Genomic DNA, 55,802 nt, shown 5'->3' on the forward strand with positions numbered 1-55,802 from the left:
GCCGGCACGTGGCCTGTTCGAGGCGCAGTTCCGCCGGATGAAGCTCAGGCCGCCGATGCCGACGGTCGAGACGGCCGACCTCGCGGTGATCCGCGGCCTGCTGCTGCACACCGACATGCTCGCGGTGCTGTCCGCGCAGCAGCTGCGTTACGAGTGCGATTCGGGTTTGCTGGCCGTGCTCGACGTCCCGCCGATGCGCGAGACGACGCGCGATATCGGGCTGATGACGCGCACCGGCAGCCCGCCGTCGCCGGCCGCGCGCGCATTGATCGACGCGATCCGCATCGTGGCGACCGAGGTGGCGCGTGCCCCGCATACCGGCGTCGGGCGATAAGGAAACCGCATGGCGTTCGCGGCGGGTTCGCATGGCCTGCGCGTCGGCCATGAACCGACAATATCCCGCAGCGGCCGGTCGAAGCGGCATCGATTCACGGTGTCGTCATGAACGCATCGGATACCGTCCGTCGTGACGGACGCCGCCCCCTATCGTGAAGGAGCGACACGCATGAACGATTCGACGATCGCATTCATCGGATTCGGCGAGGCCGGCGGCCTGCTCGGCGGCGCGCTGGCCGCGCGAAACGTGCGCGTGACGATGTACGACCGGCTGCTCGACGACACGCACGCCGCACCGGCGATGCGCGACAAGGCCGCACGCCTGAACGTGCGGGCCGCGCCCACCGTCGCCGATGCAGCGCGCGAGGCGCGGTGGATCATCTCCGCCGTCACGGCGTCGTCCGATGCCGAAGTCGCCGGCGCCGTGGCCGCGTGCATCCGGCCGGGCCAGGCCTTCATCGACATCAACTCGGTGTCGCCGGCGATGAAGCAGCACGGGCAGCAACGAATCGAAGCCGCCGGCGGCCACTACGTCGAAGCGGCCGTGATGGCGCCCGTGCCACCGTACGGGCTCGCCGTGCCGATGCTGCTGGCCGGCCCGCAGGCCGACGCAGTCGCGCACGAACTGACGGCGCTCGGCTTCGATGCCCGAGCCGTGTCGCCGCGGGTCGGTGTCGCGTCGGCGGCCAAGATGTGCCGCAGCGTGATGATCAAGGGCATCGAGGCGCTGACCGTCGAATGCCTGGGCGCCGCCCGGGCGTACGGCGCCGACGCGCTCGTGCTCGCGTCGTTGCGGCGGACGTTCGACCAGTTCGCGACGTCGCCCGACCTGCCCGGCTACCTGATCAGCCGCGTCGCCGAACACGGCCGCCGGCGCGCGGCGGAAATGCGCGAAGTCTGCGAGACGTTGCGCGAAGGCGGCATCGCGCCGGAGATGAGCGCGGCGTGCGCGCGCGTGCAGGATCGCTTCGTCGACAGGATGGCCGAGCACGGGTTCGACCATGACGCGCTGCTGCCGTTCGACTGGGCGCAGACGCTCGACCTGCTTGACGGCCGGCAACGCTAGGGACCGGCCATGCCGCCGCGCCGACATCGCGACGAACGCGGTCGACGCCGTTCGATGTGCTATCGAAGCGCCGGCTCCGCCGAAAACGCGTGTTCCACGAAGCGGATCACGTCGTCGAACGACGACGTGCACGTGGCCCCCGCCGCAAGCTCGCGAAACGCACCGTCCGGCCCGAAGCAGATGAGCGGCTTGCGCCAGCGCCGCGCGAGCGCGATCTCCTCGGCCGTGCCGGGCCCGCCCGGCAGCGCGACGATGAGGTCGCTGCTCAGCACGTTCACGTAGTTGCGGTTGATCGTGTCCGGGGCGGCGTCCGGCTCGCGGCGCGGCAGCGGCGTGAGGATCGGGATGTCGACGAACGGATGCGGATAGCCGTCGAGCGGCACGAAGCCCGCGAGCGGATCGGCCTGCGTCGGCAGGATGCCGATCGACCGGCCGGCCCGCCCCGGCACGCCGGCGAACGCACGTGCGACCGCCAGCATCACGCCCTGCCCGCCGCCCGTCAGCAGGTTGAAACCGGCCTGCGCGAGCCAGGCGCCGAGCGGCTCCGAAAACGCGAGCCACGGCTCCTTGCCCGAGCCCATCACGCCGATCGTCTTGTTCTTCTGTTGCATCGAAATTTTCAGTGAAGTCGTTGTGTTGCGCGCGATGGCCGCGCTCATTCGAGCTCGACGCCCTTGAGCTCGGGAATCAGGAACAGCGTCGCGACCATGTCGAGCACGTAGAGGCCGGCGAGCAGCGCGATGGCCGTCTGGAACGAGTAGTGCGCGGCCAGCGCGCCGACCGCGACCGGGCCGAAGCCGCCGACCGCGCGGCCGATATTCCACAGCACGTTCTGCGCGGTGGCGCGTGCGGCCGTCGGATAGCCTTCCGACATCAGCGTCCCGTAGCCGCCGACCATCCCGTTGACGAACATGCCCATCAGCGCGCCGGCCCACAGCATCGCGGTCGGGTCCGACAGCCGCGCATACGCGAGGACCGTCACGACCGCGCCGAGCTGGTACAGCAGGAACGTCGGCTTGCGCCCGATGCGGTCGGCCAGCTGCCCGAACACCCAGACGCCGATCATCATCCCGACGACCGTCGCCGCCGTCCACAGCCCCGACTTCGTCAGCGAGAAGCCCATCTGTTTCGACAGGAAGGTCGGCAGCCAGATCATGATCCCGTAGTAGCCGAAGTTCTGGACCGAACACAGGATCACGATGCCGACGCTCGTGCGCGCGGTGCGGCCGTCCGCGACGAGCAGGCGGAATGCGTTGGCCTTCGGCTGCGCCGCGCGCTGCACGAACGCTTCAGGCTCGTGCAGCCGGTTGCGCATCGCCCAGGCGAGCAGCGCGGGCAGCACGCCGACCACGAACATCCCGCGCCAGCCGATGTGCTGCAGCAGGAACGGCGTCAGCAAGGCGGCCAGCAGCACGCCGGCCTGCCAGCCGAGCGCGACGTAGCACGACACGCGGGCGCGCTTGCTGGCCGGCCACGCTTCCGCCGCGAGCGCCATGCCGATCCCGAACTCGCCGCCGAGCCCGATGCCCGCGATGGTGCGATACACGAGCAGATCCTCGAAGCCCTGTGCGAACGCACACAGCCCAGTGAAGACCGCGAACAGCAGGATCGTCCAGGTCAGCACACGCACCCGCCCGTACCGATCGCTCAACGCACCGAACAGGATGCCGCCCGCGACGGCGCCGATCAGCGTCCACGTGACCAGCGCGCCGCCCTGCCCGGGCGTCAGATGCAGCGCCGCCGTGATCGCCGGCAGCATGAAGCCGAGGATCAGCAGGTCGAAGCCGTCCATCGCATAGCCGATCGCCGATCCGGCCAGCGCTTTCCACGCGTACGCGCCGACCTGCTCCACGCGCGGGGCCGGCGGGCCGCCGAGCGTCGAAGATTCTATGTTTGCTGCCATGGTGTCCTGCCACGATTGTCCGGCGACATTTTAAAGCCTGTGCCCGTGAGCGACGGGCCGGCAGCCCCCCCGGTGACGATGGTTCACGCGTGCGTCGGCGCCCGCTTGCGGGACGGCGTGGCGGAAATCTGCAGACAATGAACGGGAGGGGAAAAACGGCGATCCGGTGTCGTCGGCGAGGCCGGCGATGCCGCGGTCAGGCCGGACACCGAATGAAAAGCAGCATGCTTGCGGAGTGTTGCCGTCCGGCCCGCTGGCGCGAACCGGACGGCGCCGGGTGGCCTGGCGGCCGGGCCGGCTTCAGCCCTGATCGTCTCCGGGCCACCAGGTCTTGGCCTCGCGGTCGACGGCGAGCGCATCGAGATCCTTGCCTTCGAGCCATTTCGGGCGCGGGCCGCGGCCCGACCACGAGCGGCCGGTCGTCGGATCGTAGTACTTGGCAGGCGCCTTGCGTTTTCGCTGGACGATGTAACCGAGCGCGCTCAGCACTTCCTGCTGCGAAATTCCCAAAAGCTCGACCTGTTCCTTGAATGCCGCGAGCGCGGCCTGCTTCTCCTTCTGCTTCGCATCCGACAGCTTGATGTTCAGGTCCCGAAGTTGTGCTTCGAGTTCCTGCAGGGCCTGGGTCATGTATTCATCCTCTTTGGGCATGTTTTCGCAAAAAGCTCCGATGGCGGAACCTACCACGAAGTTCCGCCGATGGGGGCTGTCAAATGTCTGAATCGGTTGCCGGAGCCGGCATGGCTTGCGCGATACGCACTAAACGACGTCGTGCGTCAATCAATGGCAGACAGGACCGGGCCGGCAACGCGCAGCCCGCCATGGTCGAAGGCACGGCGAACGGCTGCGGCAAGTAAGCGTCGCACCATGGCACTGGCGCGGCATGGCGCGAATGATAGCAGTGCTCGGCGTCGTGTTGCAGATGTCGTCGGCCGGCGTCGATGCGGATACGTCGGATTACTGGCCGACGTCGCGGGCGTCCCACTGGATCCGGTCGAACAGCGCGCGCAGCTTCGCGCCGCGCGCCGCGTTCAGCGCGGCCGCATGCGCGACACGCCCGGCGAGATGCGCGCGGAAGTCCGGGTGCGCATCGCGATTCTGCGACGCCGGGCCGCTGCGGATGCAGTTGGTCAGGATGGCCTTCAGGAGATCGAACGCATCGCGCGCCAGGTTCGGATGACGATTGACGACCACGCCGGCCAGTTGCTGCCGCGTGCCGCGCCGCATCACGCGCGTCTTGCGCAGTTGCAGCGCAAAGCCTTCCTCGAGCGCGATCGCGGCGACCCGGATCTGCAGCCGTTCGACGTCGCGCGCCAGCGTGCCGCCGCCGGAGAAGGCGAGATCGTCGGCATAGCGCGTGTAGGTTGCACCGAGCGAACGCGCGAGCGCGGCGAGCCGCATGTCGAACCGGAACGCGCTCAGGTTCGCCAGCGCCGGCGACGTCGGCGCGCCCTGCGGCAGATGCCGCTCTCGATAACGCTGGCGGCCGATCCAGTCGAACCGGTCGCGCAGGTCCGGTGCGAGCAGCCGTGCGGACGGCACGCGGTTGGTGCACAGCCCGGTGAGCATGCGCGCGACTTCGACCGGGTACCCGAGCGTGACGAACAGCGCGTGCACGCGGGCGGCGCGTATCGATACGAAGAAATCCGCGAGATCGAACCGGACGACGACGTCGCGATCCGCATGGGGCGCCGCGAACGACACGATCCCGTGCCCCTTGCGAAAGCCGTGTACCGCACCGTGCGGCGCGACGCGATCGAGCAGCCCGTGCAGGATGCGGCGCTGCGCTTCGCGCAGCCGGCCTTTCGGGATTTCGACGAGGCGGCTGCCGCCGCTGCGCTTGTCGTGCGCCGCGTACGTGTAGTGATGCAACGGCGTGGCGCTGCCGCGCGCGTCGACGCGCCAGTGGTCGGACAGCCAGTCGAGCGCCGGCGCGCTCACGCCGAGCCAGCCGGCCAGATCGCCGGGCGTCGCCCATTGCGGCACGTCGCAGCCGGCGAGCGGCGCCGGCAATGGCCGCTGGACCAGCGGGCGCCGTACGGCGCGAATCGCGACGGGCCGATCGCTGCCGTACCACGCGCGCACGAAAGCCGGCGCATCGGCGAGGTCAGCCGCAAGCGTATCGATGTCGATGTCGGCCCAGCGCGCACCGAAGCGTGCGAGCGCGGCATCCGCGACTTCGTGAGTCCACGGTGGCGCGCCGCCGAGCACGGCTGCCATCCGGGACAGGACGCCGGGGCGTTCAGGTTCGCCGGCCAGCATCGCTTCCGCAATCGTGCGGGTGGTGTCGAACAGGGAGCCGGACATGGGAATCGATAGGCGGGACGATGAGCCAACGTGACTGGTGCTGCGAGGAGTCGCGTTGCGCAACGCGCAACCGTGCTCCTTGCGACGCATCGGGGTGTCAATCTCATCCACGGGGTAGCCCCGTAGTCCTGGAACATCGGCTGCCTGTTCCGGGCGTGTGCTTGACCCACCGGCCCGCGATGCGACTTTAATGGCCGCGAACGCGGCGTGTCAAACCGGGTGGCGATCCGGCGCCACGGCGACGCGCCGGATCGCGACGCGCAACCTACGCGTGCCGGGAAAACAGTTCGCGGTACGCGATCGGCGGGACGCCGACGCCGGCCATGTTGTTCAGCATCGTGGCCCAGGTCGCGTTGTCGACGCTGACCGGAAACGACCGCACGCGGTTGGCGAGCAGCCAGAAGGTGCGCGTCATGCCGTTGCTCATCGCGACTTCGTACCCGCTTCCCTCGAGCCAGTACCCGACCGGCGGCAGCGCCACCGGTTCGAGGCGGCCGGCCCGGAACGCGGCGGCGGCCGACGCGTATTTGCTGTCGAGCGGCATGATGCGACGCGGCACGCAATCCTGCGAATTCAGTTGCGGAAACGCCGGGCTCGTGCCGAGCCACAGGCCATAGAACCTTTGAGCGTCGAGATGCACGACGAAGCGCTCCGTTTCGGCGGGCGTTGCCGCCATGTAGCAGTCGGCCTGGCCGGGGACGACCACGCGCCACGTCGCGCGCTGCGCGCTCAGGTCGACCAGCTCGCTCGGCAGCGGCCGCGGCTGGATGGGAGACGGTCGTCCCGCTTCGCGCAGGTCGCGCGCGCGATCGAGTCCGATACGAAGACGTGTCAGCATGGGCCCTCTCTTTCTCTCTGGATTTGTTTGAATGCGTCAGGGGGCGGGCGATTACATCGTCGCGTGTATGCAATCCGTGGGCCCGGTGTCCTGGCGCTCCCGGTGTGTTCGGGAACTGGCGCAGTGTAGCGTCTTTCCGGGTCGGCAAGAATCAACCCGGCAGGCGTCGACTGCAGCATCGACGGATGTGCGCTGCGCCGTTCGCACACTGGAAGACCCACACGCTCGAATGCTAGAACCCTCATGAATGCTCATGCGCTTCGCCCGCCACACCATCAACCATCGGATCAATATTCGTCGCAGATAATTTAAATATCGAAATAATCAAAAAACAAAAACAACAGCCCGCAGAATTCAAGAAAATCATATTCAAACAAAAAATTATCGAATTTGATTAACGATAAATTAATACGATTGGCGCCCTCAAAATCAAATAAATAGTCTGTGTTGTGCGCCGCAACACCGTGATTCAAAGATCAACGAGATACGGAGGCGCAGCATGAATTACTTCATTCATGCTTGGTCGCAGAGTTTCCCCCTTATCAGGCCACCGTTGATTTCCAGACATTTGTGAATCAGCAATCCGGAAAGACAGTCACGTCTTCCCGGACGTGACCGACGTCGTCAGATCGCATCAATTCATTCAATACCAAAGGAAAGTCATGAAGAAGATTGCAACCGTGCTGTTTTCAGCACTGATGCTCGCCTCCACGTGCGCGTCCGCGCAGGCGCTTTGCAAAGCCGGCAAGATCGACAAGATCGAAACCGACACCACCGGCAACCTGCTGGTGACCATTAACGACGGCGTCTATTCGTTCAGCGCGAAGGAAGTTTATTCAATTATTTACCAGGCCTATTCAGAAAACAGGAATCTGTTTATCTATGGAAACAATTGTGCGAATGGCTCGCCGGCAACCCGCTTTGCGATTCGCTAATCGACCTTAAACGCTCGACGATCATCAATACGTGGAGCCCGGGGCTGGATTGACATTCCGAATCCAGCGCCATCGCGGGCTGGGGTGTCGGCGCTGCGCGTCATGACGCCCGGCCCGCCCCCTGCCGTCCCGGTCCCCATGGAGCAGCCGTGCTTGCCGCTATAAGCCAAACGTTGTCGGGTATTTTTCATCCCGACCACCTCGGGCGCCCGCCGGCCCGTAGTTCACCATGCAACTCGATGCCGGACATCCCCGGCATGCGGACATCCGCAATCAAAAACGCGATGACGCGAACGTGGGCAGAATCGAGAAGCGACCGCGCCGAATCGAATGTATTCACGCGCCACCCCGACGAACGCCGAAAGCCCGCGATCGCGGGAAACTACCGCAGAAACGGCGCCAGCGTGTCGGAAGCTTCGGAGAACCGCTGCTCGAGGAAGTCGAGCAAGGTGCGCACGCGTGGCGCCATATAAAGCGTTCGTTGAAACAGCGCGTTCACCGGCACGTCCGGGCAGCGCCACTCCTGCAGGAGCAGCTTGAGCCGCCCGGCCTGAAGATCGGCGCCGATGTCCCAGATCGATTTCATGGCCACCCCGCGCCCCTCGATCGCCCATTCGCGGGCAAGCGCACCATCATTGGTCTGACGGGAACGGTCGAGCGGCGCGGTGAACGACGCGGTCTCCCCGTCGCGCGCGAAACGCCAGTTGTTCGCCGCGCCGGCCGCGGAAGAAAGGACGATGCATCGATGCTCACGCAAATCGTCGGGATGGCTCGGCATGCCGTGCTCGGCGATGTAGTCGGGCGACGCGCAAAGCGCGCGGCGATTGTCGGCCATGCGCTTGGCGACCATCGCGCTGTCCGCCGGCACGCCGAACCGGATCGCGAGATCGATGTCGTCCTGCAGCAAGTGTGACAGTGAATCCGAGAGCACGAGCGTCAGTGTGACGTTCGGATGGCGTTCGTTGAATTCGTCGAGCCATCGACGCAGCACGGTGCGCCCGAAATCGGAGGTGGCCGATACGCGCAACGCCCCGCTCACCGATGCACGTCCGGCCTGCAACGCCGCGCGCGCATCTTCCAGCGTTTGCAGTGCATGCTGGCAATGGACGAGATACAGACGACCTTCATCCGTGAGGCGCAGCTTGCGGGTCGAACGCTCGAACAGCTGCGTGTGGAGTTCTCCCTCGAGCTTGACGAGCCGGGCGCTCGCCGCCGCGGGGGACAGTCCGAGCTTTCTGCCGGCCGCCGAAAGACTGCCCTGGCCTGCTGCTTCGACGAAAAGACGAATGTCACCGAGATTGTCCATGGTCGCGTCACGCGAAAAGAGTGTTGGGTCGTGCCGCGCGATGCGCCGCGAAGGCCCGGGCATGGTAACGCGATGCGGACGGACGAAGAAAAGGCCGATTGGCAGGATCGGCCCCCGGGCCCGCTTACTTGGCGACCACGCCGAGCTGTTGCAGGAACGTCAGGTTGTCTTCGAGATGCCAGTTGTCGGTGATCTTGCCGTCGCGAATGCGATAGATGTCCGTGGCGATGAAGTCGACCACCTGCCCCTTCCCCTGCACGCCGTTGAAGGTGCCGGTGAAGTGACCGGTGAAATGCAGATGGGTGACGACGCGGTCGCCGGCGACGATCATCTGTTCGACTTCGGCGTGGACGTCCGGCACGGCGCGATGGAAGCCTTTCGATGCAGCCAGCGGCCCGGCGATGCCCTGCGGCCGACCGGCGGGCAAGGTGCGGTCCGTGAAATCGGCCGCCAGCGCCTCGCGGGCCTGGGCCTCGTCGCCCGTGCTCCAGAAGGTGTCGTAAAGACGCGCCGCGCGAATCTGTTGCTCGGCCTGCTGCTTCGAGAGGGTCTTGTCGACGATCAGCGTTTTCGGCTGCACGAGATCGTCGCCGGTCGCGGCGACGGCAGGCAACGCGGCAGCAGCGGTGGCTGCGGCCAGCGCGATGCGGGAAACGGCGGAAAGGACGGTGCGGGTTTTCATGACGGGCTCCTTGAGTGTGTACGCGATGCTCGATGAACGGATTGAATCCGGCAGTGGTGCGACTTGGGTCATTCAGGCTGGAAAGCGGGCGGTGCGATTCGCTTGTGCGGTCTCGCGTCGATCAAGCCGGGACGCGAAAGCGGTCACCGCAATCGCCATCAGCGTCATCGCGGCGGCCACGAGCGGCAGCGTGTCGAGTGCCTGCCCGTGCGAAAGCGCCATGCCGCCGAGCCATGCCCCCATCGCATTCCCCACGTTGAACGCGCCGATGTTGAGCGTCGATGCGAGGTTCGGTGCGCTCGCGGCCTTGCTCAGCACGCGCATCTGCAGGCCCGGGACCGTCGCGAATGCCGCGACGCCCCAGACGAAAATCGTCAGGACCGATGCCACGGGGTGATGCATGGTGCGACTGAACACCACCATGATCGCGACCAGCACGACGAACACGCCCGTCAGCGCCCGCATCACGCCGCGATCAGCAAGCTTGCCGCCGAGCGCATTGCCGATGGCCAGACCGATGCCGAACAGCACGAGAATCTTCGTCACGCCGCTCGGCGCGAATCCGCTCGCCTGCTCGAGCACGGGGGTGATGTAGGTGAACACCACGAACATGCCGCCAAAGCCGAGCACGGTCATCAACAGTGCGAGCCAAACCTGCGGGTGCTTGAGCACGCCTACTTCGTGCGCAAGGCTCGCGGGTTGCGCTTCGCGCGTGTTCGGCACGAGCGCCACGAGGGCCAGCGCGGCGAGCACGCCTGCGCCGGCGACGGACCAGAATGCGGCACGCCAGCCGAGCATCTGGCCGATGAAGGTGCCGAGCGGCACGCCGAGCACGTTGGCGAGCGCAAGACCGGTAAACATCAATGCGACGGCACTCGCGCGCTTGTCCTGCGACACGAGCGACGCGGCAACGACCGACCCGATGCCGAAGAACGAGCCATGCGCGAACGACGTGACGACGCGGGCGATCATGAGGCTCGTGTAGCCCGGCGCGACCGCGCACAGAACATTGCCGACGATGAAGATGCCCATCAGCAGCAGAAGCGCCCACTTGCGCGGCATACGGCTGGTGAGGATGGCGAGCAGCGGCGCGCCCACGGCGACGCCCAATGCATAGCCGCTCACGAGCAGCCCCGCCGACGGGATGGAAACGGAAAGCGACTGCGCGACATCGGGCAGGATGCCCATGATGACGAATTCCGTGGTGCCGATCGCAAAAGCGCTCAGGGCCAGCGCGAGAATGGGAAGTGGCATGGCTGTCTCCGGGAAAGCGGCAGAGCCGCAGGGGATGTGCAGCGATTCTGCTTGCCACCGTGCGGATTGATAATTGGCCTCCGTCTTGAATCATTTTCAAGCCAGACAAGAAAATCAATGCAAGGGGCGGCGCGTGCCTGATCAGCACTCCATCATTCGTCGCCGGTCAACGCGCCGATCAGCGCGCGCACGCGAGCCCGGCATCACGAGATTGACGGACAGCGGCGCGGGGCGACCGGTCGGCAACACTTCAACGAGCGTGCCGCTGCGCAGGTGGGGTTTGGCGAGAAACGCGGGGAACTTGTGCGAGGCCCGCGCCAAGCGCGGCAGCTTCGGCGAGCGCTTCACCGTGGTTGATGCGGAAGCGGGCCTCGATGGTCAGCATGACCGTTCGCCCGTGTTCGACGAACTCGATTGGCCGATCACGGCCCGTGATTGGTATGCGAAACGCAACGAGGCGATGCTTTCGCAAATCGCCAACCGAACGAATCGTCGGATTGGCCGCCAGGGAATCCGGATGCGCGCACAGGATCAGCGTCGCTTCGCCGATGCGACGGGCGACAAGCGAAGCGTCGTCGAGCGCCTTCGCACGATCGCACCGGTGCGAAGACGCTCGGGCAATCCGCTAGATCGTCTCGCTTTCGCGCACCGTAATCGGGCTTTGCAGCACGAACCGCGCAATGTCGTCCTTGCGCATGAACGCAACGCCGGGATGGCTCTTTGCATGACGCAGGAACGCGTCCCATGCACGCGTCATCTGCGGCGTGCCGCTGATACGGTCATGCGCGCTGATCGACATCATGCGCCGACGCGTACCCGCTTCCTCGTACAACTGATCAAAATCGAACTTGATCTGTTCGAGGAACTTGTCCGGCGAGTAATTCCGGCCCTCCACCAGCAGGATGTCGTTATTGCGCAGCGTATACGGAACCACGACGAAATCCTTGCCGTTGACCTTTTCGATGAACGGCTCGTCGCGGCTCGTATCATCGATGTGATACACGTAGCCCAGCTCCTGCAGCAGCGACAGTGTGTTCGGCCCGCGTCGCAGCCAGTTCGCGTTGTAGCCGATCGGACGTTGGCCCGTCACCTCCTCCACCATCGATCGCGCCTGGATCAGAAACTCGCGTTCCTGCGGTCGCGACATCGCATACTGCGAGTTCCAGGTCGGCCCATGGCCCGACGCTTCGTGGCCGCGCGCCACGATTTCGCGCGCCACCTGCGGATGCCGCTTCGCCGCCTCGCCGATCATGTGAGTCGTCACCTTCACGTCATGCCGATCCCACAGATCCAGCATTCGGGGAATGCCCTCGCGATACCCGTACGCAAACCATGCTTGCGCGGCAAGATCGGCGGGCACGCTCGCCGGGAAATCGACTTTCGGAAACGGATTGTCGGCGCCCTTCGGCGGCTGTCCGCCCGCCTCGAACTGCATCGAGATCGAAATGACCAGCCGTGCACCGTTCGGCCAGAATTCACCCTGCACGGGCGCGGCTACCGGGGTCGATCGGGGGCTGCCCGTTTGCGCACCGGCCAGGGTGGATTGAAGCATCGCACCGACGGCGAACGCGCCCGCGCCGATTCCGGCCTGGGTCAGGAAGGAACGGCGCGTCGGTTGATCGGGTGCCTGCTCGGCCGGATCGCGATCCACATGATCGATTTGAATTGCCATGGACAATCTCCTCATGACGCGCAAGCGCGTCGCTCGCACCGCAACGCGATGCATGATGACGAATGAACGGGTATGGAATGTCACGCAGATTGGTGCGTGTACAACCCATTTTCAGAAAACGGTCCCGCTTTGAAAATGGGCCTTGAAATAAATAGACTTTCAATCCAGGCCAAAAAATCGGTGTTCCATCCGGATACGGCAAGCCCGCTCGGCCTACCGCGCTTCAATGCGTCGACACCCTTCGATAAACGACGGTGAGCGCCATCGCATCGTGATGACGATCCTTCAACCATCCGAACACGATCGGCCCCGCAAAACCCATCAGGTTTCCGAAACAATTGATCGTCGCGATCCCCGCCGCCGCGGCCGCGCCGGTCATTCGCATGGTCGGCAGGTGCCGGAACAGCGGCAATCGGTGCGATCGACACGTACGCACGATCGCTCGTCGTGCAGACGATATCGGCCCGGCTCTCACGACACACGCAGTTGTACGTGTCCGTTCAAGCCCTTCCGGCTGCGGCGATCGACCAGGGGCTGGTGGAAAATAAACTGGACGTCGGCGTGTCGCTCTCCCATCTGTCGCATGCGGACGTCGAGCAGAGAACGTTGTGCATCGAACGGCTGGCGCGGGTGCGTCGATCCGCCAGTCGCAAGGTCCGGAAGACCGCCAGCCTGCGGGAAGTGGCGACGACGATCGCGGACGATGGCCTGTCGCGCATCGCCGCGTCGCGCTGGCGTCGCGGCAAGACCTTCAAGCCTGCCAAGGAGCGCTTTGAAGAAGCGTTGTCGCGAACGATCCGCTCGTCCGGCCTCGACATGCCGGACAACGATTCGGTACGCACATCGGAGCCATCGCGGCTTGCGGGCACCAGAAAGCGCTAACGGCATCCTGAATACGCGTGCGCCCCGAAACAAAGGCGGCGCAGACGCTCATGCTCGCCCGTGCACCCGGGATCATCCGACGCCGCACACGGCACGCGGAATTCGGGCACGGGCGCTCGGACAACGGCGACGCATCGCGGTTCGACCTTCAACCAACCCGGCCGCTACGCGATCGCACCGCCACCGTCGACCAGCACCGTCGAGCCGGTCGCGTACGGGGTCGATGCAAGGTAGAGCACCGCGTTCGCAACGTCCTCGGGTTGACCGACACGGCCCGCCGGCAAGCGCGCCGCGGCGCCTTCGTACATCCTGTCCCGCGCCTGCGCATCGAGCTTCGACCAGAGCGGCGTCGCGATCAGGCCCGGGGAAACCGTATTCACCCGCACGGGCGACAGCTCGAGCGCCAGACCCCGCGCCAGCGATTCGAGCGCCGCGTTGATCGCGCCTTGCAAGACCGAGGTCTTGCTCGGCCGCACGCTCAGGAAGCCCGACACGAACGTCAGCGATCCGCCCTGCCGAATGCGTACGGCCCGCGCGACGCGATAGGCGCCCCAGAACTTGCTGTCCATCGCCGCGTAGGCATCGGCGAGCGCGAGACCACGCACCGGCCCCGTGGGTGTCTGCGCGGCCGACACGACAACGTGGTCGAATTCGCCCGCCGATTCGAAAAATGCACGTACGCTCGTGTCGTCGGTCGTGTCCATCACACCGGTTCGCACGCCGTGACCGATCCTCGCTGCGCTCGCCGCCAGTTTGGCCGCGTCGCGCGACGCGATCGTCACGCTCGCCCCGGCCGCCGCAAAGGCCCGCGCGGCCGCTTCGCCGATTCCCGAGCTTCCGCCGACCACCAGCACGTCTTGTCCATCGAATTTCATCGTTCGCTTCCTCCGATCAAAAGCGTGCTCGCGAGCGTGAAGCCGTGCCCGTCGCACGCACCAAATGTTCTGAATACCGCTTGCGGCCAAGGATGGTCGGCCGCCACGCCGAATCGCCGCTGTCGCCGGCGAAGCCGGCAAGCGTCATGGGTTTCGCGAGACGATTCGGCAGATCCGGTCATCCGTTCGGAATCCCAGGCTGCTCATCCGCTCCGAGCGTCGTCACAAATTCGACGGAAACCCCCGGGGCAATGGACACGAACAACTGAAGCTCATTGGACAACGGCACTTCACTCAGCGAGTAGTCGATCCGACTGCCGGAGAGTCGATCGATCAACGTCGCCCATTCGCGGTGTGTGTCGACGCGAAGCGCAATGTGATCGATGCGCGGCGTGCTACGGCCGGCGTGCGCCGGTAGCGTTGCACGCGTGACATGAATCATCGGGCGGCTATCGAGGTACAACCAGTAGCCATCCACCGTGAACGGCGGTCGAGGCCCGGTATCGAGACCGACGACCTCATCGAAAAAGCGGCGTGTACCGTCAATGTCATCGGTAACGATGGTGGCGTGGTCGAAATGCATGCTTCGTGTCCATGCTGGAAAGCCTGGTACGCATTCTGTCGCACGTCGGTCGGTCTTGATAATTGGCTTCGCCATTGAATGATCTTCAATGACGACAAGAAGATGGGGGCCGCTGGTTGCCTGGGGGTCCCGGTTTCGTCGCACGCCAGCGGATTCAAGAGACACGATGTCACCGCGACGCCATGCGTGCACGTCTTCGGCAATGTCGCGAACGGCATTCATGGCGCGGCCGGCGCAATGAGCGCATGTGCACGGGCCGCGCGGGGCGCCCGATCCTACAGCCCCTGCGGCGCATCGCGCAGCACGGCGCGCAGCGCGGTATCGAACGGCGTCGCGTGATCGATCCCCGCGGCGCGCACGCTCGATGCGTCCAGGTGGCAGTCGTACGGACGCGGTGTCGCGTCGGTCGGCTGGTCGATTCGCTTGAGCGCGGCGTCGATGCCGAGCGCGGCCGCGATCCGCTGCGCGATGTCGTACTTCGTCATCGGCTCCTCGCCCGACCAGTGACGAAGGCCCGTGATCGACGCACCCGCGAGATGGCGCAGCGTCAGGTCGCGGATGACGTCCGCGACATCCGGCGTATACGTCGGGTACCGGATCGCCCATGCGTCCATGCCGACCGCGTCGGCGCCCGGCCGAGCGGAAGCAACGATCGCCGGCACGAGGCTCGTGACGGCCGATTCGCTCCAGTCGACGATCGGGCCGAAGAGCAGCGGCAGGCGCAACACACACGACAGCGGCGACGCGGCGAGCAGGGCCGCCTCACCTTCCAGCTTCGTGCGGCCGTAGATGTTCAGCGGGTTCGGTGCGGCGTCCTCGCGGTACGGCGCCGCCTTGCCGTCGAAGACGTAGTCGGTGGAGATGCCGAGCGTCCATGCGCCGTGGCGCGCGGCGAGCGCGCCGATGCGGGCCGGGGCCGTGACGTTGATCGCCCGCGCGCCGGCAGGGTCGCGTTCGCAGACATCCGGGCGGCGTTCGGCCGCGCAGATGATCACGGCGGCCGGTTGGCGGACGGCGAAGAGGTGTTCGAGGGCCGGCTCGTCGAGGACGTCGAGTTCGGCGAGGTTTTCCGGTGGCAGCGCCAGGCGTTTGGCGCCGGCGCCTTGCGGGTTCCGGATCGTTGCGACGAGGTTCAGCGACGATTCACGGGCCAGGGATGCGGCAACCGCGCGGCCGAGGAGGCCGGCGGCACCGATGAGGAGGACGGTCGGGAGGTCAGTCGACGAGGTCGGATTTGGCATGGGCGGTGATTCGGGTGACTGGGAAGTGCCCGAGGTCGCGTTCGACGTTCGGGCCACGGTCGCGGGGAGCATAGCCGAGTATGACAGCCAGTACATCGTGATGGCAGATCGGCAACCCCGCGACGGGCGCGCGTCACGTGCATCACGTGCATCACGTGCGCCGCGACCGGCGGCCGGCGCTCGGCACGGCGCCCCCCGTCCACCGGGATGACGCCCGTCCTGCCGACGACATCGGCACGCCGCGCGGCCGCCCGCGCGCGCGGGCAATCCGCGGCGGCGCCACCTCACGCACCTCGCCCAAAAGCAAAGCCCGGTGCGCTTGCACGCACCGGGCCGTCACCTCTGCGGAAAACCGCGTCCCGCGTTACTTCCGGTCGAGCGAATACCGCCCCGGCCCGGTCAGTGCGAGCAACAGCAGCCCGCCGATGATGCTCACGTTCTTGTAGAAGTTGATCATCGCCATGTATTGCTCCATCCCCTGCAGCGCCCAGTAGCGATGGCCGATCAATGCGGTCGCGAGCGTATAGGCGGCGAACACCAGTGCGAGCGGACGCGTATAGAAGCCGATCGCGATCAGCAAGCCACCGGCCAGCTCGACCGCCACCGCGATCGCGGCCGCCAGCTCGGGCGCCGGGTTCCCCGTCGACGCCATGTACGCGACCGTGCCCGAGAAGCCGCTCAGCTTCTGCCAGCCGAACAGCACGAACAGGATCATCAACAGCACGCGAGCCGCCAGCAACAGCTCGTCCTTCTTCGACTCCAGTGAAACGTAACGCATGACAATCACCCTTGAATTGACGGTTTGATGCGTCCGGTGCCGATACGCGCCAGATCGGCGCGCCAGGTCGGCAACGAACCACTCCTCGCACACTCGGACAGCAAGCCGGCTGGCCCGCCGCCGAAGAATCCGCCTGGTCGCGCCGTTCCCGGCGCGCCCCGGATCGGTTCTGGCGAAGCACGGGTGCAGTCTACTGTCTCCCCGAGAATCATCAATCCGTCAAAACAAGATTCGCCGTCACACTTTAGTGGACAATCGCGCGAAACAAGGCCGCACGCAGCAGCCATCAATCCGATCAAATGAATCTGCCGTTGTGTTTCAAGGACATGAAAACCGCCCACTCATATCCCGCCTCCGTATCCAGTCGATATTGAAGCGCCAATTCGCGCTCACAGGCCACATCGAAATATCGCAATCACGGTTAGACGATACGTTATGTGTACAAACCTGCCATCAGTGAATTAATTTACAAACTCGACTTTCTTTCCCATCGGCGAAGGCCCTCCGTTTGGGGCAAAGACGTCCGGCCTGGAAATGCGTTTTGGCAAACGAAAACGTTTCACGGGCAAGCGGGTTGATGTCGTCCGCGGCGGATGCCGTCCCGTGGGCAAGGGTTTCAGCCCGATAGCTGCCGGGAAGAACACCTTCCGTGCACTGTCGATCGATCCGGTGTTTAGCCGAGCGAGCGAAAAAACCGATCGAACATTCACGCTCCCGGCAAGTTCTCAATTCCAGTAAAAACCAATTACTAAATACAATAAAAAATGTTGCGTCGTTTACGGCAAAAAATCGCAAACCTTTAATCCCGCTCCACTACCGCATTTCCGCTCACACTTTTCCCAACAATCATTACAAAAAATTACTAACAAATACGGATTTAAATATACGATAGCGCACGTCCTTACATTTCCCCGACATTCCCGTGACTCCCGGAACGCGCCGCTCCGGACACGGCCCGCAGGCCGTCGCCAGCCGCTCGTCACGGGATCGCTTTTCAACCGGAGACCACCCATGGCAACGAACATGTCTGTGAACAGCAGCGCGAACGCGAACAGCCTGTTGCAACAGGCGGCGCAATCGATCATCAACGGCTCGACCGGCAATGGGTCGATGGATGTCGGCTTGCTCGTCACGACGCTGGTGAACGCGAAGACGGCGGGCCGGGCCGCGGCGCTCGCCGCGTCGCAGCAGACCGGCACCACGCAGATTTCCGCATTCGGCGCGCTGTCGTCCGCGCTGGGCGCGCTCGAGACGGGCCTCACCACGCTGGCGAATGGCGCGCTGCAGTCGACGTTCACCGCGGTCGCGAGCGGCAAGGGCCTGACCGCGACGCCGGGTGCAGGCGCGGTTGCCGGCACCTACACGGTCGGCGTCACGCAGATCGCGACCGCGCAGGCGCTGGCTTCGTCGGGCTTCGACGGGAAGAAGGCGCTCGGCACCGGCACCCTGACGCTGTCGCTCGGCAACCAGTCGTTCAAAGTCGACGTCAACGGCACGAACAACACGCTGTCAGGCATCGCGGCCGCAATCAACTCCGCATCGAACAACCCGGGGGTCAGCGCGACGGTCATCAACGGCACCGACGGCGCGCACCTCGTGCTCGCGTCGTCGAAGACGGGCTCGGCGAGCACGATCAGCGTCGCGGTCGGCAACGTGGCCAACGACAACGGGCTGTCGAACCTCGGCGTCACGTCGACGGCCGACACGAAGGGCGGCCCGTCGAAGATCGACTCGGCGAACAGCGCGGCCGCGTGGCGGCAAAGCGCCGTCGCGCAGGACGCGAAGTTCACGGTCAGCGGCATCGCGTCGACCAGCGCGAGCAACTCGGTGTCGGGCGTGCTGAACGGCGTCACGCTGAACTTGTCGGCGGCTGCGGTCAGCGCAACCGATACGCAGACGCTGACGATCAGCCCCGACACGAAGTCGCAGGCGGCCACGATCACGAATTTCGTGAACCAGTACAACGCCGTCGTCAAGACGATGGGCGCGCTGTCGAGCTACACGCCGGGGGCGAGCGCGCAGGGCGCGCTGATCGGCGACTCGACGCTGCACACGATCCGCAACGCCCTCGCGTCGACCATCGCGCGCGGCGTTCCCAACAAGAACGGCGACGGGCACACGAACCTGGCAGCGATCGGCGTCTCGCTCGAGAAGGATGGCACGCTGAGGGCCGACAGCGCGAAGCTCGACAGTGCGCTGACCAACAACCCGTCGGGGGTCGCGCACCTGTTCAACCCGACGAACGGGGTAGGCAAGCAACTGACCGACCAGATCGCGACCTTCACGAAGCGGGGCGGGATGATCGACCTGCGCACGAACGCGCTGGGCGCCGACCTGAAGCGCGTCACGCAGCAACAGACGAATCTGGCCGACTACGCCGCGCAACTGACCAAGCAGTACCAGGCGCAGTTCACGGCACTCAACGCGCTGATGGCCAAGATGAACTCGAACACGCAGTACCTGACGCGGCTGTTCGGCGGGGCCAACAGCAACGGCACGCTGGCGAACAAGTGAAGAGCGTCCGGGCCGATTGACGATCATCGCGGCGCGAGCCGGTCAATGGATCGACCGGCTCGCGCCGCCGCGCACGGTGTCCCGCGTGGAAGCCTCACTCACGCCCGCCCGGCAGTGCGCGAGCATGCGCCGGGTTCGGTTCCCCGTCCCGCACCGTCAACCCCGGACGGCCGCACGCGCCCGATTACGCGGCGATCCTTCGCCGGAAATGCTCGGTTCCGGCCACGATCTTGTCGAGCACCGCATCGAGCGCCCAGAACCGCTCACGCACGTCGTAGTCGATCACGCGGCAACGGATCGACGCGAAGGTGCCGATTCGCTGGTGATAGAGCTTCGCGAGCGCCGGGTACCCCAGCGCTTCCGACACCGCCGACACGACGAGGAACGTCGATAGCTCGTCGGCCAGCGCCGGATTCGACGCCCCTTGCGTGCGCAACCACCGGTACAGGTCCGGATGGAAGTTGGTGAACACACCGTTGAAGCCGGCGGACCCCGCCTTCATCGCGTCCCACGCAATCGCGGCGTTCGCGTTGAGGATCTTCAGCGGCGAGCCCTCGGCGAGCGCGACGCGCCGCTTCACCGTCTCCAGGTCGCAGCTCACGTCCTTGAGCATCACGAACCGGCCCGTGTCGATGCACGCACGCAGTTCGTCATCCGACAGCAGCCGACGGTAAGGCGCCGGGCACTCGTACAGCCCGAGCGGCAGATCCGACGGCAAGCGCGCGAGCAGCCGGTGCAGATGGTCGAGCAGCGCGGCGCTGCCCTTGCGCTGCGGATCGAGTCGATTGGTCACGAGCACGACGCCCTGCGCGCCCGATTCGGCCGCCGCGCACAGCTCATCGGCCTGCGCGTCGAGATCGTCGCTGATGTGCCCGGACGCGACGACCGGCACGCGCCCGGCCACCCGCTCGACCACGAAGCGCGCGAGTTCCGCGCGTTCGGCCAGGCTCAGGAACTGCATCTCGCTCGACTGCGCGACCGCGAACAACGCATCGGCGCCGTGCGCCAGATACCATTCGATGAGCCGCTCGAGCCCGGCGTAGTCGATCGCGCCGGCGTCGTCGAACGGCGTCAGCATCACCGGGACGATGCCCTCGATGGTCACGTTCGATTGCTGCGGGTGTTGCATCTGTTTCTCCTTGCTTCAGTGAATGCGTGGCGCATGCCGCGTGCTCAGGCCGGCAACGGCCCGGGCGCGGCGTTCGCGGCCTGCTCGGGAATCGGCTTGCGCACCAGCAGCAGGTACGCCATCGCGCCCGCGAACGCGATCGCCGCGGCCGTCAGCAGCGCCGGCACGAATGACCACTTCTGCGCAATGATGCCCGTCAGGATCGGCGCGAGCGCGCCGCCGATGAAACCGCCGAAATTCTGGATCGCGCCGAGCGACGCAATGCGGCTCGGCGGCGCGGCTGCCGTCGCGAGCGCCCACGAGCAGGCCGACGCCGCGTTGGCGAGAAAGATCACGACCGAAATGCAGGCGAGCGCCACCGTGTTGCTCTGCGCGAGCGCGGCGGGAATCGTGAACGCGACCATCCCGAGCATCGCGACCACCACCGCATTGCGCCGGCTCACGACCGGCGAACGGCTGCGGCGCGTGACCAGGTCCGACAGCCAGCCGGCCAGCAGCGAGCCGACGAATCCGCACAGGAACGGCACCGACGCGGCAAAGCCGGTGCGGATCAGGCTCATGTGCCGCTCCATCGTCAGGTAGCCCGGCAGCCAGGTGAGGTACACCCAGTTCAGGTACACGGAACCGAAATAGCCGATCAGCATCCCCCAGGTCGTGCCGTGCGAGAACAGGCCGCGCCATTCGGCGAACGTCAGTTTCGGTGCCGCGACCGTGCTTTGCGCGTCGGCGTCGAGGTAGTTGCGCTCGGTGGCAGTCAGTTGCGCGCGCACCGGATCGCGATACAGCGCGAACCAGACGACGGCGACGACGAGACCGGCTGCGCCCGTCGCGATGAACGCCCAGCGCCAGTCCAATGACGCGACGAGGATCGACAGCAGCAACGGCGCGAGCGCGGTGCCGAGCGGCGACGCGGCGTTGAAAATGCCGGTCGGCGTGCCGCGTGCGCGCAGCGGAAACCAGTTGCTCACCACCCGCGCGGCCGACGGGAACTGCGGCGCCTCGCCGATGCCGAGCACGATGCGCGCGACGATGAACCAGCCAAAGGTCGACACGATGCCGCCCGCCGCTTGCGCGATCGACCACACGATCAGGCCGATTCCGAGCAGCCGGCGCGGCCCGATGCGGTCGACCAGCCCGCCGACCGGGAACTGGCACAGCGCATAGCTCCACGAGAAGGCCGACAGCAGCAGCCCCATCTGCGCGAGCGACAGGCCGAGATCGGCGCGGATCGCCGAGCTTGCAACGGCCAGCGTGCCGCGATCGAGGTAGTTGACGATGCCGCTCACCATCAACAGCGCGAGCGCGATGCGTTGCCCGCGCCGGATACGCGGCGGTGCGGGCGGAACGGTCGGGGTTTCGTTCATTGCGGTTGTCTCCATGTCAGTGATATCGGCCGGTTCCGGCCTGTCCGTCTGATGCGGAATTCAAGGTTCCAGGCATGCCACTTCGTCGCGCGTCGGAATCGAGGTCTGCGCGCCGTGGCGCGTCACGCTGATCGCGGCGGCGCGCTGGCCGAAGCCGATCGCGTCGTCCATCGACGCGCCGCCCGCGCGAGCGGCCGCGAAGCCGCCGACGAAGGTGTCGCCGGCCGCGGTCGTATCGACGGCGACCACCGACAGCGCCCGCAGGCGGCCGTTGCCCGCACCGCCGCGCCAGCACACGCCGCGCGCGCCGAGCGTGACCAGCACGTTGCCCACGCCCTTCGCGCACAGCGCATCGGCGGCGCGCACGGCGGACGCATCGTCGCCGACGGCGATGCCGGTCAGCGACTCGGCCTCGGTTTCGTTGACGACGAGGTAGTCGACCCGTGCGAGCAGCGCGTCGAACAGCGGCTGCGCGGGCGCGGGATTGAGCAGCACCGGCGTGTGGTGCGCGCAGGCACAGGCGATGGCACGCGCGACGGTAGCGACCGGCACTTCGAGCTGGCTCACGAGCATCGCCGCCCCGGCGATCGCGTCGCGCGCCGCGTCGATCCGGTCGGCATCGAGGCGCGCATTCGCGCCGGGCACGACGACGATGCTGTTCGCGCCGCCCTCGTCGACCGTGATCGTGGCCACCCCGGTCGCGGTGCCGCCGATCCGCGCCAGATGCGTCACGTCGATGCCCTCTGCCGACAGCGCGTCGTGCAGGCGCGCGCCGAACGCGTCGTCGCCGACGCAGCCGATCATCGCGACCGACGCGCCCAGGCGCGCAGCCGCGACCGCCTGGTTCGCGCCCTTGCCGCCATGGACGGTATGGAAATCGGTGCCGAGCAGCGTCTCGCCCGGCACCGGCAGGCGCGGCGCGCGTGTGACGAGGTCGATGTTGACGCTGCCGACGACGGCGATGCGCGGGGAAGTGGTGTCTCTCATTTCCGAATGTAACCGCTTACATTTACGACGGACAAAAAGGCCGGAATGGCCGTCGTCGATGAAAATTTCACGATCTGGATAGAATATGGGTCTGACATAATACGTAAGCACGTCAAGATAGCGCTTACATTCTCACAGGGTCGAGCGAGAATGCAAGCGTCGCCACCACGAATCGAGGGTAAACATTGACGCATTTGACAACTTGTAGCGCTGCCATCGCCGCTACGCCTGGAGACAGCCGATGAGCTCGCCCCCTTCCCGCGCCGGCGCGCCCCGCGCGCGCCGCGGCAGCGGCCGCTCGGTGCTCGGCGATGTCGCGAAGCTGGCTGGCGTGTCGACCGCGACCGTTTCGCGCGTGTACAACGATCCCGGCAAGGTGTCGGCCGACGTGCAGCAGCGCGTGCGAGACGCGGCGCGCGCGCTGAACTGGATCCCGAATGCGGCGGGCCGCGCGCTCGCGTCCACGCGCACCCACATCACGGGCGCGATCATTCCGACGCTCGACGACCAGGTGTTCGCATCGCAGGTCGCGGGCATGCAGACGGTCATGGCCGAGCACGGCATCACGCTGTTCCTCGGCTGCTCGAACTACGATCCCGCGCAGGCGCTGGACCAGGTGCGCGCGATGCTGTCGCGCGGCGTGGAAGCCGTGTCGCTCGTCGGCGAAGCGTATCCGCCGGAACTGTTCGAACTGCTTGCGATGCACCGTGTGCCGTACGTCGTCACCTATGCGTATCGCGACGACAGCCCGCACTGCTGCATCGGCTTCGACAACCGCGCGGCGTTCGCGCAGCTCACCACTCACCTGCTCGACCTCGGCCACCGCGATTTCGCGATCATCATGCAGCCGTCCGCCGACAACGACCGTGTGCAGGCGCGCCTGCGCGGCATTCACGACACGCTGGCCGCGCGCGGGCTCGCGGTGCGCCCCGTCCATCAGCACGAAGGCGCGGCCACGATCGCGTTCGGGCGGGCGAGCCTGCGCGCGATCGCCGACAGCGACGCGGCCACGCGGCCGACGGCCGTGATCTGCGGCAACGACGCGCTCGCGCTGGGCGCGTTGCTCGAGGCGCAGGCGCTCGGCATCGACGTGCCCGCGCAATTGTCGATCACCGGCTTCGACGACATCGCGCTCGCGCGCGAGATCCAGCCGCCGCTGACGACGATGTGGGTCGACACCCACGCGATCGGGCGCCAGGCCGCGCAGGCGTTGCTCGACGCACTCGAGAACGGCGCAACGGGGCCGGGTCATGCGGTGCTGCCGGAGTTGCGCACGCGGGAATCGGCTGCGGCGCCGGCGCAGGTTCGGGCAGGACGTAAAAAATGACGATGCGCCGGGCGGCTTCGACTGCCCGGCCCACCTGTCACTGCATCACGTCGACCGGCAGCGTCTTGTCGAGCTTGTCGTGCCACGCCTGGATGGTCTTCGGCACGTTTTTCTTCCACGCCGGCACGTTCGTGTAATAGCGCATCCGGACGTTGTTCTTCGCGTCGAACACGAGCAGCCCGATCCACAGGTCGTTACCGCGGCGCATCACGATCGCTGCATTCGTCGTCGCGATGCCGCGCACCCAGTACGCATTCACGTGCGCGTTCAGCCCGTCGAGATCCTTCTCGTCGGCGCTGTAGTTGACGTTGTCGACGAGCGTCTGATAATCGGCGCCGAGCAGCTTGTGCGCGGTTGCGTTCTGCGTCGCGTCGTCGACGACCTTGAGGCTCAGCAGGTCGGCCGCCGGTTTGGCCTGGAACTGCGACGCGGTCACATATTGGCCGTCGTAGGAGACGCCCGAGCCCGCACCGCAGTCAAAATCCGCGCCGTGTTGCGTGACGCCGATGCGCCCGCCCTTGCGTTCGAAATCGAGCCGGCATTTGTCCTTGCGGTAGGTGCCGCTGTCGCCGTGCAGCATGATGTCGCCGTCGAGGCCGCCCGTATTCGCGCCGTTGTTGCCGCTCAGCTCGAAATGCAGGCGCGGCGCCGTGCCGGTGAACGTCAGCTCGCCGCCGAACGACGGGTTGTCGCTCGTCATGTACCACGTCTGCTGCCAGCGGTCGGCGGCCAGCGGCTTGCCGTTCAGGCTCGCGAGCCGTTCGCGGTAGCGATCGCCGAGGCACTGCGCGTCGCCGCCGCACCGGTCGCGCTGCTTGAGCCACTTCAGCTGCGCGGCTTTCAGCGCGGCCGTATCGCCGCCTTTTGCGAGCGCCTGCTTCCACGCCGTCGCCAGGTCGCCATCGAGCTTCGACAGCGCGGCATCCGCGCAGATTGCCTTCTCGGTGGACGAAGCGGCTTTCGCACAGTCGAAGCCGGCGGCATGCGCGGTGAGCGGCAGCATTGTCAGCAACGCGGCGGCCGCGACGGATCGCAGGTGCGTGTGCCGCACGGCACTGGCGGAAATCGCGGTTTGCCCGCGCGCATTCTTTTGGTTCTGGAGGGTCATCGGCTTGATCGTCGCTGGATCGCGCGCCTGTAGAAGCTACCTGCACGCGGCATTCGAGGTAAAAACGCCCGGCCCGGCATGCGGCGCATGCCGTTGCTCGCCGAAGCCTAACCCGAATGCGCGGCGCCGATCAATCGACGTTAGATGTCAGCGCAACCGTCGACGTCGCCACGCTGCATTGCACGATGCCGTCACGCAACGCGGCTTCCACGGCGGCATCGATGAAGCCGATGAACACCATCACGCCGTCTCCTTCGTGCACGGCCAGCCCTTCGTCTTCCATCGACGAAAACCGGATGCGCCGCGCGGCGACCTGGCACACGCGCGTGGCGACCGCGCCCTGCGCATCGGCGACGCGCACGATGCCCTTCGCGCGCAGGATCGTGCGCGGCAACGCCTTCAGCCATGCACGCAGCCGCGCCTTGTCGAGCACGTCCGGCGCGGCGACGGTAACGCTCGCGAACGCCGGCATCGCGTCATGTCCAATCGCCCGGTGCAAGCGCGCGAAACCCGCCGGCATCGCGCCACGCTCGGGCACCGCCGCATCGAACAGCAGCGCGAGCGGAATCTCGCCATGGCGCGCGGCGACGACGATGTCGGTCGGCGCCCACGCGCGCACGTCGTCGAGCACCGCGTCGCGCCGTTCCGGCGCAACGCGGTCGAGCTTGGTCACGACGATCGCGCCCGCGCCGTCGAGCTGGCGCTGCGCCATCGCGCCGACGAGCGGATCGGCGAGCGTGTCGCGCCACGCGAGCGCGTCGGCGACGACGAGCACCGACGTCAGCCGGAACGCACCGTTCAGCAGCCCGATCTGCGCGATCTTCGCGGGATCGGCCACGCCGCTCGCTTCGACGAGCAGCAGGTCGGGCCGCACGTCGCGCGTCGCGACGCGCGTCAGCGCATCGACGAGCGCGCCGCCGATCGTGCAGCAGATGCAGCCGTTGTCGAGTTCGATCACGTCATCGCCGCGCGCCCGCACGAGACGCGCATCGATGTTCACCGCGCCGAAATCGTTGACGAGCACCGCGATGCGCCGGCCATGCGGCGCCTGCAGGATCGCGTTGACGACCGTCGTCTTGCCCGCGCCGAGATAGCCGCCGATCACCGCGAGGTCGATCGGTGCGGGCGCAGCCCCGGCGGGCACGACGGCGTCGCCTTGCGCACTCATCGCGGCGACCGGAACACGCGCCCGCCGAGCACGGTGCCCCACACGGCGAGCTCCTTCAAACGTGCGGGTGCGCAGACCGACGGATCATCATCGAGCACCGCGAAATCCGCGAACTTGCCGATCTCGATGCTGCCGACGAGATGATCCATCCGCAACGTATAGGCCGCGCCGAGCGTGATCGCATGCAGCGCGTCGTCAACCGCAAGCCGCTCGCCTTCGCCGAGCACGCGCCCGGACGCCGTCTCGCGCTGCACCGCGCACCATGCGGTGAACAGCGGATTGAGCGGCGTGATCGGCGCATCCGAATGCAAGGCGAACGGAATGCCGAGCCGCTGCGCCGAGCCTGCCGCATCCATCCGGTTCGCGCGATCGGGGCCGATGGTCTGCCTGTAATGCGCGTCCCCCCAGTAGTACAGATGATTCGCGAAGAAGTTCACGCACATCCCGAGCGCGCGAACGCGCTTCAATTGCGCGACGTCCGCCATCTGGCAATGCTGCAGCGTATGGCGATGATCGGGGCGCGGATGGCGCGCGAGCAGCGTCGCCATCGCGTCGAGCACGACGTCGGTCGCTTCGTCGCCGTTGGTATGCACGTGCAGTTGCAGCCCCGCGCGATGAAACGGTTCGAACACGTCGACGAGCTGGGCGGGCGGAATCAGCCACAGCCCGTTCGGCTGCCCGCCCGCGTAGCCGGGCCAGCGCACACGTGCGGTGAAGCCCTGGATCGAGCCGTCGACGATGAACTTCACCGGCCCGAAATGCAGCTTGTCGGTATTGCGCTCGATCTCCGCGAGCACGCTGTCGGCCGAGCGCGCCGGATTGCGCTGCGGCGCGAACGCCGGCACGATCCGCACCGGGTAATCGGAATCGGCGGTGACCTCGCGCAGCGTGCGGTTGCCGTCGGCCGACAGGTCGTTGACGAGATCGGTGGCCGTCGTCACGCCCGCGAGCTGCGCGACGCGCCCGAAGTTCCAGACGGCGTGCGGCTTCTCGCTCGCGGAAATCGCGAGCTTGCCGCCGATCGTCTGATACACCGGCAGCATCGCCGCGAACTCCTGCAGCTCGCCGGTCGGGCGGCCGTCGGCATCGCGCGTCACGCCGTCGATGTCGGTGTCCTCGTCGATGCCGGCGCGCGCGAGCATCGCGCCGTTCACGTTCATCAGGTGCACACTCGCATGCAGGATCGCGATCGGCCGCTGCGCCGACACGCGGTCGAGTTCGTGCGCGGTCAACCGCGCGGTGCCGAAGAAGATCGGATCGAAGCCCCACGCGAGCAGCGGCCCGTCGTCGGTCATCGCGCGCTCGGCTTCCGCGAGCCGTTCGAGCACCGCGTCGAGCGAGCGCAGCCCCGGCCACAGCGTGCCGTCGGGGCCGCGCCGGTCGTAGTAGCCGACGTACACGGCGTCCCACATCGCGCCTTCCATCAGGTGGCAATGCCCTTCGACGAGCCCCGGCATCAGTACCTTGTCGCGCAGCGTGTCGTCGGTCGTGCACGCGCCGAACCGCGCGTGCCACGTGGCCGCGTCGGCGGCGTCACCGACCGCGAGGATGCGGCCGTCGCGCACGGCGACGTGCGTGGCCGACGGCTGCGCCGGGTTCATCGTCAGGATGCGGCGCGCCGTGAACACCGTCACGGGTGCGGCCGGGGTTGCGGATGCTGGCATGGGATGCGGTTCTCCTTGCGGCGGAACGCCGATGCGTCAGGATACGGCGTATTGCTTCACGGGACGGCCATGCAGCATCACATGCACGGCCGCGACGACGAGCACGTTGACGACGAGGCACACGAGGCCGAGGTTGATGCCGCCAAAGTCGACATGGAGCACGTAGAAGATCATCGCGAGCACCTGGCCGCAGATCATCCCGGCCCCGACCGCGACAGGCCGCACGCGGCGCCCCGCGAGCAGGATCAGCACGCCCGGCAGGAACTGCGTGACGCCGTAGTACGTGGTGTTGATCAGCGTGAGCATCAGGTTCGGCGTGAGCATCGTGGTCGCGATCGACAGCAGCAGGTAGCCGACGATCACGTATTTCGCCGCACGCTTCTGGCGCGACTCGGGCAGGTTCGGCATCAGGTTGCGCGTGACGATCGGCCCGATCGCGAGGCAGATGCCGGCCAGCACGAGCAGCCCCGACAGCGCGGCGCCGGCCGCGACGAGGCCGATCAGCCAGCCGGGCAGCAGGTGCGTGACGGCGGCGAAGAACGCGTCGTTCGGCGACGCGAGCGTCAGGTTCGCGGTGATCGCGTAGTACGACGCGATCACGAGGAACGGATACATCAGCATGTACAGCGGCATCACGACCTGCGTGCGCCGGATCGCGTGCGGCCCGCGCGCGGTGAAGAAATTCTGCGCGGCGAACGGCATCAGGTAGAAGCCGAGCGACTGGAACAGCATCGTGCTCATCGAGAAGCGCAGCTGCGATCCGCTCATCGTGTTGCTGACCTGCCGGCTCGCGGCGTCGAACACCGGATGCACGCCGCCCACCTGCCATGCGACGGCCACGCCCGTCACGACGATCGCGAGCAGCATCAGGATGTCCTTCAGGATCGCGATGTACGCCGATGCGCGCACGCCGGAGATCGCGATATAGGTGAACGCGAGCGCCGCGCACACGAGGATCAGGTACAGCGGCTCGACGTGCCAGCCGAGCCCCTTGAGCGCCGCGACGAGGCCGGTGAACTGCAGCTGCCCCCACGGGATCAGGAACAGGATCGATGCGCACGCAACGACCAGCTCGAGCCCGCGGCTGCGGTAGTGGCCCTTGAACAGGTCGGGCAGCGTGATCGCGTTGTGGCGCTTGCCGGCCTCCCAGATCTTCGGGCCGACGAAATAGCCGATCGGGTAGGCGAGCAGGATGTAGCCGAGGAACCACACGCCGTAGGTCGGCCCTTTCGCGTAGATGCCGCCAGGGAAGCCGACCATCGTGCCGATGCTGTAGATCTCGCCGGCGGTCAGGAAGAACACGAGCGCCGTGCCGAACTGGCGCGACGCGACGAAGAAGTCATGCACGCTCTGCTTGCCGCGGCCGCGGCCGGATCGGATGGCGAGATAGAGCGACAGCGCGATCAGCGCGGCGAAGACGACCGTGGACATGCGCACCTCTGCGAAGGAAAGGAATGCGTAGGGTTCGCCGGAAAGCGCGGGCGGCCGGCGGTCCGCGAGAAGCGGATGCGTGCGCTAGGCAGCGCCGCTCGCGCGGCGGTCGAACAGCATCCAGCATGCGAACAGGCAGCCGGACGTCAGCACGAACCACGCGAAAATCCACATGAAGATGAACGGCACGCCCAGCACGTAGCGATCCTGCGCAGCCGCCCAGGGCAGCACGCCGATCACGCCGAGATACGGAATACCGATGCCGATCAGGTACCTGAGCATGCGTGTCTCCTTGAAAGCGGGTTCGTACGGAAGGGGCGTACGCGGGGGCGGCGGATGTCGCCTGTACGACATCCGGGCTCGAATCCAGTATTCGAAGACAAAAAGGCGCGGGATAGTGCCAGACGCGGGCAATCGCTTGGGCCAGTGGTCCATTGCCCGGCGCGGCCCGGTCAACGCGGCAACGCGGCAACCCGACTGCGCTCCGTCGCGGCCAGCGCCCACCGGTCATGACCCGGGCCGGCGTCAGCCGCTAACCGGCATCAGCTCGTAACTCGTGCTTCGGCCGCCGGACGACGAGCGACGCAGCACGCCGTGCTCGACGAGCTCCGTGATGTCGCGCAGCGCGGTGTCTTGCGAGCACTTCGCGAGCGCCGCCCACTTGGTGGAGGTCAGCTTCCCCTCGAAGCCGTCGAGCAGGCGATTCATGACCTTCACCTGGCGTTCGTTCATCGCGAAACCCGCGCAGCGCTGCCAGAAGCGCGCCTTGACCAGCACCGCGTCGAGCGTCGTGTGCGCGTGGTCGATGGCCCTGCCGAGCGCGGTCAGGAACCACGCGAGCCATTCCGTGACGTCGAGCGAGCCGCGCTGCGTCCGCTCCAGCACGTCGTAATACGCGTTGCGCTCGCGCTGGATTTGCGCCGACAGGCTGTAGAAGCGCTGCGGACTGCGGTCGGCGCGCGCGAGGACCAGATCCCCGAGCGCGCGTGCAATCCGGCCGTTGCCGTCATCGAACGGATGGAGCGTGACGAACCACAGGTGAGCGAGGCCGGCCCGGATCAGCAACGGCTCGACCGGCTCCGCATTGAGCCACGCGAGAAAGCGGGCGATCTCGCCGGCGAGGCGCGCGGCGGGCGGCGCCTCGAAATGCACGCGCTGCCGCCCGATCGGGCCGGACACGACCTGCATTGGCCCGGTGGCGTCGGTGCGCCAGCCGCCGACCGTGATCCGCGACATCCCCGAATAGCCGGTCGGAAACAGCGCCGCATGCCACCCGAACAGACGGGCGTCCGTGACCGGTGCCGCCGCGTGGGCGGTCGCGTCCAGCACCATGTCGACCACGCCCTCGACGTGACGATCGACCGGCGCCAGCGCGCCGATATCGACCCCGAGCCGGCGCGCGATCGACGACCGGACTGACGCCACGTTCAGGCTTTCGCCCTCGATCGCGCTGGTCTTGACGACGTCCTCCGTCAACGCGGCGAGGCTGGCCTCGTCGCGCAGCGCCAGGCCGACATCCGCCAGCCGCCCGGCCAGCATGCCTTGCGCCCGGCTGACGTCGGCGAGTGGCGTCGCCAGTGCAGGGAGGTCGAAGCGCCACGCGGGCCAGTCGGCCGACTCCCAGATGTAGGTGTAATCTCCGCTCATGATGCGGAGATTATCTCACCGATTCACCGCATGACTCAATATTCTCCGCAAATCATGCGGAGAATAGCACCCCTATTCCCCGCAAACCGGCCCGCTACCGCGCCCGGCCCGCCCCGCCCTTCGCGGCCGGCGCCGCGTCGCCGAGGCGTTCCGCGAGAAACCCGATGAACGTGCGCAGCGTGACGAACCCTTCCCGATGCTGCGGAAACACCGCATTGAGCGTGATCGGCGACGGCGCGTACGCGTCGAGCACCGGCACGAGCGCGCCGCTGTCGAGCGCCCCGCCGACGATGAAATCCGGCAGCAGCGCGATGCCGAGCCCCGCGATCGCCGCGTCGCGCACCACCTCGCCGTTGTTCGCGACGAGCGGCCCCTGCACGTCGAACGTGCGCGCCGCGCCGTCGACCCGGAATTCCCAGCCGATGCGCCGCTCGCGCCCGTACAGCACGCACGTATGGCCGGCGAGGTCGGCCGGCGTCTGCGGCGTGCCCTGCCGCTTCAGGTAGGCGGGGCTCGCGCACGCGACCATTCGCCACGCGCCGAGCGGGCGCGCGATCAGCGTCGAATCCTCGAGCGAGCCGATCCGCAGCACGAGATCGAAGCCCTCGCCGATCAGGTCGACGCGCCGGTCGGTCAGGTCGAGGTTCAGCCGCACGGCCGGGTGCGCGGACAGGAATTCGGCGATCAGCGGCGACACGTGGGTGATCCCGAACGACAGCGGCGCGCTGATTTTCAGCGACCCGTGCAGCTCGGTGCTGCGCACCGACATCGCCTGCTCGGCGTCGGCGATCTCCGCGAGGATCCGCTGCGCCCGCGCATAGAACTCCTGACCCGATTCGGTCACCGCGAGATTGCGCGTGTTCCGGTGCAGCAGCCGCACGCCGAGCGACGCCTCCAGCGCCATCGTGCGCCGGCTGACGAACTGCTTGGACAGCATCAGCTGGTCGGCCGCCGCCGTGAAGCTGCCCGCATCGACCGTCGCGACGAAGATCCTGAGATCGTTCAATTCCATATTGTCCACTCCATAGCGACAGTCATTATCTCTACAGCCATTTATTTGTCAAATCGATTGACCTAAGATTCATCTCAACGAACGGCCGGGCCCACTTCCGAGGTCCGGCGTCTTGAGGAACAAAAATCATGATCGAAATCCGTGCAGCAAACCAACGTGGCCGTGCGGAGCATGGCTGGCTCAGCTCCCGTCATACGTTTTCGTTCGCGAACTACTACGATCCGAAGCAAGTCGGCTTCTCCGACCTGCTGGTGATCAACGACGACCGCGTCGCCCCGGGTCGCGGCTTCGGCACGCACCCGCACCGCGACATGGAAATCCTGTCGTACGTGCTCGACGGCGCGCTGGAACACAAGGACTCGATGGGCACCGGTTCGGTGATCGTGCCGGGCGACGTGCAGCTGATGAGCGCCGGCACCGGCGTGCGCCACAGCGAGTTCAACCACTCGCCGGAACTGCCGGTCCACTTCCTGCAGATCTGGGTCGGGCCGGCCGAAAAGGGTGCCGAGCCGCGTTATCAGCAGACGAACGTCACGGCCGACGACAAGCGCGGCAAGCTCGCCCTCGTCGTCTCGCCGAACGGCGACGCCGGTTCGCTGAAGATCCGGCAGGACACGCGGATCTACGCGGGCTTGTTCGACGGCGATGAACGCGCGACGCTGGAACTGGCGCCGAACCGCTTTGCCTACGTGCACGTGGCACGCGGCAGCGTGACGGTCAACGGCGTGACGCTCGGCGAAGGCGACGGCGTGCGCATCCGCGACGAACAGGCGCTGACGTTCGCCGACGGGAAGGATGCCGAAGTGCTGGTGTTCGACCTGCGTCCGGTCGAAGTAACGGCCGAATGGGCATGACGCCCGTTCGGGAAACCGGGCCCCGCTGAACGCGGGGCCCTTTTAATCGGAGATTCGCAACATGGCCAAGGTACTCGTTCTTTACTACTCGTCCTACGGGCACGTCGAAACGATGGCGCAGCACATCGCGGAAGGCGCGAAATCGGTGGCCGGCGTCGAGGTCACGCTCAAGCGCGTGCCGGAAACGATTCCCGTCGACCAGGCCCGCGCGATCGGCGTGAAGGTCGACCAGGCCGCACCGGTCGCCACGGTGGACGAACTCGCCGACTACGATGCGATCATCTTCGGCACGCCGACCCGCTTCGGCAACATGGCCGGCCAGATGCGCACGTTCCTCGACCAGACCGGCGGCCTGTGGATGAAGGGCGCGCTCGTCGGCAAGATCGGCAGCGTGTTCGCGTCGACCGGCACGCAGCACGGCGGCCAGGAAACGACGATCACGTCGTTCCACACCACGCTGCTGCACCACGGGATGGTGATCGTGGGTGTGCCGTACGCCTGCAGCGGCCTCGTCAACATGAACGAAATCACCGGCGGCACGCCGTACGGCGCGACCACGCTCGCGGGCGCGGACGGCAGCCGCCAGCCGAGCGCGAACGAGCTCGACATCGCGCGCTACCAGGGCAAGCACGTCGCGGAAATCGCGAGCAAGCTCGCGTCCTAACGCGGCGGCCCGGCGGTTCAGGCCGCCCCGCACATGCGCGAACGGCGCCGGTCGATCCGGCGCCGTTCGCGCTGTGCCGAGGTTCCGGCCGTTACTGGCCCGATGCCGGGGCGGCCGGCGCCGCCTTCGTCGCGGGCGCCTTCTGCGCGGCGTTCTGCGGATAGTTGCTCTGGTCGTTGGTCAACCGGTAGCCGCTGCCCGTGCCGATCGCCTTCAGGTCCGACGCATGCCGCGCCCGGGCGGCCTTGCGGGCCGCCTTCTTCTGCGCCTTGTCGAGCTGCTTCTGCGTCGGCGCGGACGCCGGATCCTGCGCGTATGCCGCCGGCGCGGCGGTCAACAGCAGACCGAACGACGCCGTTACTGCTACTGCCACCGATACCACGCGAGACTGCTTCATGGCCGGATCTCCTTGTCGATTGTTGATAGTGGGTCGAACACCGGCGCGCACGCGACCGCTTGCGACATCGGCGCCGTTGCAACGTTAGCCGATCAGTATTCCGTTGTCCGTGTGCGTTCCTGAATTCTCCTGATAACGGCCACGATACATGCATACGGCGTGCACCGTCGTTTCGACGCCGCGCCGGCGCCATCAGGGAAACCGATAACCCGGCCCGGCCGGCGCTCAGATCCAGCGCGACAGCACCGGCAGCAGGATCGGCACGACGAAGGCCGTCAGCACGCCGTTCAGTCCCATCCCGAGCCCGGCGAACGCGCCGGCCTCTTCGCTGACCTGGAACGCGCGCGCGGTGCCGATCCCGTGCGACGCGACGCCGAGCGCGAAGCCGCGCACGGCCGGTTCGTCGACCCGCAGCGCATTGAGGATCCCGCGTGCGCACACCGCCCCGAAAATCCCGGTCGAGATCACGAGCACGGCGGTGAGCGACGGAATCCCGCCGATTTCGGCCGCGACGGCCATCGCGATCGGCGTCGTCGCCGATTTCGGTGCAAGCGACGCGATCGTCTGGTGCGACGCGCCGAACAGCGCCGCGATGCCCACCGCCGACACGATCGCGGTCAGCGAACCCGCGAGCAGGCCGACCAGCAGCGGCACCGCGGCGCGCCGCAGCTTCGACCACTGGCGGTACAGCGGCAGCGCGAGCGCGACGGTCGCGGGGCCGAGCAGGAAGTGGACGAACTGCGCGCCTTCGAAATACGTCGGATACGGCGTGCGGGTGATCGTCAGCAGCACGACGATCAGCGCGACCGCGATCAGCACCGGGTTCGCGAGCGGGTTGAAGCGCGCCCGCGCATAGACGGCCTGCGCGAACAGATAGGCGATCAGCGTGATGGTCAGGCCCAGCAGCGGGGTCGCGGCGAGATAGACCCAGATCGCGCCGAGTGTCGGGAAGGCCGTCATCGCGTGCCCTCCGCCGCGCCGCCCGCGCGCCGCTGGCGCCGCAGCAGCGCGCGCGTGACGAGCGCGGTCACCGCGATCGCGAGCGTGGTGCTCACCGCCAGCGCGACGACGACCGCGACCGCATCGCCGCGCACGCGGTCGGCCGACACCATGATGCCGACGCCGGCCGGCACGAACAGCAGCGACAGGTGGCGCAGCAGTTCGAGCGCGGTCGGCTCGATCGCGTCGGCCACTTGCGGGCGCAGCATCACGAAGCCGAACAGCAGCAGCATGCCGATCACGGGGCCCGGCACCGGCAGGCCGAACAGGTAGGACACGCCTTCCCCGAGACACTGGAAGGTCAGCAAGACCGCGAACGCCTGCAGCATGAACCGCTTCTCCCGAACGGGGCCGCGCTGCCGGGCGGCCGCGCGACCGATGGCCGGCGGCTTGCGGCGCCGGCGTGAACGATACGCGCGATCGTACCAACTTCACGCGCCATCGAACATCGCCGCGTGCGGCTGCGGGAAGACACCACCGGGTGCACGGCGTGCGGCGTCCCGCCGCCACGCATCATCCCGGCACCGGTTCGGCCGACATCGCCCTGCCCGGGTCGTGCGCGTGGCCGGCTACGCCGGCCACGGGCAGCGTGATCGTCACGGTCGTGCCCCGCCACGGGGCGCTGCGCACGTGGATCTCGCCGCGGTGCCGGTCGACGACCGCCTTCGCGAACGCCATGCCGAGCCCGACACCCTTCGTGTCGGGCTGTCCCGGCAGACGAAAGCGCCGGTAACGCTCGAACAGGCGCGCCTGATCCTCGGCCGCGATCCCGTAGCCGTCATCGCGAATCACGCAGCGTACCGAAGCACCGTCGTCCGCCAGTTCGACGCTGCACGCGATGCGGGTATGCGCCGCGCTGTAGTCGACCGCGTTCCCCAGCAGATTGACCAGCGCACGCGACAGCAGCGCCGGATCGCCGTGCACGAGCGCGTCGTCGCACGACGGGACGTCCTCGATCGCGATGTGCTTGTCCCGCGCGCGCGGCCAGATTTCGTCGCGTGCGTGATTCATCAGGTCGGCCACGTTGACGAGCTCCGACGCGTACTCGCCCGCCTCGGCCCGCGACACCTGCGCGAAACCGTCCGCCATCGCGAGCGTATGACGCGCCAGCCCGCCGATCTCGTGAAGACGCTCGCGCAGCGCGCAGTCGGGCGGGCACGCGGCAGGCGCGTTCACCAGCACGATGACCGACGTGAGCGGCGCACGCATGTCGTGCGAGAACAGCGTCAGCATGTCGTTGCGCTGCCGCTCGAGCAGCGTGCGATGGACGTAGGCGCCGCGCAGCGCGTCCAGTGCATCGTTCACGTGCGCGATCTCGGGGCTCGTGCCCGGAATCCGGACGATCGGCGATACGTCGCCCTCGCTCAACGCGACGATGCGCCGGCTCAGCGCATCGAGCGGTTTCGACAGCGTCCGCTGCGTGCCGCGCACGAGCAGGAACAGGATCGCGATGCAACACGCCGCCTCGGCGCCGGACAGCGTCATCCGGACGCGCGCCGCATCGCGCAGCGCCACCGCGCGCGCCCGCGTGAGGTCGAGCACGTGGTCGCGCAACCGCGCCGCTGCGTCGAGGTCGCGCATGATCCGCGACGCGAAATCCTCCGCGTTCATCGCATAGGTGCCCGTGCGCCCTGCGCGAAGCGTCGCGGCCACGAGCGGCAGGAAGCTGCCGTCCATCGTGTCGTTCAGCCGGGCCAGGTCATTCGACAGCGTCGCGTCCTCGAGCGCCGGTGCGATCGCGCCGGCGATCAGTGCGCGGAGCTGCACGATGCGCCCGCGCATCTGGAGGATGCGCGCCAGCCGGTCGTTGTCGAGCGCCTCATTCCTCACCAGCGGCGCGACGAACAGCGCGCCCAGCCGGCCGGTGTATTCGCGCAGGTCGCCCAGCAGGCGCGCGAGGACCAGCGCGCCGGCCGTGTCCGGATGACGCATCGCCGTCCCGGCCATCACGACGCCGGTCAGCGCCGCCAGATCGTCGGCGGCCGCGAACATGCGGTCCTGCGCGGCCTGCACCTGCCACGTCGCACGCGCCGCCGCGGGCCGCGCGGCGAGCGCATCGACTTCGCCGCGCGCGCCGGCCAGCCCGGCGCGTAGCGACGCGAGCGCGTGCAGCGCGGCCCCGCGCTCGGATGCCCCGAGCGCCTCCGCCCGCGTGAGGTCGTCTCGCAGCGCATCGAGCGCCTGGTCCGTCTGCGCGCGCGCATCGCGCACGGCCTGCGCCTCCTTGGCCGAATCGCGCCGCCGCAGCGCCAGCAACCGGTTGGCGGGCCAGCGTTCGGCCGAGATCCGGTTCGACGCGATCATCACGCACTCGACCAGCGCGAAATCGCGCAGGTCGAGCATCCCCCGCCGATACTGCCGATAGCTTTCCCACAGATTCGTGCCGCACGCGACTGCCGTCAGCATCACGACGAGCACGAAGCCGGCCCGCATTCGCTGCCGGATGGAGAGGCCGCGGAGGTTCACGATGCCGGCTCGATGCGCACAGGATGCGCACAGCCTTCTCCATCGGACGAACGCGCCGCCCCGGCCGACGCGAGGTGCTGGCCGGCGTCATGCGCCGCGGACCGCGTGGGCCCTGCCGCGGCCGCCCTCGCCCCGCTAGATCGCACACCATTCTCCCGATGAATCGTCCACGGCGCTCCCGCTGCCGCGACAGGACGCGACGGCAACCTGTGCGTCGTGCCGTCGCGCATGACGCGTGTCGGGCTCCGCGCGCGGCGACGTCGCGACCGCGCGCTTGCCGGCACGCGCCGGCAGCCGGCAGGCGACGCACACGGGATGCCGGCGCAGCGCGTGGCGGTAGGTGATGAACGCCGCGCCGCAATCCCGGCATCGGGCGATGTCGAGCACCCCGGCGTCGACGAAGCGCACCAGCATCCAGGCGCGTGTCAGGTCCAGCGGCAACGCGCGGCACGCGGCATCGCCCTGTTCGGCATACAGCGTATAGGCCTTGACGAGCGCCTCGAGTCGCGTGCAGCCCGCCTGGTTGCGCAGGAAGCGATAGATGCTGTGGAACAGCGATGCATGAAGGTTCGCGAACCACGTCATGTACCAGTCGATCGACGACGGCAGCAACCCCTTCGGCGCGGCCACGCCGCGCACTTCGCGATACAGCCGCACGAGCCGGTCGCGCGGCAATCCGCACTCGATTTCCAGCATCTGCAGCCGCGCGCCGAGCCGGATCAGCGCCGCCGCGTGCATCGTCAGTTGCGCGTCGTCCGCGAGGCCATGTCGCCCTGCCCGGCCGTTCACGATGTTTCCTCGTCGGGTAGCGCAAGGCCGGCCAGCACCATCGCGGTGTGCACGCGCACGAGATCGACCGGCGGCGTCGCGCGGGTCAGTGCCGACAGCACACCGTAGCGGCCCGGCCGCAATGCGCAGATCAACTGCCCCGCGGACGCGAGCTCGTTCATGTGCTTCATCGACAGCGCGGCCAGCGCGGCGGCGACATCGGCGGTCACACCCAGGCGGAACATGCCGGTTGCGCGATCCGACTGCAGCAGTCGCTGCGCAAGCCAGAGATACGACATGTTCAGTTCCCACATTGCATCGCTGTCGTTGGCAACCTTCATCGTTCACCTCGATTCATGCGCGATCAGGATCAATGATTCATCGTCAAAATGCGTGCCGATAATCCCGTTATTACGAACCGTTAATTTTTTCGTTCGGCATGAATAACCGAAATTCATGGTTGCCGAACGACGCACATCGTGTGCGTGCAGCGCGCCGTCATTCAATCCTGTAGAGGGCCGCTTGCTTCGTCGCTCGCATCGCCGCGATGCCGGCGACGCATCGAATGGCGTGCCTGCATTCACCTGCATTGCGAACTGTCGTGATTGAGTCTCGGCGATATTCCGCTGAATGTAAATGCGACGTTAGACGCAAGACAGATGCAGGACAAAAGCGACTTTAGTATTAAGACTTTCGTCTTGTACAATCCGGTTCGTTCGTGTCGGCCCGACTCCGGATTCACTTATTCAAGCGTCCTCATGAAAATTCTGATCGTCGACGATCACGCGATCCTGCGGGATGGCGTGGAGATGCTGCTGCGCCAGGGTGACGACGACACGGTCGTCGTCCAGGCGAGCAGCGCCGATGATGCGATGCGGCTGCTCGACGATCACACCGACCTCGACGCCATCGTGCTCGACCTGAAGCTGCAGGGCATGGACGGCCTCGACGCGCTCGCCGTCTTCGCGACGATGCGCCCGGGGCTCCCGGTCATCGTGCTGTCGTCGTCCGAGGATCCCGGCGCCGTGCGCAGCGCGTTCGCGCAGGGCGCGATGGGTTACGTGCCGAAGTCCGCCAGCCCGCGCACGCTGCTGTCCGCGATCCGGATCGCCCTCAACGGCGAACGCTACGTACCGCCGCTCGTGCTCGACGACCCCGCGCTGCAGCATCAGGACGGCGCCGCTGCGGCACGCGGATCGATGCTGACGCAACGACAGATCGAAGTGCTGCGCTATCTCGCGGAAGGCGTGCCGAACAAGGTCATCGCCGACAAGCTGGGCCTGTCCGAAAAGACCATCAAGGCGCACATCACCGCGATCTTCAAGGCGCTGAACGTCATCAACCGCACCCAGGCAGCGGCAGCCGGCAGGAAGGCCGGCCTCATCTGATCCGACGGCTGCTCGCGTCGCGACATTGCCATGCCGGCGCGGAACGCCTAAATTTTCCTCATCTTCCCCGCCCGTTCGAGGAGCGTGCGCATGACGCATGTCGACGAGCCGCCCGACGCGCCGGCCGACCATGAAGTCCCGTTCGACCTCGCCGCCGACGTGATCGCGCGCTGGCAGCGCCTCGTCGACCTGATGGCGGAAATCGTCGGCGTGCCGGCCGGGCTGATCATGCGCAACGTCGGCCGCGACATCCAGGTGCTGGTGGCGAGCCGCAACACCGGCAATCCGTTCTATCCGGGCGAATCGGCCGAACTGCACGGCTCGGGGCTTTACTGCGAAGCGGTCATCGCGAGCGGCGATACGCTGGTCGTGCCGGATGCGCGGCAATCCGCGCAGTGGCGCAACAATCCGGACCTGCGCGTCAACATGGTCTCGTATCTCGGCCTGCCGATCCGCTGGCCCGACAACACGCCGTTCGGCACGATCTGCCTGCTCGACTGCAAGGAGAATGCGTATTCGGAGCGCTACATCCGCCTCGTCGAGGAATTCCGCGACCAGATCGAGATGCAGTTGCAACTGATCCGCGCGCAGCGGATCGCCGAACGCGAACGCCAGCGCGCCGCGCAGCTGGCCGAGAACTTCCGCCGGCAAAAGGATCTCGCGACGGAGGCCGTGCACGTCAAGTCGAGCTTTCTCGCGGCAGCGAGCCACGACCTGCGCCAGCCCGTCCACGCGTTGAGCCTGTTCGTCGGCGCGTTGCGACACGTGCCGATGCCGGCCGACGGCACGCTGCTCGTCGATCGCATCGACCAGTCCGTCAACGCGATGGACGCGCTGTTCACCGCGATCCTCGACATCTCGCGGCTCGATGCGGGCGTCGTGCCCGTCCATCGCCGGCCGTTCGCGATCGGCGCGGTGCTGGAGCGCGTGTGCCGCGAAGTCGCCGCCGACGCGCACGGGAAAGGCTTGTCGCTGTCGTACGTGCGCAGCAACGCAGTGGTCGATTCCGATCCCGTGCTGATCGAGCGCATCGCGCGCAACCTGCTGTCGAATGCGGTGCGCTATACCGACACCGGACGCATCGTCGTCGGCTGCAGGCGCACACGCCAGCACGTTCGCCTGCAATTCATCGACACCGGGCACGGCATTCCGGCCGACCAGCAGGCGCGCGTATTCGACGACTACTACCAGTTGCGCCGTCGCGGCGACGAGCCCGAACGGGGCGTCGGCCTCGGGCTGGCGATCGTGCGGCGCCTTGCGGGGCTGCTCGACTGTCCGCTGACGCTGCGCTCCGAACCCGGGCGGGGCTCATGCTTCGAACTGCAGCTGGTGCGGCTGGACACGGCCGTGCAGCCGGGCGCCGCCGCCGACGAGATCGCCGTCGACGAGACGACGGCCGCCGCGCACCTCGTGGTCGTGATCGACGACGAAAGCGCGATCCGCGCCGGCATGTCGATGCTGCTCGAGCGCTGGGGCTACCAGGTCGTCACGGCCGCGTCGGTCGATGACGCGATCGCGTGCCTGGCATCGTGCGAGGTACGGCCGACCCTGCTGATCTGCGACCTGCACCTGCACGGCGACCAGAACGGCATCGCTGCGATCGCGCGCATTCGCGACGAGTACAACACGGCGATTCCCGCGATGCTGATCACGGGCGACACGACCGCGCGACGGCCCGGCCGGCTGAAGCACGGCGGGTTCGTGCTGCTGCACAAGCCGGTGCCGAGCGACAAGCTGCGCACGGCGATGGCACGCCTGCTGCATGCGCAGGCCCCCGGGCAGCAGCGCCGGGCCGACGCGGGATAGTCGGCGGCGCACTGGCGGCATGCAAAAACGGCGGGCATCTGCCCGCCGCCGAGTCTTCTCACGCGCACCGCGTCAAGCGCGGCGCGCGTGCGGGCCCTCGCTTACTTCAACCGCGTCGCGATCTCGTTCGCCATCGCCTTCGTCGCGGCTTTCGTCGGCGCATCCGTGGCCAGTGCGTTCAGCAGGCCGAAGTCATGGATGGTGCCGTCGTAGCGCGTGGTCGTCGCATCGACACCCGCCGCGTCGAGCTTGCGGCCATACGCTTCACCTTCGTCACGCAGCACGTCGAACTGCGCGACCTGGATCAGCGCGGGCGGCAGGCCCTTCAACTGCGCGGTGCTCGCGCGCAGCGGCGACGCGTAGATCTCGTTGCGTTGCGCTTCGTTCTTCGTATAGGCGTCCCAGAACCACTTCATCATCGGCCGCGTCAGAAAGTGCCCTTGCTGATACGCGTTGTACGAGCCCGTGTTGAAGTTGTGGTCCGTCACCGGCCACATCAGCCCCTGGAAGCGGATCGCGGGGCCGCCCTTGTCCTTCGCCATCAGCGCCACCACGGCCGCCATGTTCCCGCCGACGCTGTTGCCGACCACCGCGAGGCGGCTGCCGTCGACACCGATCTCCGCGCCGTGCGCGGCCACCCACTTCGTCGCCGCATACGCCTGGTTGATCGCCACCGGGTAATGCGCTTCCGGCGACGGCGTGTAGTTCACGAACACCGCGACGGCGCCCGATTGCACGACGAGGTCGCGCACGAGGCGTTCGTGCGTCGGGAAATCGCCGAGCACCCAGCCGCCGCCGTGAATGAACACGAACACCGGCAGCGTGCCCGTCGCGCCCTGCGGGCGGACGATCGTGACCGGCACGGACAAGCCGTCCTGTTCGATCGTGCGGTTCGACACGTCGATGCCCGACAGGTCGACCTTCGTGCCGTTCTGCGCATCGACCAGCACCTGGCGCGCCTTCGCGGGGCTCAGCGTTTCGAGGCCGGGGCCCTTCTGGCCGTTCAGCGCGGCGAGGAATGCGCTCGTCGTCGCATCGGGACCGACGGCTTCGGCGCCGGCGGCGAACGCGGCAGGTGCGGTGGACAGTGCGGCTGCCACGGCGGCAGCGATCAGCAGCGGCTTGACGATCTTCATGGTGCAACTCCTTGGTCGAATCTTTGAATGGCGATGGATGGTTGGCAGTGCGACTGATCAGACGAGCGTGAGCGTGACGTCGATATTGCCGCGCGTCGCGTTCGAGTACGGGCAAACGACGTGCGCGCGGTCGATCAGCGTTTGCGCGACATCGCGATCGAGGCCCGGCAGCGAAATCTTCAGTTCGACTTCGATGCCGAAGCCGTTCGGGATCGCGCCGATGCCGACGCTGCCTTCGATCGCGGCGTCCGCGGGGATCGCGATCTTGTCCCGCGCGGCGACGAACTTCATCGCGCCGATGAAGCACGCGCTGTAGCCGGCGGCGAACAGCTGCTCGGGGTTCGCGCCCGCACCGCCCGCGCCGCCGAGCTCGCGCGGCGTGGTCAGCTTCAGGTCGAGGCCGCTTTCGGGCACCGTGGCACGGCCGTCACGGCCGCCGGTGGCTTTTGCATGGGCGCGGTACAGCACTTTTTCGATCGACATGACAGACTCCTTTTTCAGCAAATGAATGAAACAGCCTTCGAACCGGGAACCACGTGCCGGCGGTTTCTTCGCCGGCTTCGCACTTGCTTATCTACTCATAGATAGATAAACATTCCCAAAAAATGCAGAAGATCGATTCCTCTGCGCCAGTCATCTATCTACTACATGATAGATAACAAGATTCAATAAAAAGGCGGCGAACCGCCTCCCTGCTTGCGCCGCCCGTCAGGACCGCGCTTTCCAGACGGCCTCGACATCCTCGAGACGCGCCCGCGTATGAAACAGCCGGCTGGCCAGCACGCTGCCCTGGAACGCCGCGTACAACGTGCGCGCCGCCGTGTCGGGCTCGCCGCTGAACTGCAGCGTGCCTTCCTTCGCGCCTTGCGCCAGCAATTCCGCGAGCCAGCGCTCGTTGGCCGTGAAGAACGCCTGCACCGCCTGCCGCACGTTCTCCGGCAACGTTTCGATGTCGGACGCGAGCATCCCGCACAGGCAGATCAGGTTGCCGTCGCCCAGCGTGCGGCCGAACATCTTCGTGTACAGGCTCAGCTTCACGTCGGCCGGCAGCGCCGGATCGATCGCCCGCACGGCCGCGAGGACTTCGTCGCTGTAGGCCGCCACCGCTTCCAGCACCAGATCGTCCTTCGACGGGAAGTAGTAGTGGATGCTCGAAGTCTTCACGCCCACCAGGTCGGACAGGTCCCGATAGCTGAAGCCGTTGTAACCGCGCTGCATCATCAGCGTGATTGCATGATCGAGAATCTGTTCGCGGACGGTCGGTTTCGTTTCCATGGATCGAACTTTATCTACTCATAGATAGACAGTCAAGGAATTTTTTAAGGGCGCGATGACCATGCCTGCGAGCCCGCCGCGCAATCACGATGCCGCTCGTCTGGCCGGGCGGCTTACAACCGGCCTGCAGCACGATCGAATCGATGCGACACTTCACGCCGGGCCACGCGAATCGCGGCGCGACGTCCATCGGCTGGACGGACGTGCCGGCACACGATGACCGCGTCGCATCCGGCCCCGGCATCATCGGCCCGCCCGCTGCGTCGGGCCGCACAAGGAGAACAAGTCGATGTTTTCGTGGTTTGAACGGCGCCTGCCGACTTTCCCGCTCGAAGATCCCGTCACGCCGCCGCGGGGTTTCTTCTCGTTCGTCTGGGCGTGCACGAAAGGCGCGCGCAGCTGGATCCTGCTGATCGCGCTGACGTCGGCCGCGCTGGCCGCGTACGAAGCCGCGCTGTTCGCGATGATGGGCCGCGTGGTCGACTGGCTCGCGTCCTCGACGCCGGCCGATTTCGGCGGCCGGCACTTCGGCACGCTCGCCGGGTTCGCGGCGATCCTCGCCGGCAGCGCGCTGCTGATCGCGCTGCATACGATGGTCAAACACCAGGTGCTCGCGATCAACTTCCCGATGCGGCTGCGCTGGCTGTTTCACCGGCTGATGCTCGACCAGAGCCTGTCGTTCTACGCGAACGAGTTCGCGGGCCGCGTGACGACCAAGATCATGCAGACCGCGCTCGCGGTGCGCGATGCGCTGTTCATGTCGGTCGACGTCGTGATCGGCGTCGCCGCGTACCTGATCGGCATCCTCGCGCTCGCGGCCAGCTTCGACTGGCGGCTGATGATCCCGCTCGCGCTGTGGGCGCTCGGCTACGGCCTGGCGTGCGCGTATTTCGTGCCGCGCCTCGGTGCCGTCGGCAGCCGCCAGGCCGATGCGCGCGCGCTGATGACGGGCCGCATCACCGATGCGTATTCGAACATCACGACCGTCAAGCTGTTCTCGCACACGCGCCGCGAAGCCGACCACGCGCGCCGCGCGATGGAGGCGTTCAAGGCGACCGGCGACGCGCAGATGCGGCTCGTCAGCGCGTTCGAAGTCGTCAATCACCTGCTGTCGACGCTGCTGCTGGTCGGCTCGACCGGCCTCGCGCTGTTGCTGTGGATGCACGGCGAGGTGAGCGCGGGCGTCGTCGCGGCGGTGATCGCGATGGCGCTGCGCCTGTCGAGCTATTCGCACTGGATCATGTGGGAAATGACCGAGCTGTTCGAGAACGTCGGCACGATCCAGGACGGCATCAACACGCTGACGAAGGTGCACAGCGTGGTCGACGCGCCCGACGCGAAGCCGCTCGTGGTGCAGCGCGGCGGGATCGTGTTCGACAACGTGCAGTTCGCGCACGAGGACAACGATCGCGCGGTGTTCGACGGGCTGAACCTGACGATCCGGCCCGGCGAGCGGATCGGCCTGATCGGCCGCTCGGGCGCCGGCAAGTCGACGCTCGTGAACCTGCTGCTGCGCTTCTACGACGTGGGCGGCGGCACGATCCGGATCGACGGGCAGGACATCGCGCACGTGACGCAGGACAGCCTGCGCGGCGCGATCGGGATGGTCACGCAGGATACGTCGCTGCTGCACCGGACGATGCGCGAGAACCTGCTGTACGGGCGCCCCGACGCGACCGAGCGCGAGATGCACGACGCAGCCGTGCGCGCGGAAGCGTCCGAGTTCATCGACCGGCTGCGCGATCGCCATGGCCGAAGCGGCTACGACGTCGAGGTCGGCGAGCGCGGCGTGAAGCTGTCGGGCGGCCAGCGGCAGCGCGTCGCGATCGCGCGCGTGATGCTCAAGGACGCGCCGATCCTCGTGCTCGACGAGGCGACCAGCGCGCTTGATTCCGAAGTCGAAGTCGCGATCCAGCGCAGCCTCGACGACCTGATGAGCGGCAAGACGGTGATCGCGATCGCGCACCGGCTGTCGACCATCGCGGCGATGGACCGGCTGATCGTGCTCGACGAAGGGCGCATCGTCGAGGAAGGGACGCACCAGCAGTTGCTGCAGGCGGGTGGTATTTACGCGGCGCTGTGGGCGCACCAGAGCGGTGGGTTCCTTGGTGAGACGGCGGATGTGGAAGGCGCGGAGCAGTGAGCCGTGGCGGCATCGCGATCAGCGGCGGATTCGGCCGCGATCGCTTTGCCGTCAGCCGAACCTCGTCGCCCGGTATCCTGCCGCACGACGCAGATACAAGGAACCGTTATGACCACGCGACCGGATATCGCCACTGCGCTCGACGCGCCCGATTCGGTGCTCGAGGAAGACGAGCAGCGATTCGTGAACCAGATTCGCCGGCACGGATGGTTTCGCACGGAAGTGTTTGCAGAGGGAGACGATCCCGGGTTCTCGTTCACGACCGGGCTGTGGGTCAACCACGGTTTTCCGGAAATCATCGTGTTCTCGTTGCCGGCGCGCATCGTCCACGACGTGCTGTGGGACGTCTACCGGATGGTCGCGGCCGGTACGCCGCCTCCGGTCGGCGAAGTCACCGCATCCATCTACACCAATGCGAACGCACTCCTCATGCCGGTCGAAAAAGCGCACTACGAAGCGCACCTGGGCTGGAATCGCTGGTTCTACGGCAGCGACGACTTCCCGTGCGTCCAGTTGCTGTGGCCCGACCGCAACGGGATCTTTCCGTGGCAGCCCGAAGCGGATGACACATTGAATGCCGCACAGCCGCGGCTGTTCGCATCGGGCGACGCTTGCCACTGATCTGCGCACGGGATCGTGCGGCACGCCCGTCGCGATGCGCGGGTGGCCCGCCCGCGCCGCCCATTCGTTGCGCGCGCACCCATCTCCGCGCCGCCTCATAACGATCCGAAAATTTATTGGTTCCCTCGACGATGCGCCGTCCGTATCGTTCACCGACTCGTCAGACCAATCGACCAACGGGGGAATCCAACAATGAAACAGATCCGGTCATTCGCACTGCTCGCGCTGCCGGCCGCGCTCTACGCCGCCGGCGCGCACGCACAAAGCAGCGTCACGCTGTACGGTATCGCCGATGCGGGCATCGCGTACGTGCACAATGCGCAGAACGCGAACGGCAGCAATGCGTCGAGCCTCGTCAAGTTCAGCAGCGGCAACCTGTCGGGCAGCCGCTGGGGGCTGCGCGGCACCGAGGATCTCGGCGGCGGCCTGGCCGCGCTGTTCCAGCTCGAGAACGGCTTCAACATCGGCACGGGCGCGCTCGGCCAGGGCGGGCGCGAGTTCGGCCGCAAGGCCGTCGTCGGCCTCGCGAGCAGCACGTACGGCACCGTGACGCTCGGCCGCCAGTACGATCCGGTCGTCGATCTCGTGCAGGGCCTCACGCAGGACAACTACTTCGGCGGCGTGTTCGCGACGCCGGGCGACCTCGACAACTACGACAACAGCCTGCGCGTCAGCAACTCGGTGAAATACACGAGCCCGCTGATCTCGGGCTTCCAGTTCGAAGGCCTGTACGGCTTCGGCGGCGTCGCGGGCGCCACCGGCAGCGGCCGCACGTACAGCTTCGGCGCAAGCTACGCGAACGGCCCGCTGTCGCTCGGCGCCGGCTTCTTCTACGCGAACGGCGGCTCCACCGTCGCGAACGGCGTGCGCACGTGGTCGAGCAGCTCGGACACGCTGTTCAACACCGTGATCAACCAGGGCTTCTCGAGCGCGAAGTCGATCCAGATCGTGCGCGTGGCCGGCCAGTACGTGGCCGGGCCCGCCACCTTCGGCCTCGCGTATTCGAACACGCAGTACGGCGCGGACACGCTGTCGGCGTTCAGCCAGAACGCGAAGTTCAACAACGGCTCGGCGTTCTTCAACTGGCAGTTCTCGCCGGCGCTGCGCGCGGGCGTCGGCTATAACTACACGTCGCTGACGGGGCCGAGTTCCGCGCACTACAACCAGGTCAACCTCGGCGCGGACTACGCGTTGTCGAAACGCACCGACCTGTATGCGCTGTTCGGCTACCAGAAGGCGAGCGGCAACACGCTCAACGCGAACGGCGCGGTCGTGAAGGCCGCCGCGTCGGTCGGCTCGTACGGCGTGAACTCCGGCACCGATACCCAGGAACTCGCGATCGTCGGGATTCGCCACAAGTTCTGATCGCGTCGCCGCACGGCGGCAACGACGACATCGGCGACAGCTGGCAGGCGCGCACCGCGGTGCGCGCCTGCCGCGTTTACACTGTCGCGATCCCGTTCCGCACGACACCAGGAGGCCGGCATGCTGACCGTATGGGGGCGCCGCAATGCATTCAACGTCCAGAAGGTGATGTGGCTCGTCGACGAGCTCGCGCTTGCGCATCGGCACGTGCCGGCCGGCGGGCAGTTCGGCGTGCTCGACACGCCCGAATTTTTGGCGATGAACCCGCACGGGCGCATACCCGTGATCGACGACGGCGGCACGGTCGTCTGGGAATCGCACAGCATCCTGCGCTACCTCGCCGCGCGTTACGGGCGCCCCGGCTTCTGGCACGACGACCCCGCCGAACAGTCGCGCGCCGACCGCTGGATGGACTGGTCGCAAACCACGTTGCAGCCGACGTTCCTGAACGGTGTGTTCCGCGGCTACTTCCGGACGCCGCCCGAGCAGCGCGACACGGTGCGCGTCGAGCAAAGCATCGCGCAGTGCGCGCAGCACTTCCGGACGCTCGATGCGGCGCTGGCCGGGCAGCCGTTTCTCGCGGGTGATTCAATCACACTCGCCGACATCGCGGCCGGCACGCACCTGTATCGCTACTTCGAACTCGACATCGCACGGCCGGACCTCCCGCACGTGCAAGCGTGGTACGAGCGGCTGCAAGCACGGCCCGCGTATCGCACGCACGTGATGATTCCGTTCGACGATCTGCGCGGGCGGCTCGATTAGGCAATCGCGTATCGCGCCGGCAGCAGAACGGCTTGTAGGAAGGTTGTAATCACAACGGCGTATGTTGCCGACCTGTACGCCCGCCCGATGCATGCGACGCGGGTCATGACTGACCAATCCCACAGGCAAGGCAATGAGCGCTCAGGACATTGCAGTCAATGTCACGGCCCGGACGGACCAGGCGGTTGCCGCGCATCGCAACGCCGGCCTCGACGCATTGCGCGCCTGCCTGACGTTGCTGGTCGTGTTTCACCACTGCGCGATCACGTACGGTGCGCTCGGCGGGTGGTACTACCACGAGGTGGCCGCGGGGCCGTCGGTGGAATCCGCGCTGTTGACGCTCTTCTGCGCGATCAACCAGGCGTTCTTCATGGGCCTGTTCTTTTTCCTGGCGGGCTACCACACGCCACCATCCCTCGATCGCAAGGGCGCCCCCCGCTTTCTGGCTGACCGGTTTCTCAGGCTCGGCTTGCCGCTGCTGGTGTATGGGTTTCTGATCGGCCCCGCCACGATCGCGCTGGCGCAGTCCGCTGCCGGGCACCCGTTTGAAGACACGCTCGGCCGCCTGTGGCGCCACGGCACGTTCGACAATGGCCCGATGTGGTTCGCCAAGGCTTTGCTGATTTTCAGTGCGGCTGCGGCACTCTGGAGCGCCGCGTTCGCGCGCACCGCGAGCCGGCCTGAGCAGCATCCTTTCCCCTCGGACAGGACCTTGGCCTCGGCGGCATTGCTGACCGGGATCGCGGCGCTGGCGTTGCGGTCGCGATGGCCGATAGGTGTCAACGTATGGGGGCTTCAGCTCGGGTATTTCGCCAGCTACGTCGTGCTGTACGCAGCAGGTTGCCGGGCAGCACGCGCACGCTGGCTCGAGCATCTTCCGCCACGGCAGGTCGACACATGGTGGCGCATCGCGCTGCTGACAATCCCTGTCCTGCCCGTCGCCTACCTTCTCGCGAAGCACGTTCCCGCATTGCATGACCGTCCGGTTGACGTGGTGTACGCGTTCTGGGAGCCACTGGTCGCATGGGGCACGATACTGTTTCTCGCCAGCCGCTTTCAGCGACGCTTCACTCGACTGACGGGCGTGTGGCAGCCGCTGGCGCGACGCGCCTACACGATCTACATCATCCATCCGCCGGTGCTGGTCGGCGTTGCCCTCGCATGGCAGAACGTGCCGGCGGCCCCGTTCCTGAAGTTCGCCGCGACCGGCGGCATCGCATGCGTCGCGTGCTACCTGATCGCAGGACTGCTGCTTCGCGTGCCCAGGTTCGCATCGATCCTGTAACTGCTGCGTCAGCGTCGCCGCATTCCACCGAATCCGCTCCCGCCGCCGAACCCATGCCCGACAGTGCCGGCCGGAAACGCACCGTAGTGAAAACCGCCGCCGATCGGCACGCCGACGCGGTGATGGTCCACCCCGTTGAAGTGGACGACGTGATCGAAGTGGTGGAAATGATGGAAGCGGTGGAAGCGATCGACGAACACGAAGCCCACACCTGCGCCGATGAAAAGCGGCGGCCCCCAGTACCCCAGGTCGGCATACGGATAGTCCGCTGCCGGATACCATAAAACACTACCATCGGCGCTCTGCACGAACTGCCATGTGCCATCGTCCTGCAGGCACGCACGCCCGACGATTTGCTGCTCGGTGCCGTCGATGTTCGCTCGCGCGACGACCGCCCGGCAGTTCGTCGTCTCGTCCGCCAGATCGTCGTACGTTTGCGCAAAGACCGCCGCGGAACAGCCGAGACAGACGATACCTATCCCGGATCGAATCCAGTTGCACATGATCGGCTCCTGCCTGATTGCCCCCGACCACTCGATCGCGGGCGCCGCTGACGGCGCCCGGCAGATCGGATTGCTCGCGCACGATTCATCACGCGGCGCTCACGCGCCGCCGCATCGTGCAGGGTCTCCTGACGGCTAAACGATGCAGCGCGCGGGCTTATTCCAGGGGTCTGATGTGAATGATCGACGCAGGCACCGTCGATTGGCGCCCGGCCTAGCGCCTGGCGAAGCGGTAGGCAGCCGCTGCCGTGATCCCGAATACCAGATGGGCCACGAGTGTGATCGCGCCACGAACCGGAATGAACCACGGGAAGATCGCGGTGAACGCGTACAGGTTGACGCCGTACAGGATGAGGCCGAACGCGCCGCCCACGAAGAGCGAGGCCGCGAGCGACAGGTTGCGAATCACCTTCGCCAGCACGGCCGCGTAGACCAGCGACAGCACCAGATGCACGAGGGTCGCCACCGCCATGACGAGCGGATCGAAGCCGGCGGACGCCCCGAGCACGCCGCGCCCCATCACGATGGCTGCCGTGAGGCGTGTGTCGCGCAGCAGGTTCCCGATCGCGTCGTCACCGACGATCGGCCAGAGCAGCAGCTCGATGACGGTCGAACCGACCGCCGCACCGAACGCTGCCCAGAGAACCGGGACGACACTGGCTCGTTTCAATTGACGCTCCCGTCGCAACCGGCCGATGCATCGAAGCGACTTGCACCCCACCCGCTCCGGCGCCGGCCGCACAGCGCGTGCCGGTGAACCGGAACCCGAACCGGGCAGCCACGCAAGATTACGACGCCCCTTCGCAATCCGACCAGTAAGCGAAAGGATCGCGATGTTTCGGATAGTTCTCGTCCAGCCATTTCAGCAACGTCGCCCGCGCGTTGTCCATGTCGGCTTTCAACGACGAGGTCGTCAGTTCGTGCACTTCGATGGACTTTTCGCGATCGATCACGAAGCAGTTCCAGTCGGGGCCGTCGAGATCCGGATCGTCGGACGCCTTCGACGACTTGCCCCAGCCCAATCCCTTGCGTGCGTCGATGTAGTACCGCGGATGCACTTTCAGATACGACATTTCGCCGCCCTGCAGGCTGCTCTCCGCGCGCAGCACGTCGTGTCCGTCGACGATCTGCGTGACTTCCGGCAACCGGCGCGCTCGCCATCCGACGGGCAGCGTCGCGATGGCCTTGACGCTGTCGTACATCCCCCACTCCAGCCCCCACGCTTCGGCCATGCGCTTCATGAATGCGTTCGCATTCGGATAGCCGCGCAACTGGATCCGGGTCGACAGCGTGACTTCGATACCGCCGCGCCCGCCGGTGCCGGCGGATGCATCGTCCGCGCTCGCTTCGAACGGATTGCCCGGACGCGACGCGCGCGTCGCGTCCGTGGGCGCCATGCCCGAAAACAGCTGGTCGAGCGCGGCACGCGCTTTCGACGACTTGTCCGGCTTGTTCATTGTTGACCTCGCTTGCATCCGCACGGATGCATCCCTTTTCGAATCTCGTTCATCTCTCCACCTCATCGTTTTTCGCGGTCGCATTGTCGTCGATCCGGCGGCCCGAGCCTAGTGCCGCGTATCGCACAACGCTTTTTCGCTGCCACAGCTATCGTGGCGGGCCGACACGATACCCTATAGCCGGCACTAGCCGCCTGCCCCCACCGCCGCCCGCATCCGCTCCATCAACGCCAGCACCTCAGGCCGATTCTCCCCCTTCGCATGCACGAAGTAATACCTGAGCACCGAATCGACTTCGTGCGGGCTCACGCGCACGAGTTCGCTGCGCTTGAGATAGGCGTCGGCGAGCGGTACCCGCGCCAGCGCCACGCCGAGCCCGGCCTCGGCGGCGGCCAGCACGAGGTTGTAATCCTCGAAACGGCGATCCTGCGCGCGCGGCTTGAACGGCACGCCCAATGCATCGAACCACGTGCGCCAGCCAGTCACGTCGGAATCGTGCAGCAACGGCATGTCGAGCAACGCGGCATCGCCGCGCCGGCGGCGCGCCTTCGCCAGTTGCGCGGCGAGCCGCGGATGCGCAACCGGATAGAGCCGTTCCGGCATGAACGCACGGGTGTCGAGCTGACGCCAGTTGCCGCGCCCGTACCGGATCGACAGGTCTGCTTCGCCGCCGGCGATATCCACGTTGCGCAGATCGATGCCGAGTTCGATCCGCAATGCGGGCGCCTCGCTCTCGAGTGCATGCTGGCGCTCGAGCAGCCAGAGCTGCGCGAAGGCCGGCACCACGCTCATCCTGACCAGCCGCGGCGTACGCGGCGAGCGCCACTGATCGGCCGCACTGTCGATGATCGCGAACGCCTGCTCGATCCGGCCGACGAAGCGCTGGCCGTCCGGCGTCAGGCGCACACCGCGCGCATGGCGTTCGAACAACCGCAGGCCGAGCCAGTTTTCGACAGCGGCCACCCGCCGGCTGATCGCGCCGTGCGTCACGCCGGAGACATCGGCCGCGGCGAGGAACGAACCCTCGCGCGCGACCGTGCACACCGTCTCGAGACTCGCGAGCGGCGGCCGCGAACCCGGCGCCGGCGCTGCGGCGGGCGACGCCGCCGGCGCGCGCTTTGCGCGGGTTGAAGCGCCGGCCGGCCGCCGGCTCGAGCTGTGAATCATGGTCATATCTGCGTGCTGATCTGTGCGCTAGCTTAGCATCTTGCCACGCCTCATCATGGCCGCATGAACACGCTCTCCACCCCGTCGTCGCGCACTGCGCGGCAGCCGCTGATCGCGGCCGGCGCGGTCGCCTTCACGATCGTCTCGTGGGCGTCCGCTTTCCCGTTCATCCGGATCGGCCTGCATGGCCTGACACCGCTGCAACTCGCGGCGGCGCGCTTCGCCACGGCGGCCGTGCTGATCGTCGCGTGGCTCGCCGTGCGGCGGCCGCGCGTGCCGACCCGGGGCGACGCGCTGCGCTTCCTGCTGTGCGGCTTTCTCGGCATCGCGCTCTACAACGCGCTGCTCAATACCGGCGAGCAAACCGTCTCGGCCGGCGCGGCGAGCTTCATCGTGAACACGCTGCCGATCTTCACGGCGCTGCTGGCCTCGGTGTTTCTGGGCGAGCGCTTCAACCGCTGGGGCTGGCTCGGCTCGCTGGTCAGCCTCGCCGGCATCGCGGTGATCGCGCGCGGGCAGCCGGGCGGCCTCGTCCTCGGCGCCGGCAGCACGCTGATCCTCGGCGCGGCCCTGTGTTCGGCCAGCTATTTCGTGCTGCAGCGGCGGCTGATTCCGGTGTACGGCGCGCTGGCCTGCACCGCGTACACGCTGCTCGCCGGCGCGCTGCTGCTCACGCCGTGGCTGCCGGGCGCGCTCGTGGCGCTGGGCAGCGGGTCGCGCGACACCGCGCTGGCCGTGCTGATGCTCGGCATCTTCCCCGCCGCACTGGGTTACGCGACCTGGACCTTCGCACTCGGCTACTTCGGCGCGGCGCGCGCCGCCAACTTCCTCTACCTGACGCCGGCGGTCGCGACGGTCTTGTCGATGGTGCTGACGGGCGAGCGACCCGGCATCGAGACGGTGTGCGGCGGCCTGCTGGCGATTGCCGGCGTGATCTTCGTGGCGTTGCGCGGACGTTCTTAGGCTCGCAGCCGAATCGGGCCGGCCCGATCGCCCCGACGATCCGCAAGCGAGCCGGTCGGGACGAACCCCGGCATCTGCAAAGCGGAATGCATCGCGTGGGTCGCCTACCCGCGCCCGGTCGTCGACGCTGCCGGGCTCGACCGTTAGTTGCATTAAAACGAGGATATCGATCGCGATGAAGCATGGCCCCGCAACCGGATGCGCAATCGAAATCGTCCAAACTGTGCAGACAAATCGACCGAACAGTTCCGGATTGACCGTGCATCAGTGTCCATGGCTTCGTTCCACCCGCCGGCCGAATAATGGATGCGTTCGTAAGGCCGTCGACAGCGAATCGCAGCCTGTGGCCTGCCGCGGCGCACGATTTCCGGCATCCGGCGCCGTCGAATTTCGGGCGCTGGTCGCACTGCGCCCGCCCCGCTACGTGATTCGCTGCAGCGCGCAAAATCGGCTTCATATATATTCATACGAATTGCACCGTTTCAGGCCCCGATTCGCCCGTTCACCCGGGCGGCACGTCGCGGGGCAGGACGCGATGCAGTGAAGCCCATGATGGGTATGGAGACTCGTCCGATCGCCCCGACCTCGCCGTCGGCCGGTCGAGACGCCAATAGAAAGACATTCAAATCGGAGATGGCAGATGGAACGAAGCACTGTCGGCATGCGCTGCAAACCCCTGATCACCGTCGCACTGGCTGCCGCCGCATTCGCGGCCGCGTCGACCGCGATGGCCGACCAGGTCGTCAAGATCGGCAGCGTCGAACCGACGACGGGCGGCATCTCGCACCTCGGCAAGGACAACGAGAACGGTGCGCGCCTCGCGGTCGAGGAAATCAACGCGAAGGGTCTCACGATCGGCGGCAAGAAGATCACGCTGCAACTCGATGCACAGGATGACGCGGCCGACCCGCGCCAGGCTACCCAGGTCGCGCAGAAGCTCGTCGACGACAAGGTCGTCGCCGTCATCGGCCACCTGAACTCGGGCACGTCGATCCCGGCGTCGAAGATCTACAGCGACGCGGGCATCGTGCAGATCTCGCCGTCGGCCACGAACCCGACCTACACGCAGCAAGGCTTCAAGACGACCTACCGCGTGGTCGCGACCGACGCGCAGCAAGGCCCGGCGCTCGCGAGCTACGCGCAGTCGAAGGGCGTGAAGAGCGTGGCGGTGATCGACGATTCGACCGCATACGGCCAGGGCCTCGCGAACGAGTTCGAGAAGAAGGCGAAGGCGCTCGGCCTGAAGGTGCTGTCGCACGACGCGACCAACGACAAGGCGGTCGACTTCCGCGCGATCCTGACGAAGGTCAAGGGCGAGAACCCGGACGCGATCATGTACGGCGGCATGGACGCCACCGGCGGCCCGCTCGCGAAGCAGGCGAAGCAGCTCGGCCTGCGCGCGAAGATCCTGTCCGGCGACGGCGTGTGCACCGACTCGCTGGCCGAGCTGGCCGGCCCGGCGGCCGACAACGTGCTGTGCTCGCAGGCCGGCGCCGCGCTCGAGAAGATGCCGGGCGGCGCGGACTTCCTCGCGAAATACCAGAAGCGCTTCAACCAGGGCATCAAGTTCGATGCGCCGTTCGCGTATGACGCGGTCTACATCGCGGTCGACGCGATGAAGCGCGCGAATTCGACCGAGCCGGCGAAGATCCTCGCGGCGATGCCGGCGACGAAGTACGAAGGCGTGATCGGCACGACGACGTTCGATTCGAAGGGCGACCTGACGCACGGGATCATCTCGATCTACGGCTACAAGAGCGGCAAGAAGACC

Annotated in this window: 57 protein-coding genes (2 of these 57 only partly in view); 17 read left to right on the top strand and 40 right to left on the bottom strand. The window is 67.0% G+C overall.

The genetic code is table 11. The features are described 5' to 3' along the window. Window positions 1–334, top strand: partial view of a LysR family transcriptional regulator gene (locus tag CFB39_RS35035; RefSeq protein ID WP_089476409.1) — the 3' end only. It extends 920 nt beyond the left edge of the window; only the last 334 of its 1,254 coding nucleotides appear in the window; its start codon lies beyond the left edge, outside the window; its stop codon occupies window positions 332–334. A gap of 171 nt (window positions 335–505) precedes the next feature. Beyond that, window positions 506–1,402, top strand: coding sequence for an NAD(P)-dependent oxidoreductase (locus tag CFB39_RS35040; RefSeq protein ID WP_089476410.1), 897 nt, complete (start codon window positions 506–508; stop codon window positions 1,400–1,402). 59 nt (window positions 1,403–1,461) lie between these two features. Here the strand turns inward: CFB39_RS35040 and CFB39_RS35045 are convergent, their stop codons facing one another. The 5 genes from CFB39_RS35045 to CFB39_RS35070 form a co-directional block, all read right to left on the bottom strand. Then, window positions 1,462–2,013 carry an LOG family protein gene (locus tag CFB39_RS35045; RefSeq protein ID WP_179257781.1) on the bottom strand — a complete coding sequence of 184 codons (552 nt, stop codon included), beginning with the start codon at window positions 2,011–2,013 and terminating at the stop codon, window positions 1,462–1,464. Window positions 2,014–2,057: 44 nt separating this feature from the next. After that, a complete protein-coding gene (locus CFB39_RS35050; protein WP_089476412.1) occupies window positions 2,058–3,305 on the bottom strand; it encodes an MFS transporter in 1,248 nt (415 codons plus the stop codon). 300 nt (window positions 3,306–3,605) lie between these two features. Further along, window positions 3,606–3,935, bottom strand: coding sequence for an H-NS family nucleoid-associated regulatory protein (locus tag CFB39_RS35055; protein WP_089429956.1), 330 nt, complete (start codon window positions 3,933–3,935; stop codon window positions 3,606–3,608). Window positions 3,936–4,262: 327 nt separating this feature from the next. Continuing rightward, a complete protein-coding gene (locus CFB39_RS35065; protein ID WP_089476413.1) occupies window positions 4,263–5,612 on the bottom strand; it encodes a reverse transcriptase family protein in 1,350 nt (449 codons plus the stop codon). Window positions 5,613–5,877: 265 nt separating this feature from the next. Then, on the bottom strand, window positions 5,878–6,450 hold the full coding sequence (locus CFB39_RS35070) for an Osa protein (protein WP_089476414.1): 573 nt from the start codon (window positions 6,448–6,450) through the stop codon (window positions 5,878–5,880). A 662-nt stretch (window positions 6,451–7,112) separates the two neighbouring features. Here CFB39_RS35070 and CFB39_RS35075 point away from each other — a divergent pair. Further along, window positions 7,113–7,385 (top strand): hypothetical protein, encoded by a 273-nt coding sequence (locus tag CFB39_RS35075; protein ID WP_021160117.1) that lies wholly within the window; start codon window positions 7,113–7,115, stop codon window positions 7,383–7,385. Between the two features lie 382 nt (window positions 7,386–7,767). On the opposite strand, the gene CFB39_RS35085 is transcribed toward CFB39_RS35075, so the two are convergent. From CFB39_RS35085 to CFB39_RS35110, 6 genes are all read right to left on the bottom strand, one after another. Further along, window positions 7,768–8,691 (bottom strand): LysR family transcriptional regulator, encoded by a 924-nt coding sequence (locus CFB39_RS35085; RefSeq protein ID WP_089429960.1) that lies wholly within the window; start codon window positions 8,689–8,691, stop codon window positions 7,768–7,770. Between the two features lie 124 nt (window positions 8,692–8,815). After that, window positions 8,816–9,373 (bottom strand): ester cyclase, encoded by a 558-nt coding sequence (locus CFB39_RS35090; RefSeq protein WP_089476416.1) that lies wholly within the window; start codon window positions 9,371–9,373, stop codon window positions 8,816–8,818. Between the two features lie 72 nt (window positions 9,374–9,445). After that, entirely contained in the window at window positions 9,446–10,627 is a 1,182-nt protein-coding gene (locus CFB39_RS35095; protein WP_089476417.1) for an MFS transporter, read from the bottom strand. Window positions 10,628–10,877: 250 nt separating this feature from the next. Beyond that, the gene (locus CFB39_RS35100) at window positions 10,878–11,249 is read right to left on the bottom strand and encodes a LysR substrate-binding domain-containing protein (RefSeq protein WP_089476418.1); all 372 of its coding nucleotides are present in this window, start codon (window positions 11,247–11,249) and stop codon (window positions 10,878–10,880) included. A gap of 3 nt (window positions 11,250–11,252) precedes the next feature. Then, on the bottom strand, window positions 11,253–12,299 hold the full coding sequence (locus tag CFB39_RS35105) for a polysaccharide deacetylase family protein (RefSeq protein WP_089476419.1): 1,047 nt from the start codon (window positions 12,297–12,299) through the stop codon (window positions 11,253–11,255). A gap of 223 nt (window positions 12,300–12,522) precedes the next feature. After that, complete coding sequence (locus tag CFB39_RS35110) at window positions 12,523–12,711, bottom strand: hypothetical protein (RefSeq protein WP_089476420.1); 189 nt, start codon at window positions 12,709–12,711, stop codon at window positions 12,523–12,525. Window positions 12,712–12,746: 35 nt separating this feature from the next. Here CFB39_RS35110 and CFB39_RS35115 point away from each other — a divergent pair, with 35 nt between their 5' ends. Then, window positions 12,747–13,181 (top strand): hypothetical protein, encoded by a 435-nt coding sequence (locus tag CFB39_RS35115; RefSeq protein WP_256991529.1) that lies wholly within the window; start codon window positions 12,747–12,749, stop codon window positions 13,179–13,181. A 164-nt stretch (window positions 13,182–13,345) separates the two neighbouring features. Here CFB39_RS35115 and CFB39_RS35120 read toward each other — a convergent pair whose 3' ends face one another. From CFB39_RS35120 to CFB39_RS39865, 5 genes are all read right to left on the bottom strand, one after another. Further along, complete coding sequence (locus tag CFB39_RS35120) at window positions 13,346–14,056, bottom strand: SDR family oxidoreductase (protein WP_089476422.1); 711 nt, start codon at window positions 14,054–14,056, stop codon at window positions 13,346–13,348. A 178-nt stretch (window positions 14,057–14,234) separates the two neighbouring features. Further along, complete coding sequence (locus CFB39_RS41210; protein ID WP_306426945.1) at window positions 14,235–14,861, bottom strand: hypothetical protein; 627 nt, start codon at window positions 14,859–14,861, stop codon at window positions 14,235–14,237. Window positions 14,862–14,914: 53 nt separating this feature from the next. Next, the gene (locus CFB39_RS35130; protein ID WP_089476424.1) at window positions 14,915–15,880 is read right to left on the bottom strand and encodes an SDR family oxidoreductase; all 966 of its coding nucleotides are present in this window, start codon (window positions 15,878–15,880) and stop codon (window positions 14,915–14,917) included. Window positions 15,881–16,244: 364 nt separating this feature from the next. Then, a complete protein-coding gene (locus tag CFB39_RS35135; protein ID WP_089429970.1) occupies window positions 16,245–16,658 on the bottom strand; it encodes a DoxX family protein in 414 nt (137 codons plus the stop codon). A gap of 453 nt (window positions 16,659–17,111) precedes the next feature. Next, window positions 17,112–17,453 (bottom strand): hypothetical protein, encoded by a 342-nt coding sequence (locus CFB39_RS39865; RefSeq protein ID WP_144030364.1) that lies wholly within the window; start codon window positions 17,451–17,453, stop codon window positions 17,112–17,114. 216 nt (window positions 17,454–17,669) lie between these two features. On the opposite strand from CFB39_RS39865, the gene fliD reads away from it, so the two are divergent. Then, on the top strand, window positions 17,670–19,172 hold the full coding sequence (fliD, locus tag CFB39_RS35140) for a flagellar filament capping protein FliD (protein WP_089476425.1): 1,503 nt from the start codon (window positions 17,670–17,672) through the stop codon (window positions 19,170–19,172). A 184-nt stretch (window positions 19,173–19,356) separates the two neighbouring features. Here fliD and CFB39_RS35145 read toward each other — a convergent pair whose 3' ends face one another. Genes CFB39_RS35145 through rbsK form a run of 3 tightly spaced genes read right to left on the bottom strand, consistent with a single transcriptional unit; the run spans window position 19,357 to window position 22,652 of the window. Continuing rightward, window positions 19,357–20,301 carry a dihydrodipicolinate synthase family protein gene (locus tag CFB39_RS35145; RefSeq protein WP_089476426.1) on the bottom strand — a complete coding sequence of 315 codons (945 nt, stop codon included), beginning with the start codon at window positions 20,299–20,301 and terminating at the stop codon, window positions 19,357–19,359. Between the two features lie 44 nt (window positions 20,302–20,345). Beyond that, on the bottom strand, window positions 20,346–21,665 hold the full coding sequence (locus CFB39_RS35150; protein ID WP_089433920.1) for an MFS transporter: 1,320 nt from the start codon (window positions 21,663–21,665) through the stop codon (window positions 20,346–20,348). A 60-nt stretch (window positions 21,666–21,725) separates the two neighbouring features. After that, window positions 21,726–22,652, bottom strand: a complete 927-nt coding sequence (gene rbsK, locus CFB39_RS35155) for a ribokinase (protein ID WP_089476427.1) — start codon at window positions 22,650–22,652, stop codon at window positions 21,726–21,728. Between the two features lie 241 nt (window positions 22,653–22,893). Here rbsK and CFB39_RS35160 point away from each other — a divergent pair, with 241 nt between their 5' ends. Then, window positions 22,894–23,979, top strand: a complete 1,086-nt coding sequence (locus CFB39_RS35160) for a LacI family DNA-binding transcriptional regulator (RefSeq protein ID WP_089476428.1) — start codon at window positions 22,894–22,896, stop codon at window positions 23,977–23,979. 37 nt (window positions 23,980–24,016) lie between these two features. Here CFB39_RS35160 and CFB39_RS35165 read toward each other — a convergent pair whose 3' ends face one another. From CFB39_RS35165 to CFB39_RS35195, 7 genes are all read right to left on the bottom strand, one after another. Then, on the bottom strand, window positions 24,017–25,087 hold the full coding sequence (locus CFB39_RS35165; protein WP_256991530.1) for a lysozyme inhibitor LprI family protein: 1,071 nt from the start codon (window positions 25,085–25,087) through the stop codon (window positions 24,017–24,019). A 130-nt stretch (window positions 25,088–25,217) separates the two neighbouring features. Continuing rightward, window positions 25,218–26,255 (bottom strand): GTP-binding protein, encoded by a 1,038-nt coding sequence (locus CFB39_RS35170; RefSeq protein ID WP_089476546.1) that lies wholly within the window; start codon window positions 26,253–26,255, stop codon window positions 25,218–25,220. Beyond that, entirely contained in the window at window positions 26,252–27,919 is a 1,668-nt protein-coding gene (locus CFB39_RS35175) for an amidohydrolase (protein ID WP_089476429.1), read from the bottom strand. Before CFB39_RS35175 ends, CFB39_RS35170 begins: the two co-directional genes overlap by 4 nt. Before the next feature lie 36 nt (window positions 27,920–27,955). After that, a complete protein-coding gene (locus CFB39_RS35180) occupies window positions 27,956–29,350 on the bottom strand; it encodes a sodium:solute symporter (RefSeq protein WP_089476430.1) in 1,395 nt (464 codons plus the stop codon). 84 nt (window positions 29,351–29,434) lie between these two features. Next, window positions 29,435–29,632, bottom strand: coding sequence for a DUF3311 domain-containing protein (locus CFB39_RS35185; protein ID WP_085040323.1), 198 nt, complete (start codon window positions 29,630–29,632; stop codon window positions 29,435–29,437). Between the two features lie 243 nt (window positions 29,633–29,875). After that, on the bottom strand, window positions 29,876–30,997 hold the full coding sequence (locus tag CFB39_RS35190) for a Fic family protein (RefSeq protein ID WP_089476431.1): 1,122 nt from the start codon (window positions 30,995–30,997) through the stop codon (window positions 29,876–29,878). Window positions 30,998–31,091: 94 nt separating this feature from the next. Then, a complete protein-coding gene (locus CFB39_RS35195; protein ID WP_089476432.1) occupies window positions 31,092–32,009 on the bottom strand; it encodes a LysR family transcriptional regulator in 918 nt (305 codons plus the stop codon). 128 nt (window positions 32,010–32,137) lie between these two features. On the opposite strand from CFB39_RS35195, the gene CFB39_RS35200 reads away from it, so the two are divergent. Both CFB39_RS35200 and wrbA read left to right on the top strand, forming a co-directional pair. Continuing rightward, complete coding sequence (locus CFB39_RS35200) at window positions 32,138–32,863, top strand: pirin family protein (protein WP_089444529.1); 726 nt, start codon at window positions 32,138–32,140, stop codon at window positions 32,861–32,863. 61 nt (window positions 32,864–32,924) lie between these two features. Next, window positions 32,925–33,527: an NAD(P)H:quinone oxidoreductase gene (gene wrbA, locus CFB39_RS35205; RefSeq protein ID WP_039355294.1), complete on the top strand. Its 603-nt coding sequence runs from the start codon at window positions 32,925–32,927 to the stop codon at window positions 33,525–33,527. Between the two features lie 91 nt (window positions 33,528–33,618). Here the strand turns inward: wrbA and CFB39_RS35210 are convergent, their stop codons facing one another. From CFB39_RS35210 to CFB39_RS39870, 7 genes are all read right to left on the bottom strand, one after another. Next, window positions 33,619–33,924, bottom strand: a complete 306-nt coding sequence (locus CFB39_RS35210) for a hypothetical protein (RefSeq protein ID WP_069249854.1) — start codon at window positions 33,922–33,924, stop codon at window positions 33,619–33,621. Between the two features lie 225 nt (window positions 33,925–34,149). Next, window positions 34,150–34,884, bottom strand: a complete 735-nt coding sequence (locus CFB39_RS35215) for an LrgB family protein (protein WP_089429981.1) — start codon at window positions 34,882–34,884, stop codon at window positions 34,150–34,152. Then, entirely contained in the window at window positions 34,881–35,252 is a 372-nt protein-coding gene (locus CFB39_RS35220; protein ID WP_089429982.1) for a CidA/LrgA family protein, read from the bottom strand. Before CFB39_RS35220 ends, CFB39_RS35215 begins: the two co-directional genes overlap by 4 nt. Before the next feature lie 184 nt (window positions 35,253–35,436). Further along, window positions 35,437–37,389, bottom strand: a complete 1,953-nt coding sequence (locus CFB39_RS35225; protein ID WP_256991531.1) for a HAMP domain-containing sensor histidine kinase — start codon at window positions 37,387–37,389, stop codon at window positions 35,437–35,439. 135 nt (window positions 37,390–37,524) lie between these two features. Continuing rightward, window positions 37,525–38,178 carry a FlhC family transcriptional regulator gene (locus CFB39_RS35230; protein WP_089476433.1) on the bottom strand — a complete coding sequence of 218 codons (654 nt, stop codon included), beginning with the start codon at window positions 38,176–38,178 and terminating at the stop codon, window positions 37,525–37,527. After that, on the bottom strand, window positions 38,175–38,498 hold the full coding sequence (locus CFB39_RS35235; RefSeq protein ID WP_039355302.1) for a flagellar transcriptional regulator FlhD: 324 nt from the start codon (window positions 38,496–38,498) through the stop codon (window positions 38,175–38,177). Before CFB39_RS35235 ends, CFB39_RS35230 begins: the two co-directional genes overlap by 4 nt. Window positions 38,499–38,501: 3 nt before the next feature. Continuing rightward, window positions 38,502–38,747 carry a hypothetical protein gene (locus CFB39_RS39870; RefSeq protein ID WP_144030365.1) on the bottom strand — a complete coding sequence of 82 codons (246 nt, stop codon included), beginning with the start codon at window positions 38,745–38,747 and terminating at the stop codon, window positions 38,502–38,504. Between the two features lie 168 nt (window positions 38,748–38,915). Between CFB39_RS39870 and CFB39_RS35240 the strand changes: the two genes are divergently transcribed. Next, window positions 38,916–39,545 (top strand): response regulator transcription factor, encoded by a 630-nt coding sequence (locus CFB39_RS35240; protein WP_089476434.1) that lies wholly within the window; start codon window positions 38,916–38,918, stop codon window positions 39,543–39,545. Between the two features lie 90 nt (window positions 39,546–39,635). Beyond that, window positions 39,636–41,351 (top strand): ATP-binding protein, encoded by a 1,716-nt coding sequence (locus CFB39_RS35245; protein ID WP_089476435.1) that lies wholly within the window; start codon window positions 39,636–39,638, stop codon window positions 41,349–41,351. A 101-nt stretch (window positions 41,352–41,452) separates the two neighbouring features. Here CFB39_RS35245 and CFB39_RS35250 read toward each other — a convergent pair whose 3' ends face one another. From CFB39_RS35250 to CFB39_RS35260, 3 genes are all read right to left on the bottom strand, one after another. After that, window positions 41,453–42,487, bottom strand: coding sequence for an alpha/beta hydrolase (locus tag CFB39_RS35250; protein WP_089433932.1), 1,035 nt, complete (start codon window positions 42,485–42,487; stop codon window positions 41,453–41,455). A gap of 57 nt (window positions 42,488–42,544) precedes the next feature. After that, entirely contained in the window at window positions 42,545–42,970 is a 426-nt protein-coding gene (locus tag CFB39_RS35255; protein WP_046547194.1) for an organic hydroperoxide resistance protein, read from the bottom strand. A 225-nt stretch (window positions 42,971–43,195) separates the two neighbouring features. Next, on the bottom strand, window positions 43,196–43,762 hold the full coding sequence (locus CFB39_RS35260; RefSeq protein ID WP_089448963.1) for a TetR/AcrR family transcriptional regulator: 567 nt from the start codon (window positions 43,760–43,762) through the stop codon (window positions 43,196–43,198). A 289-nt stretch (window positions 43,763–44,051) separates the two neighbouring features. On the opposite strand from CFB39_RS35260, the gene CFB39_RS35265 reads away from it, so the two are divergent. The 5 genes from CFB39_RS35265 to CFB39_RS35285 all read left to right on the top strand — a co-directional run bounded on the left by CFB39_RS35265 (window position 44,052) and on the right by CFB39_RS35285 (window position 49,941). Then, on the top strand, window positions 44,052–45,905 hold the full coding sequence (locus CFB39_RS35265; protein WP_089476436.1) for an ABC transporter ATP-binding protein: 1,854 nt from the start codon (window positions 44,052–44,054) through the stop codon (window positions 45,903–45,905). 108 nt (window positions 45,906–46,013) lie between these two features. Then, window positions 46,014–46,526: a DUF4262 domain-containing protein gene (locus CFB39_RS35270; protein ID WP_089476437.1), complete on the top strand. Its 513-nt coding sequence runs from the start codon at window positions 46,014–46,016 to the stop codon at window positions 46,524–46,526. Window positions 46,527–46,718: 192 nt separating this feature from the next. Then, entirely contained in the window at window positions 46,719–47,891 is a 1,173-nt protein-coding gene (locus tag CFB39_RS35275; RefSeq protein WP_039364476.1) for a porin, read from the top strand. A gap of 120 nt (window positions 47,892–48,011) precedes the next feature. Then, window positions 48,012–48,656, top strand: coding sequence for a glutathione S-transferase family protein (locus tag CFB39_RS35280; protein WP_089476438.1), 645 nt, complete (start codon window positions 48,012–48,014; stop codon window positions 48,654–48,656). Window positions 48,657–48,789: 133 nt separating this feature from the next. Beyond that, window positions 48,790–49,941: an acyltransferase gene (locus tag CFB39_RS35285; protein WP_089476439.1), complete on the top strand. Its 1,152-nt coding sequence runs from the start codon at window positions 48,790–48,792 to the stop codon at window positions 49,939–49,941. Window positions 49,942–49,949: 8 nt separating this feature from the next. On the opposite strand, the gene CFB39_RS35290 is transcribed toward CFB39_RS35285, so the two are convergent. From CFB39_RS35290 to CFB39_RS35305, 4 genes are all read right to left on the bottom strand, one after another. Continuing rightward, window positions 49,950–50,444 carry a hypothetical protein gene (locus CFB39_RS35290; protein ID WP_089476440.1) on the bottom strand — a complete coding sequence of 165 codons (495 nt, stop codon included), beginning with the start codon at window positions 50,442–50,444 and terminating at the stop codon, window positions 49,950–49,952. A 214-nt stretch (window positions 50,445–50,658) separates the two neighbouring features. Continuing rightward, entirely contained in the window at window positions 50,659–51,114 is a 456-nt protein-coding gene (locus CFB39_RS35295) for a sodium:proline symporter (RefSeq protein ID WP_089476441.1), read from the bottom strand. Between the two features lie 118 nt (window positions 51,115–51,232). Then, entirely contained in the window at window positions 51,233–51,901 is a 669-nt protein-coding gene (locus CFB39_RS35300; protein WP_089430004.1) for a nitroreductase, read from the bottom strand. A 186-nt stretch (window positions 51,902–52,087) separates the two neighbouring features. Beyond that, window positions 52,088–53,074 (bottom strand): LysR substrate-binding domain-containing protein, encoded by a 987-nt coding sequence (locus CFB39_RS35305; protein ID WP_089476442.1) that lies wholly within the window; start codon window positions 53,072–53,074, stop codon window positions 52,088–52,090. Window positions 53,075–53,131: 57 nt separating this feature from the next. On the opposite strand from CFB39_RS35305, the gene CFB39_RS35310 reads away from it, so the two are divergent. Further along, a complete protein-coding gene (locus CFB39_RS35310) occupies window positions 53,132–54,031 on the top strand; it encodes a DMT family transporter (RefSeq protein ID WP_089476443.1) in 900 nt (299 codons plus the stop codon). Between the two features lie 640 nt (window positions 54,032–54,671). Next, window positions 54,672–55,802 carry the 5' portion of a branched-chain amino acid ABC transporter substrate-binding protein gene (locus CFB39_RS35315; RefSeq protein WP_089476444.1) on the top strand. It continues 24 nt past the right edge of the window, so 1,131 of the gene's 1,155 nt are visible here — the first part of the coding sequence; its start codon is at window positions 54,672–54,674; its stop codon lies off the right edge, out of view.

Source organism: Burkholderia sp. AU6039, from assembly GCF_002223365.1.
GTDB lineage: Bacteria > Pseudomonadota > Gammaproteobacteria > Burkholderiales > Burkholderiaceae > Burkholderia.

What these genes read in the sequence shown, in the direction of transcription:
- CFB39_RS35040 (WP_089476410.1), top strand. Translation starts at nt 506, where the DNA reads ATGAACGATTCGACGATCGCATTCATCGGATTCGGCGAGGCCGGCGGC.
- CFB39_RS35045 (WP_179257781.1), bottom strand. Translation starts at nt 2,013, where the DNA reads ATGCAACAGAAGAACAAGACGATCGGCGTGATGGGCTCGGGCAAGGAG.
- CFB39_RS35050 (WP_089476412.1), bottom strand. Translation starts at nt 3,305, where the DNA reads ATGGCAGCAAACATAGAATCTTCGACGCTCGGCGGCCCGCCGGCCCCG.
- CFB39_RS35055 (WP_089429956.1), bottom strand. Translation starts at nt 3,935, where the DNA reads ATGACCCAGGCCCTGCAGGAACTCGAAGCACAACTTCGGGACCTGAAC.
- CFB39_RS35065 (WP_089476413.1), bottom strand. Translation starts at nt 5,612, where the DNA reads ATGTCCGGCTCCCTGTTCGACACCACCCGCACGATTGCGGAAGCGATG.
- CFB39_RS35070 (WP_089476414.1), bottom strand. Translation starts at nt 6,450, where the DNA reads ATGCTGACACGTCTTCGTATCGGACTCGATCGCGCGCGCGACCTGCGC.
- CFB39_RS35075 (WP_021160117.1), top strand. Translation starts at nt 7,113, where the DNA reads ATGAAGAAGATTGCAACCGTGCTGTTTTCAGCACTGATGCTCGCCTCC.
- CFB39_RS35085 (WP_089429960.1), bottom strand. Translation starts at nt 8,691, where the DNA reads ATGGACAATCTCGGTGACATTCGTCTTTTCGTCGAAGCAGCAGGCCAG.
- CFB39_RS35090 (WP_089476416.1), bottom strand. Translation starts at nt 9,373, where the DNA reads ATGAAAACCCGCACCGTCCTTTCCGCCGTTTCCCGCATCGCGCTGGCC.
- CFB39_RS35095 (WP_089476417.1), bottom strand. Translation starts at nt 10,627, where the DNA reads ATGCCACTTCCCATTCTCGCGCTGGCCCTGAGCGCTTTTGCGATCGGC.
- CFB39_RS35105 (WP_089476419.1), bottom strand. Translation starts at nt 12,299, where the DNA reads ATGGCAATTCAAATCGATCATGTGGATCGCGATCCGGCCGAGCAGGCA.
- CFB39_RS35120 (WP_089476422.1), bottom strand. Translation starts at nt 14,056, where the DNA reads ATGAAATTCGATGGACAAGACGTGCTGGTGGTCGGCGGAAGCTCGGGA.
- CFB39_RS41210 (WP_306426945.1), bottom strand. Translation starts at nt 14,861, where the DNA reads ATGAATGCCGTTCGCGACATTGCCGAAGACGTGCACGCATGGCGTCGC.
- CFB39_RS35130 (WP_089476424.1), bottom strand. Translation starts at nt 15,880, where the DNA reads ATGCCAAATCCGACCTCGTCGACTGACCTCCCGACCGTCCTCCTCATC.
- CFB39_RS35135 (WP_089429970.1), bottom strand. Translation starts at nt 16,658, where the DNA reads ATGCGTTACGTTTCACTGGAGTCGAAGAAGGACGAGCTGTTGCTGGCG.
- fliD (WP_089476425.1), top strand. Translation starts at nt 17,670, where the DNA reads ATGGCAACGAACATGTCTGTGAACAGCAGCGCGAACGCGAACAGCCTG.
- CFB39_RS35145 (WP_089476426.1), bottom strand. Translation starts at nt 20,301, where the DNA reads ATGCAACACCCGCAGCAATCGAACGTGACCATCGAGGGCATCGTCCCG.
- CFB39_RS35150 (WP_089433920.1), bottom strand. Translation starts at nt 21,665, where the DNA reads ATGAACGAAACCCCGACCGTTCCGCCCGCACCGCCGCGTATCCGGCGC.
- rbsK (WP_089476427.1), bottom strand. Translation starts at nt 22,652, where the DNA reads ATGAGAGACACCACTTCCCCGCGCATCGCCGTCGTCGGCAGCGTCAAC.
- CFB39_RS35160 (WP_089476428.1), top strand. Translation starts at nt 22,894, where the DNA reads ATGAGCTCGCCCCCTTCCCGCGCCGGCGCGCCCCGCGCGCGCCGCGGC.
- CFB39_RS35165 (WP_256991530.1), bottom strand. Translation starts at nt 25,087, where the DNA reads ATGACCCTCCAGAACCAAAAGAATGCGCGCGGGCAAACCGCGATTTCC.
- CFB39_RS35170 (WP_089476546.1), bottom strand. Translation starts at nt 26,255, where the DNA reads ATGAGTGCGCAAGGCGACGCCGTCGTGCCCGCCGGGGCTGCGCCCGCA.
- CFB39_RS35175 (WP_089476429.1), bottom strand. Translation starts at nt 27,919, where the DNA reads ATGCCAGCATCCGCAACCCCGGCCGCACCCGTGACGGTGTTCACGGCG.
- CFB39_RS35180 (WP_089476430.1), bottom strand. Translation starts at nt 29,350, where the DNA reads ATGTCCACGGTCGTCTTCGCCGCGCTGATCGCGCTGTCGCTCTATCTC.
- CFB39_RS35185 (WP_085040323.1), bottom strand. Translation starts at nt 29,632, where the DNA reads ATGCTCAGGTACCTGATCGGCATCGGTATTCCGTATCTCGGCGTGATC.
- CFB39_RS35190 (WP_089476431.1), bottom strand. Translation starts at nt 30,997, where the DNA reads ATGAGCGGAGATTACACCTACATCTGGGAGTCGGCCGACTGGCCCGCG.
- CFB39_RS35195 (WP_089476432.1), bottom strand. Translation starts at nt 32,009, where the DNA reads ATGGAATTGAACGATCTCAGGATCTTCGTCGCGACGGTCGATGCGGGC.
- CFB39_RS35200 (WP_089444529.1), top strand. Translation starts at nt 32,138, where the DNA reads ATGATCGAAATCCGTGCAGCAAACCAACGTGGCCGTGCGGAGCATGGC.
- wrbA (WP_039355294.1), top strand. Translation starts at nt 32,925, where the DNA reads ATGGCCAAGGTACTCGTTCTTTACTACTCGTCCTACGGGCACGTCGAA.
- CFB39_RS35210 (WP_069249854.1), bottom strand. Translation starts at nt 33,924, where the DNA reads ATGAAGCAGTCTCGCGTGGTATCGGTGGCAGTAGCAGTAACGGCGTCG.
- CFB39_RS35215 (WP_089429981.1), bottom strand. Translation starts at nt 34,884, where the DNA reads ATGACGGCCTTCCCGACACTCGGCGCGATCTGGGTCTATCTCGCCGCG.
- CFB39_RS35220 (WP_089429982.1), bottom strand. Translation starts at nt 35,252, where the DNA reads ATGCTGCAGGCGTTCGCGGTCTTGCTGACCTTCCAGTGTCTCGGGGAA.
- CFB39_RS35235 (WP_039355302.1), bottom strand. Translation starts at nt 38,498, where the DNA reads ATGAAGGTTGCCAACGACAGCGATGCAATGTGGGAACTGAACATGTCG.
- CFB39_RS39870 (WP_144030365.1), bottom strand. Translation starts at nt 38,747, where the DNA reads ATGCAGGTGAATGCAGGCACGCCATTCGATGCGTCGCCGGCATCGCGG.
- CFB39_RS35240 (WP_089476434.1), top strand. Translation starts at nt 38,916, where the DNA reads ATGAAAATTCTGATCGTCGACGATCACGCGATCCTGCGGGATGGCGTG.
- CFB39_RS35245 (WP_089476435.1), top strand. Translation starts at nt 39,636, where the DNA reads ATGACGCATGTCGACGAGCCGCCCGACGCGCCGGCCGACCATGAAGTC.
- CFB39_RS35250 (WP_089433932.1), bottom strand. Translation starts at nt 42,487, where the DNA reads ATGAAGATCGTCAAGCCGCTGCTGATCGCTGCCGCCGTGGCAGCCGCA.
- CFB39_RS35255 (WP_046547194.1), bottom strand. Translation starts at nt 42,970, where the DNA reads ATGTCGATCGAAAAAGTGCTGTACCGCGCCCATGCAAAAGCCACCGGC.
- CFB39_RS35260 (WP_089448963.1), bottom strand. Translation starts at nt 43,762, where the DNA reads ATGGAAACGAAACCGACCGTCCGCGAACAGATTCTCGATCATGCAATC.
- CFB39_RS35265 (WP_089476436.1), top strand. Translation starts at nt 44,052, where the DNA reads ATGTTTTCGTGGTTTGAACGGCGCCTGCCGACTTTCCCGCTCGAAGAT.
- CFB39_RS35270 (WP_089476437.1), top strand. Translation starts at nt 46,014, where the DNA reads ATGACCACGCGACCGGATATCGCCACTGCGCTCGACGCGCCCGATTCG.
- CFB39_RS35275 (WP_039364476.1), top strand. Translation starts at nt 46,719, where the DNA reads ATGAAACAGATCCGGTCATTCGCACTGCTCGCGCTGCCGGCCGCGCTC.
- CFB39_RS35280 (WP_089476438.1), top strand. Translation starts at nt 48,012, where the DNA reads ATGCTGACCGTATGGGGGCGCCGCAATGCATTCAACGTCCAGAAGGTG.
- CFB39_RS35285 (WP_089476439.1), top strand. Translation starts at nt 48,790, where the DNA reads ATGAGCGCTCAGGACATTGCAGTCAATGTCACGGCCCGGACGGACCAG.
- CFB39_RS35290 (WP_089476440.1), bottom strand. Translation starts at nt 50,444, where the DNA reads ATGTGCAACTGGATTCGATCCGGGATAGGTATCGTCTGTCTCGGCTGT.
- CFB39_RS35300 (WP_089430004.1), bottom strand. Translation starts at nt 51,901, where the DNA reads ATGAACAAGCCGGACAAGTCGTCGAAAGCGCGTGCCGCGCTCGACCAG.
- CFB39_RS35305 (WP_089476442.1), bottom strand. Translation starts at nt 53,074, where the DNA reads ATGACCATGATTCACAGCTCGAGCCGGCGGCCGGCCGGCGCTTCAACC.
- CFB39_RS35310 (WP_089476443.1), top strand. Translation starts at nt 53,132, where the DNA reads ATGAACACGCTCTCCACCCCGTCGTCGCGCACTGCGCGGCAGCCGCTG.